The sequence below is a fragment of the Polaribacter glomeratus genome, assembly GCF_002954665.1.
Lineage (GTDB): Bacteria > Bacteroidota > Bacteroidia > Flavobacteriales > Flavobacteriaceae > Polaribacter > Polaribacter glomeratus.
The window spans coordinates 161,516-219,186 of the sequence record NZ_MSCM01000002.1 but is presented as its reverse complement, the minus strand read 5'-3'; the positions used below and the strand labels follow the sequence as shown (position 1 = coordinate 219,186).

General features: G+C 31.0%; 49 protein-coding genes, 1 tRNA gene and 1 pseudogene (2 of these 51 running past the window's edge). 27 read left to right on the top strand and 24 right to left on the bottom strand.

Annotated elements, in window-relative coordinates:
- Nucleotides 1-146 carry the final stretch of an amidophosphoribosyltransferase gene (locus BTO16_RS11030; protein ID WP_105021742.1) on the top strand. 1,753 nt of this gene lie to the left of the window's left edge, so only the last 146 of its 1,899 coding nucleotides appear in the window; the start codon falls outside the window, past its left edge; the stop codon is at nt 144-146.
- Between the two features lie 326 nt (nt 147-472).
- On the opposite strand, the gene BTO16_RS11025 is transcribed toward BTO16_RS11030, so the two are convergent.
- Nucleotides 473-1,081 carry a superoxide dismutase gene (locus BTO16_RS11025; protein WP_105021741.1) on the bottom strand — a complete coding sequence of 203 codons (609 nt, stop codon included), beginning with the start codon at nt 1,079-1,081 and terminating at the stop codon, nt 473-475.
- Between the two features lie 113 nt (nt 1,082-1,194).
- Nucleotides 1,195-2,205 (bottom strand): class 1 fructose-bisphosphatase, encoded by a 1,011-nt coding sequence (gene fbp, locus BTO16_RS11020; RefSeq protein ID WP_105021740.1) that lies wholly within the window; start codon nt 2,203-2,205, stop codon nt 1,195-1,197.
- A gap of 199 nt (nt 2,206-2,404) precedes the next feature.
- Between fbp and BTO16_RS11015 the strand changes: the two genes are divergently transcribed.
- From BTO16_RS11015 to BTO16_RS10990, 6 genes are all read left to right on the top strand, one after another.
- Complete coding sequence (locus BTO16_RS11015) at nt 2,405-2,887, top strand: GNAT family N-acetyltransferase (RefSeq protein ID WP_105021739.1); 483 nt, start codon at nt 2,405-2,407, stop codon at nt 2,885-2,887.
- A gap of 99 nt (nt 2,888-2,986) precedes the next feature.
- The gene (locus BTO16_RS11010; RefSeq protein WP_105021738.1) at nt 2,987-4,240 is read left to right on the top strand and encodes an aspartate kinase; all 1,254 of its coding nucleotides are present in this window, start codon (nt 2,987-2,989) and stop codon (nt 4,238-4,240) included.
- A gap of 55 nt (nt 4,241-4,295) precedes the next feature.
- Nucleotides 4,296-6,107, top strand: coding sequence for a GNAT family N-acyltransferase (locus BTO16_RS11005; protein ID WP_105021737.1), 1,812 nt, complete (start codon nt 4,296-4,298; stop codon nt 6,105-6,107).
- A 236-nt stretch (nt 6,108-6,343) separates the two neighbouring features.
- Entirely contained in the window at nt 6,344-7,828 is a 1,485-nt protein-coding gene (locus BTO16_RS11000; RefSeq protein WP_105021736.1) for a proton-conducting transporter transmembrane domain-containing protein, read from the top strand.
- Nucleotides 7,828-10,191, top strand: a complete 2,364-nt coding sequence (locus BTO16_RS10995; RefSeq protein ID WP_105021735.1) for a DUF2309 domain-containing protein — start codon at nt 7,828-7,830, stop codon at nt 10,189-10,191. Before BTO16_RS11000 ends, BTO16_RS10995 begins: the two co-directional genes overlap by 1 nt.
- Nucleotides 10,192-10,339: 148 nt before the next feature.
- Nucleotides 10,340-10,696, top strand: a complete 357-nt coding sequence (locus BTO16_RS10990; protein WP_105021734.1) for a phage holin family protein — start codon at nt 10,340-10,342, stop codon at nt 10,694-10,696.
- On the opposite strand, the gene BTO16_RS10985 is transcribed toward BTO16_RS10990, so the two are convergent.
- A complete protein-coding gene (locus BTO16_RS10985) occupies nt 10,686-11,648 on the bottom strand; it encodes an L-threonylcarbamoyladenylate synthase (protein ID WP_105021733.1) in 963 nt (320 codons plus the stop codon). The two genes, BTO16_RS10990 and BTO16_RS10985, sit on opposite strands and share 11 nt — an antisense overlap.
- A gap of 125 nt (nt 11,649-11,773) precedes the next feature.
- Here BTO16_RS10985 and BTO16_RS10980 point away from each other — a divergent pair, with 125 nt between their 5' ends.
- A complete protein-coding gene (locus BTO16_RS10980; RefSeq protein ID WP_105021732.1) occupies nt 11,774-12,310 on the top strand; it encodes a hypothetical protein in 537 nt (178 codons plus the stop codon).
- Here the strand turns inward: BTO16_RS10980 and BTO16_RS10975 are convergent.
- The 10 genes from BTO16_RS10975 to BTO16_RS10935 form a co-directional block, all read right to left on the bottom strand.
- Nucleotides 12,307-13,977, bottom strand: a complete 1,671-nt coding sequence (locus BTO16_RS10975) for an RluA family pseudouridine synthase (protein ID WP_105021731.1) — start codon at nt 13,975-13,977, stop codon at nt 12,307-12,309. The two genes, BTO16_RS10980 and BTO16_RS10975, sit on opposite strands and share 4 nt — an antisense overlap.
- 57 nt (nt 13,978-14,034) lie before the next feature.
- Nucleotides 14,035-14,760 (bottom strand): hypothetical protein, encoded by a 726-nt coding sequence (locus tag BTO16_RS10970; protein ID WP_146105389.1) that lies wholly within the window; start codon nt 14,758-14,760, stop codon nt 14,035-14,037.
- Between the two features lie 24 nt (nt 14,761-14,784).
- Nucleotides 14,785-15,594: an N-acetylmuramoyl-L-alanine amidase gene (locus BTO16_RS10965; RefSeq protein WP_105021729.1), complete on the bottom strand. Its 810-nt coding sequence runs from the start codon at nt 15,592-15,594 to the stop codon at nt 14,785-14,787.
- A gap of 94 nt (nt 15,595-15,688) precedes the next feature.
- Entirely contained in the window at nt 15,689-15,850 is a 162-nt protein-coding gene (locus BTO16_RS17635) for a hypothetical protein (RefSeq protein ID WP_170064453.1), read from the bottom strand.
- Nucleotides 15,851-16,055: 205 nt separating this feature from the next.
- Nucleotides 16,056-16,958, bottom strand: coding sequence for a glyoxalase III HchA (gene hchA, locus BTO16_RS10960; protein WP_105021728.1), 903 nt, complete (start codon nt 16,956-16,958; stop codon nt 16,056-16,058).
- A gap of 34 nt (nt 16,959-16,992) precedes the next feature.
- The gene (locus BTO16_RS10955) at nt 16,993-17,976 is read right to left on the bottom strand and encodes an NADP-dependent oxidoreductase (RefSeq protein WP_105021727.1); all 984 of its coding nucleotides are present in this window, start codon (nt 17,974-17,976) and stop codon (nt 16,993-16,995) included.
- 83 nt (nt 17,977-18,059) lie between these two features.
- Nucleotides 18,060-18,635: a Crp/Fnr family transcriptional regulator gene (locus tag BTO16_RS10950; protein ID WP_105021726.1), complete on the bottom strand. Its 576-nt coding sequence runs from the start codon at nt 18,633-18,635 to the stop codon at nt 18,060-18,062.
- A 179-nt stretch (nt 18,636-18,814) separates the two neighbouring features.
- Nucleotides 18,815-19,204, bottom strand: a complete 390-nt coding sequence (locus BTO16_RS10945; protein WP_105021725.1) for a hypothetical protein — start codon at nt 19,202-19,204, stop codon at nt 18,815-18,817.
- 144 nt (nt 19,205-19,348) lie between these two features.
- Complete coding sequence (gene polA / locus BTO16_RS10940) at nt 19,349-22,198, bottom strand: DNA polymerase I (protein ID WP_105021724.1); 2,850 nt, start codon at nt 22,196-22,198, stop codon at nt 19,349-19,351.
- 273 nt (nt 22,199-22,471) lie between these two features.
- Complete coding sequence (locus tag BTO16_RS10935; protein ID WP_245892102.1) at nt 22,472-23,302, bottom strand: sterol desaturase family protein; 831 nt, start codon at nt 23,300-23,302, stop codon at nt 22,472-22,474.
- A gap of 104 nt (nt 23,303-23,406) precedes the next feature.
- On the opposite strand from BTO16_RS10935, the gene BTO16_RS10930 reads away from it, so the two are divergent.
- Nucleotides 23,407-24,630: a metallophosphoesterase gene (locus BTO16_RS10930; protein WP_105021722.1), complete on the top strand. Its 1,224-nt coding sequence runs from the start codon at nt 23,407-23,409 to the stop codon at nt 24,628-24,630.
- 87 nt (nt 24,631-24,717) lie between these two features.
- Complete coding sequence (locus tag BTO16_RS10925; RefSeq protein WP_105021721.1) at nt 24,718-25,011, top strand: thioredoxin family protein; 294 nt, start codon at nt 24,718-24,720, stop codon at nt 25,009-25,011.
- Nucleotides 25,012-25,162: 151 nt separating this feature from the next.
- Here the strand turns inward: BTO16_RS10925 and BTO16_RS10920 are convergent, their stop codons facing one another.
- Nucleotides 25,163-28,285: a glycosyltransferase family 117 protein gene (locus BTO16_RS10920; RefSeq protein WP_105021720.1), complete on the bottom strand. Its 3,123-nt coding sequence runs from the start codon at nt 28,283-28,285 to the stop codon at nt 25,163-25,165.
- Between the two features lie 171 nt (nt 28,286-28,456).
- On the opposite strand from BTO16_RS10920, the gene BTO16_RS10915 reads away from it, so the two are divergent.
- From BTO16_RS10915 to BTO16_RS10875, 9 genes are all read left to right on the top strand, one after another.
- Nucleotides 28,457-28,528: transfer RNA gene (locus tag BTO16_RS10915), tRNA-Gln, on the top strand.
- A 444-nt stretch (nt 28,529-28,972) separates the two neighbouring features.
- Complete coding sequence (locus BTO16_RS10910) at nt 28,973-29,530, top strand: restriction endonuclease subunit S (protein ID WP_170064452.1); 558 nt, start codon at nt 28,973-28,975, stop codon at nt 29,528-29,530.
- Entirely contained in the window at nt 29,530-31,056 is a 1,527-nt protein-coding gene (locus tag BTO16_RS10905) for a type I restriction-modification system subunit M (RefSeq protein WP_105021718.1), read from the top strand. The genes BTO16_RS10910 and BTO16_RS10905 overlap by 1 nt, the downstream gene beginning before the upstream one ends.
- 3 nt (nt 31,057-31,059) lie before the next feature.
- A complete protein-coding gene (locus tag BTO16_RS10900; protein WP_105021717.1) occupies nt 31,060-32,067 on the top strand; it encodes a virulence RhuM family protein in 1,008 nt (335 codons plus the stop codon).
- Nucleotides 32,067-33,305: a restriction endonuclease subunit S gene (locus BTO16_RS10895; RefSeq protein ID WP_105021716.1), complete on the top strand. Its 1,239-nt coding sequence runs from the start codon at nt 32,067-32,069 to the stop codon at nt 33,303-33,305. Before BTO16_RS10900 ends, BTO16_RS10895 begins: the two co-directional genes overlap by 1 nt.
- A 10-nt stretch (nt 33,306-33,315) precedes the next feature.
- A complete protein-coding gene (locus tag BTO16_RS10890; protein WP_170064451.1) occupies nt 33,316-34,311 on the top strand; it encodes an adenylate/guanylate cyclase domain-containing protein in 996 nt (331 codons plus the stop codon).
- 5 nt (nt 34,312-34,316) lie between these two features.
- A complete protein-coding gene (locus BTO16_RS10885) occupies nt 34,317-34,838 on the top strand; it encodes a Pycsar system effector family protein (RefSeq protein WP_105021714.1) in 522 nt (173 codons plus the stop codon).
- Nucleotides 34,839-34,842: 4 nt separating this feature from the next.
- On the top strand, nt 34,843-38,067 hold the full coding sequence (locus tag BTO16_RS10880; protein ID WP_105021713.1) for a type I restriction endonuclease subunit R: 3,225 nt from the start codon (nt 34,843-34,845) through the stop codon (nt 38,065-38,067).
- Nucleotides 38,067-38,762 (top strand): M48 family metallopeptidase, encoded by a 696-nt coding sequence (locus BTO16_RS10875; protein WP_105021712.1) that lies wholly within the window; start codon nt 38,067-38,069, stop codon nt 38,760-38,762. The genes BTO16_RS10880 and BTO16_RS10875 overlap by 1 nt, the downstream gene beginning before the upstream one ends.
- 41 nt (nt 38,763-38,803) lie before the next feature.
- On the opposite strand, the gene BTO16_RS10870 is transcribed toward BTO16_RS10875, so the two are convergent.
- From BTO16_RS10870 to BTO16_RS10845, 6 genes are all read right to left on the bottom strand, one after another.
- On the bottom strand, nt 38,804-39,745 hold the full coding sequence (locus BTO16_RS10870) for a DUF6371 domain-containing protein (RefSeq protein WP_105021711.1): 942 nt from the start codon (nt 39,743-39,745) through the stop codon (nt 38,804-38,806).
- 117 nt (nt 39,746-39,862) lie between these two features.
- Nucleotides 39,863-41,140 carry a DUF3987 domain-containing protein gene (locus BTO16_RS10865; RefSeq protein ID WP_105021710.1) on the bottom strand — a complete coding sequence of 426 codons (1,278 nt, stop codon included), beginning with the start codon at nt 41,138-41,140 and terminating at the stop codon, nt 39,863-39,865.
- Nucleotides 41,133-41,663 carry a hypothetical protein gene (locus BTO16_RS10860; protein WP_105021709.1) on the bottom strand — a complete coding sequence of 177 codons (531 nt, stop codon included), beginning with the start codon at nt 41,661-41,663 and terminating at the stop codon, nt 41,133-41,135. Before BTO16_RS10860 ends, BTO16_RS10865 begins: the two co-directional genes overlap by 8 nt.
- A 2-nt stretch (nt 41,664-41,665) precedes the next feature.
- On the bottom strand, nt 41,666-41,959 hold the full coding sequence (locus BTO16_RS10855) for a helix-turn-helix domain-containing protein (RefSeq protein WP_105021708.1): 294 nt from the start codon (nt 41,957-41,959) through the stop codon (nt 41,666-41,668).
- 93 nt (nt 41,960-42,052) lie between these two features.
- Nucleotides 42,053-43,096: a hypothetical protein gene (locus tag BTO16_RS10850; RefSeq protein WP_105021707.1), complete on the bottom strand. Its 1,044-nt coding sequence runs from the start codon at nt 43,094-43,096 to the stop codon at nt 42,053-42,055.
- Complete coding sequence (locus BTO16_RS10845) at nt 43,077-44,375, bottom strand: tyrosine-type recombinase/integrase (protein WP_105021706.1); 1,299 nt, start codon at nt 44,373-44,375, stop codon at nt 43,077-43,079. The genes BTO16_RS10850 and BTO16_RS10845 overlap by 20 nt, the downstream gene beginning before the upstream one ends.
- Nucleotides 44,376-44,790: 415 nt before the next feature.
- Between BTO16_RS10845 and BTO16_RS10840 the strand changes: the two genes are divergently transcribed.
- The 7 genes and pseudogenes from BTO16_RS10840 to BTO16_RS10810 all read left to right on the top strand — a co-directional run bounded on the left by BTO16_RS10840 (nt 44,791) and on the right by BTO16_RS10810 (nt 50,228).
- Entirely contained in the window at nt 44,791-45,360 is a 570-nt protein-coding gene (locus BTO16_RS10840) for a Crp/Fnr family transcriptional regulator (protein ID WP_105021705.1), read from the top strand.
- 79 nt (nt 45,361-45,439) lie between these two features.
- Nucleotides 45,440-45,847, top strand: coding sequence for a hydroxyisourate hydrolase (uraH, locus tag BTO16_RS10835; RefSeq protein ID WP_105021704.1), 408 nt, complete (start codon nt 45,440-45,442; stop codon nt 45,845-45,847).
- Nucleotides 45,848-45,849: 2 nt separating this feature from the next.
- A complete protein-coding gene (locus BTO16_RS10830) occupies nt 45,850-47,016 on the top strand; it encodes an MFS transporter (protein WP_105021703.1) in 1,167 nt (388 codons plus the stop codon).
- A 153-nt stretch (nt 47,017-47,169) separates the two neighbouring features.
- Nucleotides 47,170-47,555 (top strand): annotated as a pseudogene (locus BTO16_RS10825) (heme-binding protein); the annotation flags it as partial.
- A gap of 69 nt (nt 47,556-47,624) precedes the next feature.
- On the top strand, nt 47,625-48,002 hold the full coding sequence (locus BTO16_RS10820; RefSeq protein ID WP_105021702.1) for a DoxX family membrane protein: 378 nt from the start codon (nt 47,625-47,627) through the stop codon (nt 48,000-48,002).
- 198 nt (nt 48,003-48,200) lie between these two features.
- Nucleotides 48,201-49,505, top strand: coding sequence for a Na+/H+ antiporter NhaA (gene nhaA / locus BTO16_RS10815; RefSeq protein WP_105021701.1), 1,305 nt, complete (start codon nt 48,201-48,203; stop codon nt 49,503-49,505).
- Nucleotides 49,506-49,517: 12 nt separating this feature from the next.
- Complete coding sequence (locus BTO16_RS10810; RefSeq protein WP_105021700.1) at nt 49,518-50,228, top strand: ZIP family metal transporter; 711 nt, start codon at nt 49,518-49,520, stop codon at nt 50,226-50,228.
- 204 nt (nt 50,229-50,432) lie between these two features.
- On the opposite strand, the gene thrC is transcribed toward BTO16_RS10810, so the two are convergent.
- From thrC to BTO16_RS10790, 4 genes are all read right to left on the bottom strand, one after another.
- Entirely contained in the window at nt 50,433-51,716 is a 1,284-nt protein-coding gene (gene thrC / locus BTO16_RS10805) for a threonine synthase (RefSeq protein WP_105021699.1), read from the bottom strand.
- 70 nt (nt 51,717-51,786) lie between these two features.
- Nucleotides 51,787-52,716, bottom strand: coding sequence for a homoserine kinase (locus BTO16_RS10800; RefSeq protein ID WP_105021698.1), 930 nt, complete (start codon nt 52,714-52,716; stop codon nt 51,787-51,789).
- A 151-nt stretch (nt 52,717-52,867) separates the two neighbouring features.
- Entirely contained in the window at nt 52,868-55,306 is a 2,439-nt protein-coding gene (thrA, locus tag BTO16_RS10795) for a bifunctional aspartate kinase/homoserine dehydrogenase I (RefSeq protein ID WP_105021697.1), read from the bottom strand.
- 303 nt (nt 55,307-55,609) lie between these two features.
- The gene (locus BTO16_RS10790; RefSeq protein ID WP_105021696.1) at nt 55,610-57,184 is read right to left on the bottom strand and encodes a hypothetical protein; all 1,575 of its coding nucleotides are present in this window, start codon (nt 57,182-57,184) and stop codon (nt 55,610-55,612) included.
- 131 nt (nt 57,185-57,315) lie between these two features.
- Between BTO16_RS10790 and BTO16_RS10785 the strand changes: the two genes are divergently transcribed.
- Nucleotides 57,316-57,671, top strand: partial view of a 2-isopropylmalate synthase gene (locus BTO16_RS10785; protein WP_105022889.1) — the beginning only. The gene runs 820 nt beyond the window's last position; 356 of the gene's 1,176 nt are visible here — the first part of the coding sequence; it begins with the start codon at nt 57,316-57,318; its stop codon lies beyond the right edge, outside the window.

Here is a 57,671-nt window from a genome sequence, read left to right as displayed (position 1 = left end):
AAACGATAGAAGGTTTGCATAAAGCGTGTCCTAATCATTTAGGTGATTGGTATTTTACGGGTAATTATCCAACTCCTGGAGGTCATAGAGTCGTAAATCAAGCGTTTATAAATTTCTATGAAGGCAGCAGTAAAAGAGCTTATTAGATTATACCTTAAAAAAAACACTACAGTAAAAGAGAGCGAATTATTTTAATTCGCTCTCTTTTTTTTGAATTGATTTTTAGTTTTAAATAATTAAAATTTTTGTAAATTAAAATAAATTTGATCGTTTTTAGACTTATTTTCTTCAAGTAAAATAAATAAGAATCAATGAAATACGTTTTATTTTAATCAGTAAGGAAAGAAAGAAATTGAGTTGGTTTTAATCATAAAAAGCATCCAAAATATTGGATGCTTTTTATAATTTAATTTAGTAAATTACTTTTTAGCGTTTCTGCATAAAAGTGATGTGCCAGAAGTAACTGCGTTACTTATTTGGCAGCAGCGTATCTTTTTTCAACTTCATTCCAGTTAATTACTTTAAAGAAAGCACTAATATAATCTGGTCTTCTGTTTTGGTAGTTTAAATAATAAGCATGTTCCCAAACATCTAATCCTAAAATTGGAGTTCCGCCACAAGTAACACCCGGCATTAATGGATTGTCTTGATTTGGAGTAGAACAAACTTCTACTTTTCCTCCTGGATGCACACATAACCAAGCCCAACCAGAGCCAAATTGTGTTGCAGCCGCTTTAGAAAAAGCTTCGATAAAAGCATCTTTAGAACCAAAAGCAGCTTCGATAGCATCTTTTAATTCGCCAGATAAGTAACCTCTATCTTCAGGATTTAAAACGGTCCAGAATAAAGAATGATTGTAAAAACCACCACCATTATTTCTAACAGCACCATTGCTCATGTCTAAATTAGTAAGAATAGCTTCTATAGACTTTCCTTCTAAATTAGTTCCTGTAATTGCGTTGTTTAAGTTATTTGTATATCCGTTGTGATGTTTAGAATGGTGAATTTCCATTGTTTTAGCATCAATATTTGGTTCTAATGCGTCGTAAGCATATCCTAATTCTGGTAATTTAAAAGCCATAATTTTTTTATATTTAGATTGAATAATTTAATTTTCTGATACAAATTTAAACATTAAAAAATACTTTTACAAGTAGTTAACGTTTTGATAATTTATAGTTGAATAGAAAGGATTTATTCTCCAAATTCACGCATGTATTGTTCTACTTTTTCAACCATATTTTTACTTCCGCAAACAAATGGTACTCTTTGGTGCAGTTCTGTTGGCTCAACATCCATTGTTCTTGTATAACCATCAGAAGATTTCCCGTTTGCTTGTTCAGCAATAAATGCCATTGGATTGCATTCATATAACAAACGTAATTTTCCGTTAGGATTTCTAGAACCTTTAGGATACATGTAAATTCCGCCTTTAATCATATTTCTATGAAAATCAGAAACTAAAGAACCAATATATCTGCTTGTATACGGTCTGTCATCTTCTTCTTCCTGACAGTATTTTATGTATTTTTTTATCCCAAGAGGAAAATCTAAATAATTTCCTTCATTAACAGAGTAAATATTTCCATCTTCGGGGAAACTCATGTTTGGATGTGATAAGTAAAAAGACCCAATTGCTGGGTTTAAGGTAAAACCATTAACGCCATGACCAGTTGTGTATACCAACATTGTAGACGTACCATAAACAACATAACCAGCTGCAACTTGCTCGCTTCCTTTTTGTAAAAAATCTTCTATTTGAACAGGTGTTCCAACAGGAGTTACACGTCTATATATAGAAAAAATAGTTCCAACAGAAACATTTACATCAATATTAGACGAGCCATCTAAAGGGTCAATTAGTACAACATATTTGTTTTGATTATTTTCATCTTGACTGTTAATAGTTATAAAACTATCTTCTTCTTCACTTGCAATACCACAAACAATATTTCTTTTTGTAAGCGTTTGAATAAACTTTTCATTTGCATAAACATCTAGCTTTTGTTGGTCTTCACCTTGTATGTTTGTGTCGCCAGCCGCACCAAGAATATCTACTAAACCCGCTTTATTAACTTCATGGTTTACTATTTTTGCAGCTAATCTAATTGAGTTTATCAGTCTAGAGAGTTCACCAGAACTGTATTTGAAAGAAGATTGATTTTCAATAATAAATTCTCCTAAAGTTTGTTTTTGTACAGTCATTTTTTTTGTTATGTTGATTTTACAAAGATGCTATTTTTTTTTTACTATTCCGTTTTCGTAGCTAAGGTTTTTACCGTAAAAAAAGTGGTGTTTTTTTATGAAATGTATAAAATCTCAACAAATCAAAAATAAATGTCTAAAAATATCAAATATTTTTAAGCGATAGCAAAACAACTATCTTTGGCAAAATTTTTAGAAGATGAGTTTTATAATAAGAGAAGGTCAAAAAAAAGATGTACAAGCTGTTTTAGATTTAATAACAGAATTGGCAGTTTTTGAAAAAGAGCCAGATGCAGTAGAAATTACAGTACAAGATTTATTAAAAGATGGTTTTTCTGATACTCCAAAATTTAAGCTTTTTGTTGCCGAAGAAAACGCCGTAGTTATTGGTATTGCTTTGTTCTACGAACGATACTCTACTTGGAAAGGCAAATCAATTCATTTAGAAGATTTAATGGTAACGCAAAGTAAACGAAAAATAGGCGCAGGTAAAGCTTTGTATACAGCTGTTTTAAAATATGCGTACGAACATAATTTTAACAGAGTTGCTTGGGAAGTAATAGATTGGAATACAAATGCAATTGATTTTTATAAAAGTACAGGAGCTACCTATTTGCATGATTGGTCTGTGGTGCAAATGAACAAAGAAAATTTAGCGAAATATATTCAAAATAATCAGTAAAAGTATTGGTTCGAGTGATTTTGAGGTACTAGATTGTATCAATAACTTTTTGAATCAATCACTCTTATTTAATGTAAATCTAAAATAATAGAATTTATAATGAAGATTTTTAAATTTGGTGGCGCATCGGTACAAGATGCAGAAGGTGTAAAAAATGTGGCTTCAATCATAAAAAATGAAGGAGCAAAAGATACTTTAGTTGTTATATCTGCAATGGGTAAAATAACAAATGCTTTTGAAGAAGTTGTAGATGCGTATTATAGCAAATCGGATAAATTACCAAGTAAATTAACCTTTATTGAAGAGTATCACAAAAACATTATGAGTTCACTTTTTGATAAAGAAGACGAAGTTTATAGAGATGTTGATATTCTTTTTGGTGAACTAGGCTGGTTTTTAGCTAGAAATGCATCTCAAAGATATAATTATGTTTATGATCAAATTATTTGTTTTGGAGAGCTTTTATCAACCAGAATTGTAAGTGCCTATTTATCTAAAATAGGAACAGAAAATAGTTGGTTTGATGTGCGAAATTATATAAAAACAGATAGTAATTATCGTGATGCAAAAGTAGATTGGGAACTTACAGAGGCTATTATTACAAAAAAAGTGGATGTCACCAAAATTAATATAACACAAGGTTTTATTGCAGCCAACGATACAGAAAACACTACAAGTTTAGGTAGAGAAGGTTCTGATTATACAGCAGGTATTTTTGCCTATTGTTTAAATGCAGAAAGCGTTACTATTTGGAAAGATGTAGAAGGTGTTTTAAACGCAGATCCAAGAGTTTTTACTGATACTACTTTGTTAGAGCAAATTTCTTATGAAGAGGCAATAGAAATGGCTTTTTATGGCGCTTCTGTAATTCATCCAAAAACATTACAACCTTTACAAAAAAAGGAAATTCCGTTATTAGTTCGTTCATTTTTAAATCCCAAAGAAACAGGAACTAAAGTTTCTAAAGGAGCTACTTTAGTACCGCATATTCCTTGTTTTATTGTAAAGAAAAATCAGATTTTAATTTCAATTTCGGCGCTAGATTTTTCTTTTATGGTAGAAAATAATATTAGTTATATTTTTCAAAAATTGCATGATTATCAACTAAAAGTAAATTTAATTCAGAATTCAGCCATTAGTTTTTCTGTCTGTATTGATAATAAATTTAGCAAGTTTGACGATTTTTATGAGGAACTAAAAGCAGAGTTTAAAATTGAAGTTCAAACGGAAGTAGATTTATATACAGTGCGTCATTTTGATGCAAAAGCAATCGCTTTAATTGAACAAAAAGGTATTTCTTTATTAACTCAAATTAACAAGGAAACCTCTCAAATTGTAGTGAAACCGAATTAATAAAAAGTTGCTTTAATTTTTTTAGTAAATTTGCAGATGCATCTAATTTTAATTTATGGCATTAGTAACATCTAAAGAAATTGCACAAATAATTGGCTTAGAAAAATTTGGTTTTCTAGGCATCTTTGTAGGCTGGTTGCTTATAAGGGTATTGCGTATTTCTACAATCAATAAAATATATAATAATAACAAAGATAAAACAGATTTAAATTTTTTAAATGGTGTTTTAGATGATTGCAATATAAAGTTTGAAATTCCTGAAGAGGATTTAAAAAGAATACCAAAAGACGGTGCTTTTATTACCGTTTCTAATCATCCTTTAGGCGGATTGGATGGTGTTTTATTATTAAAACTACTGATTGAAAAGAGATCTGATTATAAAATAATTGCCAATTTTTTACTTCACAGAATAGGGCCTTTAAAACCCTATATAATGCCAGTAAATCCTTTTGAACACAGAAAGGAGGCAAAATCTAGTGTTGCAGGTATTAAAAGTGCATTGTTACATTTAAGAGAAGGTATGCCTTTAGGTATTTTTCCTGCGGGAGAAGTTTCTACTTATAGAGACGGTAAATTAAAGGTTGATAAACCTTGGGAAGATGGTGCTGTAAGATTGATTAAAAAGGCAAAAGTACCGGTAATTCCTATTTATTTTCATGCAAAAAATAGCCGTTTTTTTTATATTCTATCAAAAATTAGTGACACGTTAAGAACAGCCAAATTACCCTCGGAAGTAATGTCGCAGAACGGCAAAGTTATACGAGTTAGAATAGGAAAACCAATTTCGGTTAGCGATCAAGAGGAATATAAAGATATTACTGCTTTTTCTGAGTTTATCAGAAAGAAAACGTATATGTTGGCAAATCCGTTTGAAAAAGCACACAAGTTAATTTCTGCCCAAAATATCAAAATTAAAAGAAAAGCCAAAAAAATCACTGCTCAAAGAAGTGTAGATTCTTTTATTAAAGAGGTAAATGCTTTAAGAGAAAAAGAGGGTAGGCTTTTAGAAAGTAAAAATTATGAAGTGTTTTTTGCAAGCGCAAAAGAAATTCCTAATTTGTTGCACGAAATAGGAAGGTTGCGCGAAATCACTTTTAGAGGTGTGGGCGAAGGCACAAATAAAGCAATAGATTTAGATATTTATGATAAGTATTATCACCATCTATTTTTATGGGACAGAGACGCTAATTGTTTAGCAGGCGCATATAGAATGGGCCTTGGAAAAGAAATTTACAAAAAGTATGGTATTGACGGGTTTTATGTTCAAACATTATTTAGGATTGAACCCGAACTGCATCAAATGATGGATGATACCATAGAAATGGGACGTGCTTTTATTATTCAAGAATACCAACAAAAACCAATGCCATTGTTTTTATTATGGAAAGGAATCGTGCACGTTACGTTGCGTTATCCAGAATATAAATATTTAATGGGCGGTGTTTCTATAAGTAATCAGTTTTCAGATTTCTCTAAATCATTAATGATTGAGTTTATGAAATCTCATTATTACGACCCTTATATTGCGCAATATATTCGTCCGAAGAAAGAATACAAAGTAAAATTAAAAGATGTTGATAAAGATTTTGTGTTTGATGCCACGCAAGCGGATATGCAAAAATTTGATAAAATAATTGATGAAATTGAACCAGGAGCATTAAGAATTCCTGTTTTAATTAAAAAATACGTAAAGCAAAACGCTCGTTTAGTCGCTTTTAATGTAGATCCAAAATTTAACAATGCAATAGATGGCTTAATGTATATTAAAGTTGCCGATATTCCAGAAAGTACCGTAAAACCAGTGATGGAAGAATTTCAAGCAGAGTTAGAGCGTAAAGCTGCAGAAGATCATCATAAAAGCGAATAATTTGTAAGCTGGTTTTTGCTGCTAACGTTTACTTCTCAACCCTCTTTAAACGGTATTTTATAGGCCATTTAAAGAGGTTTTTTTTCCTGATAATTAAGCCTACAAACTTTATTAAGTGATTAGACTCACGTAAAAAACATAAATATTTCTTATGCATATTATAAAAAGTATATATAAAAATTAATACATAATTTGTTTAATATTTGCCGTGAATTTATAATAAACAGAAATTTATCATGGCTTTTAAAAGTAATTTAGAAACAAGGCTTATTAGCGAATCAGAAAAGGATCCAGAGGTTAACTCTGCTCAAAATCTTTCTAGAATAATTAGTGCTGTTTTGTGGGTGTCATTTGTTTTAAACATTTTGACCCTTTCTTTTTTTTACCCAACGATTCCAGAATGGACGCTTGGTAGTTTCTTTAAAATAAATGGTTTTACAATTTTAATTTGGGCTACCGTAACTTTTTTTAGCGCATTAATAAGTAGCTATTCTACAAACTATTTAAAAGGATTTAAATATCAATCTAAATTTATGCTACTATGTCTTGGCTTTACACTTTCTGTGATGCTTTTTGTAATGGCAAACCATATTTTAATACTTATAGTTAGTTGGTTGTTAATGGGTTTTTTAATGTCTCAATTAATTGGGGTTGATAAAAATTGGGGAGAAGCAAGAGAAGCTTCAAAATTTACATTGCGTTATTTTTTAGCAGGAACATTCTTTTTAGCGGCTGGTTTGTTGTTGTTAGCTTTTCAATTAGATACTTTTTTGGTTAGTGATATTATTTCTAAAATTGATACGCTTCCTTATCATATCGTTTTAATTGCCGCACTTTGTATTATTACAGCAGCAATTATACAATCTGCAATTTATCCTTTTCATCGCTGGTTGTTATCAGCAATGACTTCACCAACACCTGCATCGGCTTTAATGCACGCGGGTTTTGTAAATGGTTCTGGAATCGTTTTAGCACTTTTTGCAACATTAATATTTGCTTCAAATACCCAAAATATTTTACTAATTGTTGGCGGATTAACGGCCATATTAGCACAATTTACAAAGTTGATACAAGTAAACGTGAAACAGAAATTAGCCTGTTCTACCATAGCACAAATGGGTTTTATGATTATGCAATGTGGTTTAGGTTTCTTTAATGCGGCGGTTGCTCACTTAATTCTTCACGGATTTTACAAAGCATATTTATTTTTATCATCAGGCGAAGAAATAAAACATTCAGCACCTAAAAAGACAGAGCAAATACGCATAAAACCACTGCAAGCTATAGCAGTTCTTGTTTTTGGAACACTAGCAGCATTGCTATTTTCTTTTATCACAGGTAAAGGAACAGCATTAGATAGTAGTATTTTCCTAATTCTTATTGTAGCAATTACAGTTGGGCAGGTAACGTATAATATTGTAAAAGAAAAGAGTTTATCAACAGGGCAAAAGTTAGTCTTACCACCAGTTTTATTTTTACTTGGTATTGGGGCTTATGGTTTAATGTATAATTTTGTAACCGTTATTATGGGTTCTATGCCAATGGTAGCAGAATCGTTGCCGCTTTCTACGCTTCAAATTATATTCGGAATTATATTTCTTATAGGATTTTTTATCATGAAATTAGGTGTTTACAGACGAATACCTTGGTTGTATGTAAAGTTAATGAACGTTTCACAACCGTATAAAAAAACAATATTAATGTATAAATCGAACTCGTAATGCAACCAACAAACATTTCAAAAAATATAGAAAAAGCAGCAAAGGTTATTGGTAAGACTTGGCCATTATATTCTTTTGTAACTTCTAATCCGCTTTCTGGTTACGAAAACTCACATTTTAACGAGGCTGTTTTAAATGCGAAGCAATACTTAAATGCAACTATTTTTCCTAAGCCAGCTATTTTTAAACAAGCTTTACATATTGGAGAAATAGATGGTTCATTACTTTCTAGTTTGCTAAAAGAAAACGATTTACACGGAACACCAGAATTCTATATAGATCAAATGGAAAATGACCAAGAAGAAGTGCTAAATCCTACGCACGAGTTAGACGGAATGATGTCTAAATGGTTGGCTGCTTTTATGGATGAAGGCCTTGCCGAATGGGAAATGCCAGGAAAAGAAGAAGGGTTTTATTTAGCTTGGAGAAAATTAGCAAAATATGATAACGCTTTATTAATAAAAAGTATTTCTGATATTCCTGCTTCTAGTACAGAAGCATTAAATGATGTTTTAAAGGAGTTTACGGTTGAACAATACCAAGAGATTTTTACACAGCATTTAGCGGCTTTGCCAGGTTGGACAGGGTATATTAATTACAGAACAGCGGCAGATTCTAACTGGCAAAAAGAATATCCAATAAGTTTAGAGCAATATTTAGCAGTTCGTTTATGGATTGCAAAAAAACTAAACATTTCGATACTACAAAACAAGAAATCGAGTGCAGCAATAAAAGATGCGCAGCTTAAATATGTTTGGTTAAAAGCTTGGGAGCAAAGCTGGCAAAAGAATATGATTCATTTGGTAAGGAATGTGCCAGCATCAAACGAAGATGAAAAACGACCAGACGCACAATTGGTTTTTTGTATTGATACGCGATCAGAATTAATTCGTAGGCATGTTGAAGCGCAAGGAAATTATGAAACGTATGGGTATGCAGGCTTTTTTGGAATTGCTATGGATTACACCAATCTTGAAGACGACATTACTAGAAAATCATGCCCGCCAATAGTTGGTTCCGCATATCAAGTTACAGAAATGGCAGCTTCTGATAAGCACCAAGAAATGAGCGCTTTCAAAAAGAAAAACGAGGTTTCGCAGTTTAAAGAATATTTTTTTAAGCGCATGAAAAACATGTTGCCATCTACTTTTGGTTATGTAGAAGGTTCAGGTTTATTCTACGGATTTTCGCTTATTGGCCGCACATTATCTGCGGGTTCTTTTTATCGTTTTAACAATAAAAATAAGAATTCCTTTGAAGAAATTGCAGAACCACAAATTAATTGCACCAATGCTCATACAGAAAATGAAGGCATTCCGCTTGCGGATAAAGTAGCTATTGTAAAATCTGCTTTTGATTTAACAGGATGGAAAAACTTTGCGCCTTTAGTTGTTTTTGCAGGCCACGGAAGTCATACTGCAAATAATCCTTTTGCATCAAGTTTAGATTGCGGCGCTTGCGCTGCAAGTCCTGGAAGACATAATGCAAGAATGCTAGCTAAATTAGCAAATTTAAAAGAAGTTAGAGAAGAATTGGCAGCCAAACATAAACTTGTAATTCCTGCTGATACCGTTTTTATAGGTGCAGAACATAATACAACAACAGACGAAATAGAAATTTTTGATGCAGCGGTTCCCGTTACTCATCAACAGAAATTAAAGGAATTAAAAGAAAATTTAAAAAATGCACAAAAAACAGCAACAAAAGACAGATTAGGAGTTGAAAATTCTGTGGCAACTGCAGAAAGAAAAGCAAATGATTGGGGAGAAACAAGACCAGAATGGGGTCTTGCTAAAAATGCTGGTTTTATAGTGGCGCCAAGAAGTTTAACCAAGAATACAAACTTAAATAGTAGATGTTTTTTACATTCTTACGATTGGAGTAAAGATATTACTGGCGGCGCTTTAGAAGGAATTATGCAAGGACCAATGGTGGTAACGCAATGGATTAATAATCACTATTATTTTTCTACTGTAGATAATAAAACATTTGGTGGGGGTTCTAAAATAACGCACAATGTTACTGGTAAATTTGGAGTAGTGCAAGGTAACGGAGGTGATTTAAAAATGGGTTTACCATTACAATCGGTAAGTGAAACGGATTCAAAAATGTATCATCAACCACTACGTTTATCGGTGCTTATTAATGCGCCTTTGGCAAGAATTATCGATATTTTAACAAGAAATGAAAATTTAAAATCATTATTAGATAACGAATGGATTTATTTAATGGTGATGGATCCTACGGATGAAAATCGTATTAAAACCTATCAAAAAGGTATGCAATGGACGTTGTCTTCTGATGGGAAATCGGTTAATAAAACATCAAAAAAGAAAGAACCACAAATTTTAGAAACTGTTTAAAATTCTATTAAAAATCAATACAATACAAGAAAGGCAAAATCCTTTCTTGTATTTTTTTGTAGCCTTTTAATATTATAGCGTAAGTTTGTAAAAAGTGCTATTATTTTAGTTGTAGAATTTTAGCTACATTAAATCAAAATTAATTGAGATGAAAACCCTTTTAAAAATTATATTAACGGCTTTAGCTGTTGTTGTTTTAGCCAAAATTTTACCAGGAGTAACAGTAATAGATTATACAACCGCTATAATTGTTGCTATTGTAATTTCGTTATTAAACATGTTTATTAGACCACTTTTGGTGTTTTTTACATTGCCAGCAACTATTCTAACTTTAGGGTTGTTTTTATTTGTAATAAATGCAATAATTATTTTATTAGCAGATAATTTGGTAGACGGTTTTGAAGTTTCTGGCTTTTTTACAGCGTTACTTTTTAGTGTTTTACTTTCGTTTTTTAGAACAATTTTATTTTCGATTTTTAAAGATAAGAATCAAATTAAGAACTAAAAGCAGCTCTTTGCAAACGATCATTTATAGATTTCCCTAAACCAGTTTCTGGTAGTTTTTCGGCAATAATAAGGTCTAAATCCAAGTGATCTAGTTCATGCAAAGCATCATACAATTTTGAAGCTGCTTCTTGTAAATTACTATTTTTAGATAAGATGATTTCAGTAAAAACAGCATCTGTTTTAAACGAGGAATTGTATGCTAAAATTCCAATTTTTTTAGTTGGATGGTTTTTAATTTCTGATGTAATATCCGAAGTTAAAACCGTAAAAGTTGCAGGCGAATAATGTTTATCTAACATTCCTGGAGCATCGGGATTTTCTTCTTTCTTATTTTTTATTTCAACTTTGCCAACAACAGCCTCAATATCCTCTAAAGATAAAGCACCTAATCGGTAAATAATTGGTTCGCCGTTTTCAAAACCGATAATGGTAGATTCAATGCCGTTTTTACAAGCGCCGCCATCTAAAACCATTTGAATATCATTTTTAAAATAACGCTCTACGTGTTCTGGCTTCGTAGGGCTAATACTACTAAAAGGATTTGCACTTGGCGCGGCCAAAGGAAAAGGTAATTTTTGTAAAAGTTCTAAAGTTACCGGGTGATTTGGTACACGCACAGCAACGGTGTCTTTGCCAGCAGTAATTATATCAGGAATGTTTTTTTGCTTTTTTAGCACTAAAGTCATTGAACCAGGCCAAAAAGTAGCCGCTAACAATTTTGCTTTTTCAGGAACTTCAGAAACAATGGTTTCTAATTCATCCACAGAAGAAATATGCACAATTAACGGATTAAAAAAAGGTCGTTTTTTTGTCTCAAAAATGCTTTTAATCGCTTTTTCGCTAAAGATATTTCCGGCCAAACCATACACTGTTTCTGTAGGTATGGCAACCAATTCTTCGTTTGTTAATAAAGCTATTGCTTTTTGTATGTCTTTAGAAATAATGCTCATAATTCGTTTGCAAAATTACGGATAAAATTGAAGTATCAAGATATTACAAATTAACTTTTGTGTTTTTTTTATTAGAAATTTAAAACGGAATAGTTTTTGGTGTTTTGGTTGTCTTAAATCTACCTATGAAAAAATTACTACTCACTTTTACATTTCTCTTTGTTGTTCTTACTACCCTTTCTCAAGAAAAATTAGGAAGACCTTTTATTACGGGTGATGTTAATTTTACGTTAGGTATTAATGAAAACTATACTATTTCTAATGATGAAGGCGAAACTTTTTTGGTTCCTTCTGCATTATTTTTTAGAGTAGGTTTTGGATACGAATTTCAACGAAGACTGGCTGTTGGCTTTAATGTAGGCTATGATTATCACTGGAATTATGCCGTAAGTGCGTTCCCAACTTATGGAAGTTTAAAGTATAATATAACCGAATTTGAGGATGATGCACATTTTATAGAAGTACGTTACGGTAAAATGTGGACTCCTTCGTCTAGATATCCCGACGGAAATTATTTTGGAGTAGGTTTAGGGATTCAGTTTGCTGGTCAAAAAAGATGGAACGCTATTCTAAGATTAGATTACCACAGAAAAGGAATTGTAGGTTTTGAAAATAATAGATTAGAGAGTATTTCTTTCGGATTTGGTTTTTCGTTTTTTTAAAATTCAGTATCCACCGTAAAACTCATTTTTTCGTTTGTCGAAGGATGTAAAAACTCAATAAATTCTGCATGAAGATGCAATCTGTTCGTTTTTTTACCGTACAAATCGTCACCAAAAATGGGTGTGTTTAATCCGTTTTTATGAGCAGCATGCACTCTTAATTGATGCGTTCTTCCCGTAATTGGATAAAAATAAACCCTTGTTTTTCCGTTTTCTCTTCGGATGATTTCCCAATCTGTTTCAGCATTTTTTCCGTGTACAAAATCTACTAATTGTTTTGGTCTGTCGTCTAAATCTACTCGCAAAGGCAATTTTATTTTTCCGTTATTTTCTAATAGATTTCCATCTAACAGTGCAACATAGCGTTTTTTAACCGTTCTATTTATAAACTGACTTTGCAAAACTTTGTTCGCCTCTTTGGTTTTGGTTAATACTAATATTCCGGATGTAGACATGTCTAACCGATGCACAATTAAAGGGCCAGTTGCTGTTGGATATTTTTCTTTAATTCTGCTATACACAGAATCGGTAATTTCTTTACCAGGAACCGATAAAAGTTCTGATGGTTTGTTTACAACAATTAAAACATCGTCTTCATAAATAATTTTGAGTTCTTGTTTTTCTGATAAATTTTCTATCAATAAATTAGCATCCATTTTAATACCTTCTAACATATGCGTTAAAATAGGTTTACATCTACTTTGGCAGGCTGGATAATAGTTTTTGTGCTGTCTAACGGCTGAGTTTGGCGAAATTCCCCACCAAAATTCTGCCATAGAAACTGGTTTTAAATCATTTGCAAAAGCATATTGCAATAGTTTTGGCGCAGAACATTCTCCAGAACCTGCAGGTGGTTTTATGGTTGGATCATTAAAAATATCCAATAAGTTTTTTAATTCTTTTTGTTGATTTAAAAAAGCATATTTACTAAATAATGTTTGCTGTAAATAGTTCGATTTTTCTTTTCGTTCTTTTTTTAGCCTTGTAATTTTACTTTGAAAAACAACTACTTCTTTTCCTGCTTTTTCACTTTTAGCTTCATAATATTCAACTAGTTCTTTGTAGAAAAATTGATCATTATAGCTTTCTTGCATTAATTTTTTGGTGAGGTTTTTAAATTCTAACGCACTTAAAACAGAGATTGCATTTTTCTTACGTAGTTTTCGATCAGATTTAGAAAGTTTCATTTTCTTTCTTTGATATTCTAAATCATCAGCAATTGAATCGGTAACTATTTTAAATGATTTTTTTAATTCTAAATACTGTTCGTTGTTTTTTATTAAAGTTAATTGCGCGTTTATTTCATCAATTTCAAGCTCGCCTTTTATGTAAAAGCTACCTGCTGTTCTCATATTAAAAACAGGAGGAACAAATTTTTCTGGGAGACTTTTATCCGCCAATTTACCCGAAAACGCTGCTAAATATCCAATTTCGTTTTGTTGGTTTTGCACAATTAAAACGCCAAACATTTTCCCGATTGGTAAATCAGTTTTAGTTGTATCCAAACCAAAGTTATGCTCAAAATCAGTTTGAGATTCTAAATATTCTTGAACTTCTTCCGAAGCAATTTTAGCCAAAGAATGCGGTTCGTAATAAAAAGGAAATGTAAATTTTTCTGAAAGTTGAATTTCAGAAATATCCGTTGTAAATTTTTGTAAATGTTTCAAGTATAAAATAGATAGAATAGTTAAATAACAATTTCAAAATTACGGATAAAAAAGAAACTACTGCTCATTGATTTCGTAGCTAAAAGAATCAAAAAGTACGTAGTTTTCTGTGGATGTTGTTTTATCACCCATAAAATGCAAATTCTCTAAACTATTATGAACTCTGAATTTTATAGTACTTCTTACGTTCGTTTGCAAAGTTTTTACCAAGTTATTATTGATGTACCATTTTACCAAATAATAGCCATTAACATTAAGTAACTCCATTTTAAAATCAGAATATTCGTTCATTTTCACGGCAAAATGACCAGAGTTTGATGGCGAAAATTGCGAAACACAAAACACTATAGCTTCATCATTTTTTAGATTTATTTTCTCTCGATCTAATTTTTGACCAGAGCCAATTTCAAAGTCAAATTCAAAGATGTCCTCTTCATTATGATATAAAAATGCACCGATACTACTTTGTTCGTACAACCTAAATTCTGGCACAAAAATTCGCCAAATATACGTTCCTGTTGTAAAGTTTCTTCTTTTAGTTCTTACTTTAACTCTATCGTTTGTAGTTGCTCTAGTAGTGATTTTTAACTTATTATTTTCTAAAGAATAAGAAGCTGGACTTTTCCAAGAATTGTTTTTCCATTTTTTTTTAAAGGTGATTTCATTTTTAAAATTTTCTTGAAAAGGTTTAGATTCTTTCATAAGTAGCTCACTAAATGTTCCACAATTTGAAAAAGTAATGATAGAAATTAATAATAAAATAGCAGTACAGTTGAGTTTCATTTATTAGAGATAAAAATTATTATTTTAGAGTTCTTCAAGTAATAAAAATAGAATTTTCTTGTCTTTTTCAGATAAGCTACTAGAAACATCTGTTGGATTAAAATGTAATTTAAACGAATAAATACCACCTTCTAAATTTGTAATATTGTACCCTATAAATTTCAAAGCTTTTGAAGAATCAAAATTTTCTGGTACTTCCGTAGTTTCCAATTTTGTTTCATCATACCAAATCCCGAATCCGTTTTCTGCCAGTTTTTTCCATGGAAATAACGCACTAGGATCTACTTTTCTGCCTGGCGCAATATCAGCATGACCAACTATATTTTGCAACGGAATTTTATATTTATCGGTTAGATTTTTTAGCAATAATAGTAAACTGTTTATTTGAGAATCAGAAAAAGATTCTTCACCATTATTATCTAATTCTATACCAATTGAAGCACTATTAATGTCTGTATTTTTCCCCCAACTGCCACCTCCAGCGTGCCAACCTCTTAGCAGATCGTTTAACATTTGTGTAATATTTCCGTTGTCACAAATAACATAATGAGAGCTCACTTGTGTTCTTTTTAAAGCAAAGGTTTTAAATGTTTCTTGGCAGCTGGCTTGATCTGTATGATGAATTACAATTAAATTTGGTTTTCTTAAATTAAAATTTTGAGATTTTAAAACGGCAATTTTCTCACTGTTAATTGTATCAGGAATTATTTTAATAAGTGATTTTCCTAACGTCCTCGCTTCTTTAATATAGGCTCTTTCAGATATTTTATAAATGTTTTTTGAGCAAGAACTAAATGCGAATAGAATAATTAATAGTTTTATGTATTTTATCATTAGTTTTAATTTGTTTTAAGATAACTCTTCATAATCTTGAAATAATTTTTAATTTTATCTAAAATACTTACTCATCAATTTCAATTGCTGAAAGTTACGTAGGATTGTCAATATCATATACATATTGATAGCCTTTAGATTCTTTTTTACAGAAAGATGCGATCAATTTTATCATTTTTTGAAAATCTTTTAAAGTTAAAATATAGAAAAAAACTTGGTTGTATTCGGTAAGAATTCCTTCATCAGATGTAAACAAACCAAAAATTATTAGGATGGTTTTTTAACTTGTATTTTATTTTTCGTAGGATGAAAAAATTTAACTTCGCTAACGTTTAGTATAAGAGCAGTAGCAGATTTATACGCACTAACTTTCGGATAGCAATATACTTAATTAAAAAGCAATAGCGGTTCAAGTTAAAACCCAAACCGCTATTGCTTTTATACATTGTTGTAAGTAGTTTTTAATTCAGTTCTTTCAATAAAGTTTCAGCTGCGAGTTTTCCTAATTCATTTGATGCTAATGGACTTGCACCTGTAATTAGTCTTCTATCTACACAAACTGTTTTATCAGATTCTGTATTAACAATAGTAGCACCTAAGTTTTTCAATCTTTCGCTCACACCGTTTTTCATGTGACCTGGCAAATAACCAATCATTGGTGTCATTTCATCCACAGCGTCTGGGAATACAGCCATCTTGTATCCATCATAAAGGAATTTTTGATTGTCCAGCGTAGTGGATAATAATGCTCCTGGACCATGACAAAGCGTAATAGTGAACAAATCACTTTGATGTGCCCAATTCAATACCTTACTTACGTTTTTATCTTCTGGAATACCAATCATTGCTCCATGTCCACCTGGCACAAATACAGCAGCATAAGAACTATCATTTGTAAATGAATTAGTGATAAAATCTGTCAATTTTTTAGGTTGCTCAAAATTCGATTTGTACTCATTATAAATAGCTTTCACATTCTCATCTTCATTCGGAAAAGCCCACATTTCAAATACAACAGGTTTACCAGTAGGAGTTACGATTTCAAAATCAAATCCTGCATTTTTTAGGTGTAACATTGGAACAAGTGCTTCTATTGGGTGATTTCCCGTAGAAAACAGTTTGCCGTTTTTCATTTCCAAGTTTTTTTGTTCAGTGAAGATTACTAAAATCTTTGATTTTTCTCCTTGGTATTTGGTGTATTTAATATCTTCAAAATCTGTTACAGACACAGTTCCTAAATTCAGCGCTAAACTTGATGGGCTATATGAACCATCATCTTCTAGCGTTGGTCGTGATATAAAGTAGATTACTATGAATGCAAGCACAATTACACTTGCAAGTCCAATTAATATTTTTTTTGTCATGATTTTAATTTTTATGTTTTTATTAGAATAATACTTAATGGATTTTAATTACAATTTTCCCTTTTGCTCTACCCGATGCAAGATGTATGAATGCTTGAATACTCTCAGAAAATGGATATACTTTGTCTACAATTGGTTTGATTTTTTCATCTTCTATCATTGATTTTATTTCATTTAAATGTGCACCATTTGGATGCATGAAGATGAATTTGTACTCAACGTTTTTTTCACTGCTAGCTTCAGCTAATTCCTCTGGCAATTTATAATCGGCCATGCCGAACATTTTCGCACTCGCTTCATCCAAAGGGCCAACAACACTAACCACTTTTCCAGCTGTTTTGACAACTTCAAAAGATTCAAGCGAATAGTTTTGACCAAGTGTATCAAACACGATATCTACATCTTTGGCTATGCTTTTGTAATCTTCCGTTTTGTAGTCGATTACTCTGTCTGCGCCAAGCTCTTTCACCCATTGTACATTATTTGTGCTTGTTGTGGTATAAACATAAGCTCCTTTAGCTTTGGCATACTGAATAGCGAAACTTCCAACACCTCCAGAACCAGCATGAATAAGAACTTTATCGTTCTCTTTTATACCTGCGTACTCCAAAGATTGTAAAGCAGTTAGTCCTGCTAATGGTAAACTTGCCGCTTCTTCGAAAGAAATGTTACCAGGTTTTTTTGAAACAGCATCACTGGTTACAGCAACAAATTCAGCCAATGTGCCCATTTGTTCTTGCGGAACTCTTGAATAAACCAAGTCTCCAATTTCAAAATTACTTACTTCATTTCCTGTTTCTACAACAATTCCACTTACGTCATAAGCAGAGGTGCTTGGCAATGGTATTGGGAGCATACCTTGGAGGTTTCCAAGAATAATACTCTTGTCTATAGGGTTAATGGCAGCAGCTTTAACTTCAATGAGTACATCATTTGCTTGAACTGTCGGTTTGCTAACTTCATTAAAGGCTAGACTGTCTTTAATCTCACCGTATTTTATTATTTGTAATGCTTTCATATCTGTTTCGATTTATTTGGTTCTTAATTCGATACAAATGTAGAATGAGTATTTCGAGAAAAATTTACCCTATGGTAAGAAAGCTATTTTTTTACTTTTTCTACTCTAATACGACTCAAGCTTTGTTGGGTGATACCTAGATAAGATGCGATATGGAAATTTCGAGTATGCTGCTCAATATCGGGGTATTGCTTTAAGAATAAATCATACCTCTCGGCAGCACTTAATTGTAGTTGATTCAAGATACGCTTGTGCAAACTAACTACATGGCGTTCTAAATTGTGTCTTTGATAAGACTCGAATTCAGGAAAACGCGCATGAATTCCATCCAGTTCTTTGGCATTGAATTCAATAACTTTCGATTCGGTAAGACATTCTACCGTTAGTGTTGAAAGCTCATCAGTATGGATAGCTATGTAATCGCTTATCCACCAATCTTTAATTGCAAATAGTAAGGTGTGTTCCTTTCCGTTTTTATCAATACAGTAAGATCTTAGGCAACCTGATGTAACAAAGAATGTCTTCTTTACAGTTTGTCCTTGGCGAATTAAAACTTCTCCTTTAGAAAGTGTTTTTTCTTTCGAAATGGAATAAAGAAATTCTTCCGCTTCTGGTCTTAAGTGTAATCTGCTTTTTATTTTCTTGATTAAGTCTTCCAATTCTTAATTATGGTGGTTTTAATTACTTACAACGTAACACTGATATGACGTCCGTTTTAATGCCAACTATCAGGAGTTAGCGAAGTTAAATTTTTAATTTTCAAAAGACAACCTAAATTTTAAAATGGCTTTCACTTTTTAAGTAATAAACTAAAAAAAAGTACGGTTTTTAAAATCAATTACGCTTCATCAAAACTAGCCGATGGGCAAAATAATAAATCAATCGGGTTGTCAATTTCATATAAATATTGATAACCTTTAGACTCCTTTTTACAAAAAGGTTCTATCAATTTTATCATTTTTTTAAAACCATCTAAAGTTAAAATACAGAAAAACGTTTCGTTGTCTTTGGTAAGAATTCCTTCATCCGTTTTAAACAACCCAAAAATTAAATTGCAATTCCGCGGGGTTATAAAAGCTACTGTAGCTAAATCTAGTTTTTGTTTTTTATCAATAACGGTTGCTTTTAAAAGGTCTCTAAACAGAATCGCTTCTGCTTTGTTAAAATTGTACAATCGAACAATGTTTTGCTCGTGACCATCTATATCTTCAATATAATCTAATTCCATTTCTATTTTTAGTGAGACTCAATTTTGAAAACAGCAAGCTATAAGTTCAAAGTTGATAGTTGATAGTTGAACGAATCCCGCTTCATGTGCTGAACTTGTTTCAGTATTTAGCGAAATCTGTATTTTAATAATTTGATAGTTTGTTTAATGTGCTTCTAACCAGTTATCACCAATTCCTATTTCAACATCCAAAGGAACACTCATTTTAAAAGCATTTTCCATTTCGAATTTTATGATTGGTTTTATAATTTCTAACTCGTCTTTATGTGCGTCGAAAACCAATTCATCGTGCACTTGCAACAACATTTTAGATTTAAAGTTTTCTTTTTCAAAACGCTTGTAAATATTTATCATTGCTAGTTTAATAATGTCTGCAGCAGAACCTTGAATTGGCGCATTTACAGCATTTCGTTCTGCAGCACCTCTAACCACTGCGTTTCTAGAATTGATGTCTTTTAAATACCTACGTCTGTTTAAAACCGTTTCTACATAGCCGTGATCTCTAGCAAAATCAACTTGTGCAGCCATGTATGCTTTTAACTTCGGATAGGTTTCGTAATACGTATCAATCAACTCTTTTGCTTCGCTTCTTGATAAATCTGTCTGATTACTTAATCCGAACGCAGAAACGCCATATATAATACCAAAATTAACTGTTTTTGCGTTGCTTCTTTGTTCGCGTGTAACTTCATCCAAAGGAATATTAAATACTTTTGCAGCGGTTGAAGCATGAATGTCTTCGCCATTTTTAAAAGCATTCATCATCGTTTCTTCTTCACTTAACGCCGCAATAATTCGCAATTCAATTTGAGAATAATCCGCAGCTAATAAAACATAGTTTTCATCTCTTGGTATAAACGCTTTTCTAACTCCTTTTCCGCGCTCTGTTCTAATCGGTATATTTTGTAAATTTGGGTTGTTAGAACTTAAACGACCTGTTGCCGCAACTGCTTGCATATATTCTGTATGAATTCTTCCTGTTTTAGGATTCACTTCATTTGGCAACGCATCTACATACGTGCTTTGTAATTTTTTATATTGACGATATTCTTGAATATTTCGTATAATTTCGTGGTCTTTTGCCAAGTAAGATAAAATATCTTCGCCTGTAGCATATTGCCCAGTTTTAGTCTTTTTAGGTTTATCAACCAACTTCATGTTCTCGAACAAAACGATTCCTAATTGTTTAGGCGATGCAATATTAAATTCTTCGCCAGCGTGTTCGTAAATATTTTTTTCAAGTCTGTTGATGTCATCCGTTAGCACAACCGATAATTCATTTAAATAACTTGTGTTGATGTTAATTCCTTCAATTTCCATGGCTGTTAATACAGAAACCAATGGCAATTCTACCTCATTAAAAAGTTTGGTAACATTACCACTTTCTAATTCTGATGTAAAATGTTCTTTTAATTGAAGCGTAATATCTGCATCTTCAACAGCATATTCTGTTTGATCATTTATAGGCACAACTCTCATAGAAAGCTGATTTTTCCCTTTTTTACCAATCAATTCTGTGATAGAAACGGGCTGATAATTTAAATACGTTTCTGCCAAAATATCCATATTATGACGCATATCTGGGTTTATCAAATAATGCGCAATCATGGTATCAAACAAGTTCCCTTTTACGGGCATGTTGTAATTAGATAAAACTTTGAGATCATATTTTAAGTTATGACCAATTTTTTCTATTTCTGATGCTTCAAAAAACGGTCTAAATTCTTCTAAAATCGTTTTGGTTTCGTCTTGGTCTTCCGGAAAAGAAACATAAAATCCTTTGCCAATTTCAAACGAAAAAGAGATTCCGATAAGTTCAACTTCTAGCGCTTTTAAACCTGTAGTTTCGGTATCAAAGCAAACAGATTTTTGCTGCAGCAGTTTTTGCAACAAGATTTTTCTTGATAAAGGCGAATTTATATGTTGATAAAAATGATTGGTGTTTTCGATATTTTTAAATCCGGATGCAATGGCTTCATCCGTAATACTTCCGGTTCCTGGAGCCGCAAATAAATCAAACTGACCTTCTGTACTTGGCGGTGCTTTTTTAGTTGATTTTTTTGGTTCATCATCAGAAGAATCTTCTATAGAATTTACTTTTTCTGCATTTTCATCTGCAAAAGTTTTTGAGAAATTGGTTAATAAATTCCTGAATTCTAACTCGTTAAAAAGTTCGGTTACTTTTTCGATATCTGGTTGATCTAAAGTAAAATCATCAGCATCAAAAGTAACAGGAACATCCAACATAATTGTTGCCAATTGTTTAGAAAGGATTCCCAACTCTTTTGCTGCTTCTACTTTTTCTTTCATTTTTCCTTTTAGCTCATGGGTATTTGCTAACAAATTTTCCATAGAACCATAGGTTGCTAAAAACTTTTTAGCAGTTTTTTCTCCAACGCCAGGTAAACCAGGTATATTATCCGCCGAATCGCCCATCATTCCTAAAAAATCGATGACTTGTAAAGGATCTGTAATTTCAAATTTCTCTAAAACTTCCGGAACGCCCCAAATATCATAACCACCACCAAAACGAGGTTTGTACATAAAAATATTTTCGGAAACGAGTTGCGCAAAATCCTTATCTGGCGTTACCATATATACTTTGTAGCCTTCTTTTTCTGCTTGTTTAGAAAGTGTACCAATTACATCATCCGCTTCAAAACCCTCTTTTACCATAATTGGTATGTGCATGGCTTTTAAAATTTCATAAATATACGGAACGGCTAATTTGATAGCTTCTGGAGTTGCATCTCTGTTTGCTTTGTAGGCTTCAAACATTTCTACACGATCTACACTGCCGCCTTTATCAAAACAAACGGCTAAATGATCTGGTCTTTCACGTTTAATAACGTCTAATAACGAATTCATAAAACCCATAATTGCAGAGGTATCTAACCCTTTAGAATTGATTCTTGGGTTCTTTATAAATGCGTAATATCCGCGGAAAATTAATGCATATGCATCAACTAAAAAAAGTCTTTTTTGGTCTGACATTTTATCTTTTATTGAAAAACATAAAACTACAAAAAGTTATGATGAGAAGGAAACTTCAAACGGTATTTATAAAAGCAAAAAATTAGCCACGACTTCACCGATTTTTTAAATAACATCTTGCTTTTCTAAAATAATTGTATCGAGATAAAGTAGCTAATTTTAGTATCGTTCTTGCTGTTTGATTGTTAGCATCAAATCTTGGTGCTTGGCTCTATAAGCGAAGCGGTTTTATACTTATCTCAGAAACAATTGTATCGTTTAACTAAAATCATTTTATGCAATGTATTCTGCTGACTTTAAATCCTTTTTAAAAGGCGCTTTTAGTTGATATAAAATATCATCTGCTTTTTCTGCATCTAAAATATCAATTCCGTACACGATGTCTTTGGTGTCTTTGTACACAAAAGTGCCAAAAATACGATCCCAAAAAGAGAAGATATTTCCGAAATTGGTATCCGTCCAAGGCATTGTGTGGTGATGGTGAAATTTATGGGTGTTTGGCGAAATAAAAACGTAACTAATTGTTTTGTCTACAAAAAGTGGCAACTGAATATCCGCATGCGAAAAATAGGTAAAAAGTACGGTTAAAATGCGATACATTAAATAATAAGAAACCGGCAAACCCGCAATTATAATTCCTAATAAAGCAAAAGTCTCTCTAAAAATAAAATCTACTGGATGATGTCTCGTTCCAGAAGTTACATCTACATGCGTATCGCTATGATGTACAGTGTGAAAGCGCCACATTGCTGGGATTTTATGCAACATATAATGCACCAAATATTGAGATGTAAAATCGAGAATCATAATTGCCAAGATAATTTCTATCCAAACTGGCAGATCAATTTGGTTTAGTAATCCAAAATTATTGGCGTCAATCCAACTGAAAACGCCAACAGTTAAAATGCCAAAAACCACATTAATTATCATGGTAGAAAGCAGCAAAATTAAGTTTGTTTTTGCGTGTTTCCATTTATTATATTGATGTTTTTTTAACGGATAAATTCCTTCTAAAATCCAAAATAAAGACAAACAACCAACCACCCAAAAAAACTTTTGTAGACTGGTTAGGTTTTCAAAAAAGGCAACAATTGTATCCATCATTTTATGAAATTTAAAGTCATAAACTTACTAAAAAAACTTTAACAGCGGGTTAAAATTCATTCATTTTTTAACAGTTATCTTTGCGCATTCTTAAAAATAAATTTATGCCACGTTGGATTTTTCCATTGATAATAGTGCTTGTTCTAGCTGTAATTCTTGAAATTTATACCTTTCAAGCTTTAAAAACGATATCTAAAAGCAAATTTTTACGCTATGGTTTTTTGCTGATAAGTGTTGCTGCTTATGTCAATTTTTTATTAATTATGTTAAACTATTCTAGAAGCGACGGGCAAACGCCAAAATTTCAAATGGCGGTTGGTGTTTTGCTTACGGTTTTAGTTCCTAAATTAGTTATCTTGATGATCCTTTTTGGTGAAGATGTGTATCGTTTGGTTTTAAAAGCAATAGCTACAATTTCAAATACTGATACACAACCTTTAGTGGGGCGAAGAAAATTTGTTTCTCAAGTTGCGTTGGGTTTGGCGGCAATTCCGTTTGTGTCTTTTATCTACGGAATTGTGCAAGGAAAGTACAATTATAAAGTGATTAAATATCAGCTAAGTTTTAAAGATTTACCAGCAGCTTTTGATGGATATACGATTACTCAAATTTCTGATATTCATTCAGGAAGTTTTACCAACAAAAAGAAAATACAATACGGCGTTGATTTAATAAACGAACAAAAATCTGATCTGATGTTATTTACGGGTGATATTGTAAACAATAAAGCGGATGAAATGGACAATTGGATTGATGTTTTTAGCAAGTTAGAAGCAAAAGAAGGTAAATATTCCATCCTTGGAAATCATGATTATGGCGATTATATGGATTGGGAAAAACCAGAAGATAAAATCAAAAATTTTCAAGATGTAAAAGATATTCATCAAAAAATTGGTTTTGATTTATTGTTGGATGAACATCGTTATATAGAAAAAGACGGACAAAGAATTGCACTTCTTGGAGTAGAAAACTGGGGAAAAGGATTTAATCAAGCGGGAGATTTACAAAAAGCATCCGCAAAAATTAAAAAAGAAGATTTTAAAATTTTAATGAGTCACGATCCAAGTCATTGGCAAGAAAAAGTAAAAAATGACGACTTTAATTACCATCTTACTTTGAGCGGACATACGCATGGTTTACAAGTGGGAATAGAAATTCCGGGTTTTATAAAATGGAGTCCATCTAAATATGTTTACAAACAATGGGCTGGTTTGTATGAAGAGTTTGGTAGATTTATAAATGTAAACAGAGGTTTTGGGTATCACGCATTTCCAGGAAGAGTAGGTATTTGGCCAGAAATTACAGTGATAGAATTGAAAAAAGGCTGATAACCAGTATATTTAGTAAGAATTGTTATATTTGTAATAGTACAATTGTAAATTTATAAGTTTTTAGTTCCTTAAAAACATACTGTTATGACAAAATTTGGAGAATTAATTAGTGTTGATAAGCCTGTTTTAATCGATTTTTATGCGGATTGGAGTGAGGTTGAAAATAGTGTAGATATTTTAAGAGATGTTGCTGCAGCCTTAGGTGATAGAGCTAAAGTTATAAAGATTGATATCAAAAAAAATGAGACTTTAGCTGATGCTTTGCGAGTTAAAGGAAATCCTACTTTTATGATTTATAAAAATGGCGAAATGAAATGGCGCCAAACAGGATTTCAAGATGCAAATACTTTAATTGGTTTGGTACAGCAATACCTTTAGTATTCTAAGCCTTAAAAATTTAAAAAAAACAGACATCAAAGTTTCTAAATGAACTTGGATGTCTGTTTTTATATTTATACTACTTTAATTTAAAATATTGTGATACAAGTTTTAAGGTTATGTGCCGCGATATTAAATTATAAAATAAGTTTTAGTTTGCTTTCTCATCCGGAATAATATGATCAAACAATTGTAGCGTTTGATTGAATTCGTTTTGAATTTCCATTACAAACTTTTCATCCTTATCATGTTCTACAACTTGGTCGATTACACCTCTGTATAAATATCTAAAAGTCATATCAAACTCATCAAAAACCATATCAAACTCATCCTTAGTAAAAGTACTGTGCCAAATTAACTTGTCTTTAAATAGTTTAATTAAAGTCTTAGCAGCGGCTCTCGCTTTTTGTGGTTCGCCTAATTTGTAATACATTTCTGGGTATTCCATAGACAAACTGTAATGATCAAAATCTTTGATTGCTAATTTATCTAATGATAAATCTAACACTTCAATTGCTTTTAAAGTATCTCCTTCAATAGCAAATGCAGCCGATAATCGCATTAAACTATTTCTTAAAGAGATGGCATTTCTTTTGGTTTGTTCATCCAAATAAATTTTACCATCGTTAATGTTTCTCCAATCCCATTTTTGCACATTTTTGTACATTTTCTCAGGATCGATTCTACCAATATCAAACAAACTTAGTTCTCTTATTAACTGTCCGTTTTCATTAACAATTTTAGTTGGTGTTTTTATCGGCACAAATTTAAAAGCAACTCCGTCTAATTGTAAATAATCTTTTAGCCAAAGATATTCGCTATCGGTATTAGAGCCACCCGTAAAATAAATAGGACGTTCCCAATTAAAATTATTTAAAATATCTAACATTAAAATGGTGTTTTTAGCTAAAGCTCTATCCACAGTTATGTCTATATAAGGCACAATTTTATCTGCATCTTTTTGAGCAACAATGCCATATTTTAAAACATTTTCTTTGTTAACCGGAATTCTAATTTTATTCGTTGGCAATATTTTTTCTGGATTACCATCATCATCTAAATCATAAAAAGTTCTTTTGCTATCGCTTCGAATCCATTTCATGTAGCTGTCTAAATCTAGCACAGAATCTTTTAATTGAGGAAATAATTCTGCAAAGTAATAGGCAACATCCAACGTTCCGTATTTGTATTCATCGTGCGTTAATTGAGACGGAATAGGAGCAGACTTATAAGAAGCACGTTTCATTTGATCAATGTACCAATCTGTTTGAAAAAGGCTTGTGTTTACTAGTTTTATATCTGTTCTAATACCTTCTACTTCTTGCATATACCAAAGCGGAAATGTATCATTATCGCCAATTGTAAACATAATTGCGTTTGGATCGCAACTTTCTAAATACGCTTGTGCATTTAAACGCGTGGTGTATCTATTTGAGCGATCGTGATCGTCCCAGTTTTCGAAAGCCATTAAAGAAGGCACCGCTAGTATTGAAACTAAAGTAACTGCTATTGCTATTGGTTTTTTAGGACCTAATTTTTTTAAATATTCGTACAAAGCAAGTACTCCAAAACCAATCCAAATGGCAAATATGTAGAAACTTCCTACAATTGCATAATCACGTTCTCTGGGTTCAAAAGGCTTCGGATTTGTATAAAATATAATTGCAAAACCTGTAAAAATGAAGAAGATAAACAAGGTGAAAAAGTTTTCTTTATCCCATTTAATCTGATACAATAAACCTATGATTCCTAAAATTAAAGGTAAAAAATAATATTTGTTACGTCCTTTATTTTCTAAAACATCCGGTGGAAGTTGCTGTTGAGAGCCTAATCGCACTTCATCAATAACATCAATTCCGCTAAGCCAATTTCCATTAAAAATATCTAAATTTCCTTGGATATCATTTTGACGCCCAACAAAATTCCACATAAAATAACGCCCATACATATAGCCAAATTGATAGCTAGCCATAAATTTTAAGTTCTCTGCAAAGGTTGGTCTGCGATTACTTTTTTCTGGAATACCAGCAATGGCTTTGTACATTTTTTCGGAAGCAGGATTTACCATTCTTGGTATAAAACCCTTGTGTTTGTCAGACCAGTTTGGTAAAACGTCTTTGTAGACATTTACAATAACATATTTACCATCTTTTTGCTCATACTTTGGCTTATCGTCTTTTGTAGGGTTTTTTGCATCTTGCTCTCTGCTGTAAGAATTAGAGTAATACGTGTCGTAAAAAACATTGGCATCGCCATATTGTTCACGCTCATAATACGCCAATAACTCTCGCGCACTAGAAGGATTATTTTCGTTAATCGTTGTATTTGCGTTCGCTCTAATTGGCAACATCATCCAAGAAGAAAAACCAATCATAATAAATAATACAGAAAGTATTAAGGTGTTTGCCGTGATTTTTTTTGTTTTTCTTGTGTAGTTCAATCCAAAATAAAACAAAGCAATTAAAATAATTGCAGCAATAATAGAACCTGAATTATAAGGCAAGCCAATAGAATTAATAAAAAATAATTCTGATGCACTAAAGAATTTTAATGTAAAAGGGAATAAAAATTTAAAAACAAACATTAAAACAACCACCGAAATTACCGTAGCAATTGCCGTTGTTTTTAAGTTGATTTTTTTATAGGTTTTAAAGAAATATAAGAGCACAATTGCAGGAATCACTAACAAAGAAAGTATGTGAACACCAAATGATAAACCAACCACAAAACTGATAATAATTAACCATTTATTTCCTCTTGGTTGATGCAATTCACTTTCCCATTTTAATCCTAACCAGAATAATAACGCCATTAAAAACGACGACATTGCATATACTTCACCTTCAACAGCACTAAACCAGAAACTGTCAGAAAAGGTGTATGCTAAAGAACCTACTAAACTACTTCCAAGAATTGCAATATATTTTCCGTCTGTAATTTCGCCTGTTTTTAAAGCCATTTTTTTGGCTAGATTGGTAATTGTCCAAAACATAAATAAAATGGTAAATGCGCTCGCTAAAGCAGACATAAAGTTTACCATTTTAGCAATTTCAGAAACATCCGAAGTAAACATTGCAAAAAAGGCACCTAACATTTGAAAAAGAGGTGCTCCCGGTGGATGACCAACCTCTAATTTTACAGAAGTTGATATGTATTCTCCACAATCCCAAGCACTCACAGTTGGTTCTAAAGTTAGTGTGTAGGTAATTAAAGCTATTGCAAATGCAGCCCACCCTAAGATGATGTTCCATTTTTTAAATTTTTCTGATGTCATAAGTCACTTAATAATCTGTGGGCGAATTTACTAATAAATATGATTAAAAGTGAGTTCTGAGACCTTTTCTGACAATAAGGAAGCTCATAAAAAAATGTTAAACTAAAAATTTATAAAAAAAAGTTTGTGAAATTAAAAGATTGGGTTAAATTTGCACCCGCATAAAAGCATTGGCTTATGGTGTAATTGGTAACACACCGGTTTTTGGTACCGACATTCAAGGTTCGAGTCCTTGTAGGCCAACTTTAAAACCTCGTAATCATTTGATTACGAGGTTTTTGCATTTTATATGTTTTTTTTGTGTCGGTATTTGTGTCGGTAATATGTCTTTTTTTTAATTTTATATTTTCCTGTAAAACTTAAAAAGGGGTGTGATTTTTTAATATTTCTATTCTTTTTAACAGTTTAGGCTGTTTTTGATTTTTTGAAAAGCTACGGTTCTTATTCGTTGTTAATATTTTCTTCGCATTACTTGGATTTGTACTTCTTATGTTTTTTTTTTTGATGCGATTTGCTCCCTGTGTAGATTTTATTTTTAATTATTTTTTCAATTATTTAAAGGTTTTCTGGTTGTTTTTATAAGTTACACTTATTTATTGTACATAAATAACAATAAAATAAATTAAAAAATAATTAGATTGATAATATAAATCAACTTACCTTTGTACGCGAATAACAATGTATAAAATGAAAATAAGGGAAATTACTTCTATATCTTCTGGTATAAATGAACGCAGAAACCCACAAGGTACTATTTACTATTTAGGTGCCAGTGATTTTGTAGGTGCTAATACACTTGATCGACTTATTGAGCCTAGTTTAATGCCTTCACCTAAATTAGAAAAACATTTTTTAAATAAAGATGATGTAGTTGTTTTAGCAAAAGGATATAATGGTTTTGTTGCTCATTCTATTTTAGATGATTCAAAACCTATGGTTGCTTCATCTATTTTTATGGTGTTGCGAAATACAATTAACTCAGTACTTCCTCAGTATATTGCATGGTATATCAATTTAGAGAGCACTCAAAATGAATTACGAGGTTATAGTCGTGGTACAGCTTTACCTGCTATAAACAGAACCATACTTGGTGACTTAGACGTAAAAATACCTTCATTAAGTATTCAAAAAAACATTGTAGCCATAGATCAACTTAAAAAACAAGAATCAAAATTAACAACCCAATTAGATAAATTAAAAACAATTCAATTAGAATTATTACTAAAAAATAAAATACAAGCATAATGAGCAATAAAATTAAATCTGAAGACATTAATAGAATTATTTGGCAAGCCTGCGACACCTTTAGAGGAGTTATAGATCCAAGTCAATATAAAGATTATATCTTGGTAATGTTGTTTTTAAAATATGTGTCAGACACCTATACAGAAAAGTACGAAGCACATCTTATAAAATATGAAGGAGATATAGAACGCGCACAACGAGCTATGGCTTCCGAACGTTTTACAGTGCCAGAACATAGTCACTTTAATTCTCTTTATGACAAAAGAAACGAACCTAACATTGGAGAGTTAATAGACATTGCTTTAGCAGACTTAGAAGATGCTAATCGAGAAAAACTAACTAGTAGTGATGGAGCAGGAATTTTTAGAAACATCAGTTTTAATAGCAGTAATCTTGGAGATAAAAAAGATAAAAATGCAAGACTTAAAAACCTACTAACAGATTTTAATAAGCTAGACGTAAAACCATCGTCTTTAGATGGTCAAGATGTTTTAGGAGATACTTATGAGTTCTTAATTTCGAACTTTGCGAGTGATGCTGGTAAAAAAGCAGGAGAATTTTATACACCTAAAGAGGTTTCTACTTTGTTGGCACGTTTAACAAAGTCTAAATCTGGTGCACGTATTTACGATCCTACTTGTGGTTCTGCTTCTTTATTGATTAAAGCAGGGCAACAAGTAGAAGACAATAATTTTTCTTTATACGGACAAGAAGCTAACGGAAGCACTTGGGCTTTGGCGATGATGAATATGTTTTTACATGGTTTTGATAATGCTTCTATACGTTGGGGAGACACTTTACGAAACCCTAAACATACCGAAGGTGATAATTTGATGAAGTTTGATACTGTGGTTGCTAATCCTCCATTTTCATTAGATAAATGGGGGCAAGAAGAAGCTGAAGAAGATAAATACAATCGTTTTAATCGTGGAGTACCTCCAAAAAGCAAAGGAGATTGGGCATTTATTAGCCACATGATAGAAAGTGCTTACGAAACTACAGGTATGGTTGGTGTTGTTGTGCCTCATGGTGTTTTGTTTAGAGGAAGTGCAGAAGGACGTATAAGAAAACATGTTATAGAAGATAATTTATTAGATGCTGTTATTGGTTTACCTGCTAATTTATTTTTTGGTACAGGTATTCCTGCTGCCATTCTTATTTTTAATAAAGCAAAAGATAAACGTACAGAAACCTTGTTTATAGATGCTAGTGAAGAATATGATAGCGGAAAAAACCAAAATGTAATGTCTAATAAACATCTAGACCATATTGTAGAAACCTATACTAAATTTCGTGAAAACAAAACAAAACAAGGTGTTTTGGAAGATAAATACAGCTACGTTGCTGCATTGTCAGAAATAACAGAAAACGAATACAACCTAAACATACCTCGTTATGTGGATACTTTTGAAGAGGAAGCAGAAATTAACATTACACAAGTACAAACAGAGATTTCTACAATAGAAAATGAATTAGTAGCTGTGCAACAAAAAATGCAAGAGTATTTAAAAGAATTAAGTTTATAAACTATGGAAGAGCAAAATAATATCATTATTTATACTGCGGATGATGGTAAAGTATCTGTAGCTTTATTTGAAAGAGATGGCAGCGTTTGGTTGAATCAAAATCAATTAGCGGAACTTTTTGACACCTCAAAACAAAATATTAGCCTGCACATAAATAACATTCTGTCAGACAAAGAATTAAACGCTAATTCAGTTGTCAAGGAATACTTGACAACTGCCGTAGATGGCAAAGAATATAATATTACATTTTACACCTTAGAAATGATACTTGCTATTGGGTATCGTGTACGTAGCAAACGTGGCGTGCAATTCAGGCAATGGGCAACCAGAAACCTAGCAAACTATATGCGTAAAGGTTTTATTATGGATGATGAACGCCTTAAAAACCCTGATGGTCGTGTAGATTATTTTGATGAATTACTAGCGCGTATTAGAGATATACGTGGCTCGGAAAAACGTTTCTACCAAAAAGTGCGCGATCTTTTTAGTTTAAGTAGCGATTATGATGCTACAGATAAAGCGACCCAAATGTATTTTGCTGAAGCACAAAACAAACTACTATTTGCAGTTGCCAAAAAAACAGCAGCCGAAATGATTGTAACACGTGCAGATGCCACCAAACTAAATATGGGTTTAACAAACTGGAAAGGCAGTGTGGTAAGAAAGCAAGACATTACCATTGCTAAAAATTACCTAACTGCAGATGAGTTAGACAGTTTAAACAGATTGGTAGTTATCTTTTTAGAACAAGCAGAATTACGTGTTAAAAACCAACAAGACCTTACCATGAGTTATTGGCAAGGCAACTTAGACAAACTTATTGCTTTTAATGAATTTCCCGTACTTAAAACAGCTGGAAAAATTAGTAAAACAGTAATGGAAAAAAAAGTAAAAGCACATTATATAGCTTTTGATAAACTCCGTAAAACCCAAGAAGCAAAAGAAGCAGACCAGCAAGAATTAGAAGATCTAAAATTACTTGCAGACCAAATTAAAAACAAAAAGCAATAATGGAGCTACAAGAAACAGCATATAAAAAAGGTTTTAAGGAGACTAAATTGGGATGGATTCCTGAGGATTGGGAAGTGAAAAAAATATCAGAAATAGGCAAGGTCGTGACCGGAGGAACGCCGTCTACAAGTGTTGGTGAATACTGGGGTAATGAACATCTTTGGTATACACCTACTGATATTTCTAATTTCTCAAAATATGCAGGTTTCTCAAAAAGAACAATTTCTTCTTTAGGTTTGAAAAAATCTTCAGCAACTCTTTTCCCAAAAGGCACATTAATGGTTTGCACAAGGGCTACAATTGGAGAAATAGCAATAGCAACTAGTGAATCTTGTACAAATCAAGGTTTTAAAAATTTAATAGTCAATAGAAAAAATGATCTTGAGTTTATTTACTATCTTTTAATTTACTCTAAAAAAAGATTAATAAGATTGTCATCAGGTAGTACCTTTTTAGAGCTTGGCACAAATGATTTTAGAGAAGTTGGTTTATTCGCACCAAACCTCCCAGAACAAAAAGCAATAGCAAACGGGCTAAGCACTTGGGACACGGCAATTACAAAACAAAACGCCTTAATAAAAGCAAAACAGCAGCTTAAAAAAGCCTTAATGCAACAATTGTTAAGTGGCAAAAAACGATTATCTGGGTTTAGTGGGGAATGGACAACTAATAGATTTGATTATTTTTTAGATTATACACCAAGACCAACTGAGAAACCTAAAACAGCTTTTACCAAATTAGGAATTAGAAGCCATTGCAAAGGAACTTTTCAGAATAAAGATTTTAAGCCTTCTGCAATTGCAATTGATACTTTGTATTTAGTAAAACCAAATGATTTAATTGTAAACATAACATTTGCTTGGGAAGGTGCTGTAGCAATTGTAAAGCAGGCAGATAAAGGCGCGTTAGTTTCACATCGTTTTCCTACGTATCAATTTATTGAAGGAATAAGTGATGTTGAATTTTTTAAACAGTTTGTACAATCTAAATGGTTTAGATATCAGTTAGATTTAATTTCTCCAGGAGGAGCTGGTAGAAACCGTGTGTTAAGTAAAAAAGAATTGAATAAATTAAAAATTAGGCTTCCAAGTTTCAAAGAACAAACGGCAATAGCCCAAGTTTTAAAAACAGCAGACCAAGAAATAAAGCTACTAATTAACCAGCGAAACCAATTGCAATTGCAAAAAAAAGGACTAATGCAACAGTTGTTAACAGGTAAAAAGAGATTGAAAGTATAATATAATGGCTGTGGAAAAAATAATACAAGAAATTGACGGAGATATTAAAGATATATTGAGCACTGAGTTCTCATATACTTCAACCAATAATGTACCTAGTTTAGATGATAATGCACTTACTTTTGGGAATGCAGAAGAAAAGAAAGCTAAAGAAATAAATACGTGTGTTCTTTTCGTAGATATTAGAGGTTCGGTAGCTCTAACAAAAAAGCATCATAAAAAAACTATGGGAAGGTTGTATTCTGCTTTTGCTAAAGCGGTATTAAAAGCAGCACATCATCATAGTGGCTATGTGAGGAATATAATAGGCGATCGTGTAATGGTTGTTTTTCCTTCATCTAATTGTTATAAAAACGCAGTTCATTGCGCTATTACTATCAATCATTTATGTTCTAAAATAATTGATACTCAATTTACAGGGTTGGATTTTAAATGTGGGATAGGTGTAGATTATGGAGAGTTAAAAGTAATTAAAGTAGGTACGCCAAAGCAAGGAGTAGAAGCAAATGAAAATAGAGGTCTTGTTTGGACTGGTTATCCTGCAAATCTTGCATCACGACTTACTGATACTGCAAATAAAATGGTTGAAGAAGATTATTATTTAGTAAAGAGAAATCCTTATAATTTTTTTAATTTTTTAGGTTCTGATATTGGACTTGCAAATCCATTTGGAGGAAGATCTTTAAAAAGTAATGATTTACCAACATATTCAAATAGGATTGAAACGGTAGAAATGACACCAGAAAAATTTGCAGACTCTCTAATAAATTTGTCAAATGGAAACTTATACTCTATGCCTGGTGGAAAATTTATAAGTTTTGAAAAGAAGACTAGAAAAACTAATTACCCAGCGATATTGATTTCAAAGGCAGTTTATAATGGTTATAAAAATGAAGATTCTACTGCAATTGATGTGATGAAAAAATGGTGGGAGAAAGAAACGTATAAAGTTAAAGATGTTATGGGTGATGTTTATGGTTCTAATTTAATGTGGGACTTAAAATAATAAATATGAATAAAGAATTATTAGAAATACATAGTAACGTAAAAGATTGGTTAAAGTTTGCAGAAGCTAAAAACGCAATGCTTATTGCGTTTAATGCAGCTTCAATTTATGGAGTTTCTAAACTTCCTTTTTTAAATAAAACAGAAGGTTTAAATTTTATAGATGCTTATTTTTCATTTGTTATTATTCTATTAATTTTCTCTACTGTTACTTGTTTAATTTCATTTGTACCTCGTCTTAAATTTATTCATTTAAGTATATCAAATAATAAGGATAAAGAAAATATTTTCTTTTTTGAGCACTTGGGAGGAAGTTCACCTAAGAAGATTTTAGAATCTCTAAAAGCTAAAGGTGTAAAAGAAGAATTTTCAGAAATTGATGAAGATATTGCTGTGCAAATTCACTCTCTTGCAAATGTGACCAGAAACAAATATAGTTTTTTTACAATTGCCGTATGGTTTACTGTAGCAGCATGCATAACACCTTTAATCGCTGTAATTTTTGCAGGTTATAATTATAAAAAATAATACTATGGAAGCACCTTCGTTTAAAGAGGATCATATTTCACAAATACCTGCATTACAGCTATTAATTAATATGGGCTATAATTACCTCAATCAAGAAGAAGCTTTACAAGCGAGAGGTAATAAAACATCAAATATTTTATTAGAAGATATTTTACGCACACAATTACGTAAAATTAATAAAGCACGTATATCTTCAAGTAAATCAGTTTCGTTTACAGATAATAATATCGAAAATGCCATTATTGCATTAACAGATATACCTATGATAGATGGTTATATGGTTACTAGCGAAAAAATATACGAATTATTGACGTTAGGTATTTCGTTAGATCAAAGTATTGAAGGAGATCGTAAAAGTTTTGATTTACAGTATATAGATTGGAAAAATCCAGCCAATAATATTTATCATGTTACAGAGGAGTTTAGTGTATTGCGTTCAGGATTAAAAGAACATTACAGACCTGATGTCGTTCTTTTTGTAAACGGTATTCCGCTTTGTGTTATTGAGTGTAAGAGACCAGATATGAAAGAGCCATTAGCTCAGGCAATTTCTCAAAACCTTCGAAATCAACAAGAAGACGGTATTCGTCCATTGTATGCTATGGCACAATTAGTAATGGCTGTAACTGTAAATGAAGGTGGTTATGCCACTACAGGAACACCAGAAAAATTTTGGGCACAATGGCAAGAAGATTTTAAAAAATCGAATGGAGGAATTGAGACAAAGAAAAAAGATCATTTTCACCAAAGCTTGTACAAGCTAAAAAACATACCTATAGAAAATAGTATTAAGCAACGTTTATTTACAGAACGCTTTTATTATGTGCGAAAATATTTTGATGCACTAGAACAAGAAGAAATAAAAGCAACACCACAAGATGAATATTTGTATAGTTTATGCAATAAAGAACGTTTACTAGATCTTATTTATAATTTTATATTATATGATAACGGAGCTAAAAAAGTAGCACGTTATCAGCAGTTTTTTGCCATTAAAAAAGCAATGAAACAAATAAAAAAAATAAATAACGGACAAAGAACTGGTGGTGTAGTTTGGCACACGCAAGGAAGCGGAAAATCGTTAACAATGGTTATGCTTGCTCAGGCTATTGCCATGGAGCCAAGTATTTTAAATCCAAAAATTATTTTGGTAACAGACAGAACCGATTTAGATACCCAAATAACAGGCACGTTCAGAAAATGTGGTATGGATGTAGATAACGCAAAAACAGGAGCACAATTAATTGAGTTATTGCACACAGAAAGTGATGCTGTGGTTACTACAATTATAAATAAGTTTGAAACGGCTGTCAAGAAAATTAAAACACCACTAACAAGCAATACTATTTTTGTGTTAGTAGATGAAGGACACAGAACACAGCACGGTACGTTTAATATTGAAATGCAAAAAACATTACCTAATGCTTGTTTTATTGCGTTTACAGGTACTCCTTTATTTAAAAAAGATAAAAGTACATTATCTAAATTCGGTACACTTATAGATAGTTATACAGTAGATCAAGCCGTAAAAGATAAAGCAGTTGTACCATTATTGTATGAAGGTCGTCATGCATTGCAAGACGTAAATGCAGCTCCTTTAGATAACTTTTTCAATATGGTTTCAGAACCATTAACAGATTACGAAAAAGCAGATCTAAAAAAGAAATTCTCTAGAGCAGATCAACTAAATATTGCAGACCAAAAAATACTTGCAATTGCTTGGGATATCACTAAGCATTATGAGAAAAATTTTCAAAAAACAAAATTCAAAGGGCAAATAGTTTGTCAATCTAAAGCAGCGGCTGTAAAGTATAAAAATTATTTAGATGAAATAGGCCGTGTAACTTCTGCTCTTATTATATCTCCTCCAGATGAAAGAGAGGGAGAAGATTCTGCTTATGGAAAAACAAATGATTTAGTAAAAATATTTTGGCATAAAATGATGGATGAACATGGTTCTCCTAAAAAATACCAGAAGAATATTGTAAACCGTTTTAAGAATGATAATGAGCCAGAATTAATTATCGTTGTAGATAAATTATTAACAGGTTTTGATGCACCGAATAATATTGTTTTATACTTAACAAGAAAATTATTAGGTCATACTTTGTTGCAAGCTATTGCAAGGGTAAATCGTGTTAGTCCAGACAAAGATTATGGATATATAATTGATTATTTTGGAGTGTTAGAAGAATTAGATAAAGCATTAAAAACCTATTCTACATTTGGGGATTTCGATGAAGATCAATTGGAGGGCACACTTACAAATATTAATGAAGAAGTAGAGCAATTACCGCAAATACATAGTGATCTTTGGAGTCTCTTTTCGTCTATTTCAAATAAGAAAGATGCAGAAGGGTATCAGCAATTATTAAGAGACGAAGCTTTGCGAAACAAATTTTATGATCAGTTAGCAAAATATGCACGTATTTTAAAATTAGCCTTGTCATCTATTACATTTCATAAAGAAACTGAAGACATACGAATTTCTAAGTATAAAGACGATTTATCCTTTTTTATGAAGCTTCGCTCGGCAGTAGCATCAAGATATTCTGATAAGATAGATTATAAAAAATATGAAGGTCAAATTCAAAAATTAATTGATACTCATATACCTACTTCAGAGGTTGTGACGCTTACAGAGTTAGTGAATATTTTTGATAGAGAAGCTTTTGAAGAGGAAATTGAAAAGGTTACAGGGAAAGCAGCTAAAGCAGATATGATTGCCTCTAGAACATCAAAACATATCTCTGAAAAAATGGATGAAGATCCTGCTTTTTACAAACGTTTTTCTCAATTAATAAAAGAAACTATTGAAGATTATTTACAAGGACGAATTGATGAAACTATTTATTTACAAAGAATAAAAGAAGCTAAGGAAGCTGTATTAAGTAGAACTGATTCTAGCATACCTTCATCTTTAGAGGATAAAGAGATCGCAAGAGCATTTTTTGGAATAGGGATTGAAGAGTTTAGTATGATTTCCGAAGATAAAAATGTGGTTTTAGCAATTGCGGAAGAATTAGCATTAAAATCAGATGCTATTATTTTAGAGCTAAAACAAGTAGACTGGTCTAAAAGTATAGACATACCTAAAAAAATGATTTTCTTAATAGGTGATTTTATAATAGATGAAATTAGAGATAAATACAATATTAAATTAAGTTTTCAGGATATTGATAAGATTGCTGAACGAATTGTAGAAGTTGCTAAAATAAGATATAAGTAATGCAGCGGTCACTTAAATACGGTTCAGAAGAGATTATTTATACCTTGTATTTTCGCGAAAGAAAAACATTAGGTATTACTGTAAATCCTGATCGTTCTACAGAAGTTAATGCGCCAATTGGAAGCAGTATAGAAAAAATAGAGAAAAAAATACATAAAAGAGCAGCTTGGATTTTAAAGCAACAGGATCATTTTTTAACATTTGAACCAAGAAATACTAATAGAAAATTTGTTTCTGGTGAATCTCACTTTTATCTTGGAAGGCAATATCAACTTTTGATTATAAATAGTGACGAAGAAAAGGTAAAGCATACAGGAAGAAATATTGAGGTGAGAACTAGTGACTCCAAAAATGTAGAAAAATTATTAGAAACTTGGTATTTAGAGAAATCTAAAATTTGGTTTCATAAGATTGCATTACCACTAATAGAACATTTTAAAAAACACCAAGTAACTCCTAATAAATTTGAAATTAGAAAGATGCAAAACCGTTGGGGATCTTGTTCTACAAAAGGACAAATATTATTAAACCCCGAGCTTATAAAAGCACCTAAAGCTTGTATAGAATATGTGATAATTCACGAGCTCTGCCATTTAGTGCATAGAGATCATACCCAAGCTTTTTTTGATTTACAAAAAAAAGAATTTCCTGAATGGAGGAAATGGAAAAATAAATTAGAAATACTACTTGCGTAATACAGTATCTGAAAAATTCTTTAGTATAGTTTCTTGTAAAGTTATATTAAGTCTATAAAATCCTCCAAATCACAATTATAAAAACCACTCTCTTTTAGTTCATTATCGTTCAAACCATTTCTCATATCCCAAATTTTTGCAGAGATATTTAACTCTCTTAATTCTTTAGCTTTTTTAGTTGCAATAGTTATTGCATTTTCACTTAAATCAGGAACTATTAAAATATTTTCACCAGATAATACTTTCATCTTATCATTTGTCATACCATTGATACCTCCGTAAGACAACCAGTTAAAATTTGGAAAATGTATTGCACACACTAGTGCTGTTTTTTCACTTTCTACCAAGACAATTGGCAGCTCATTATTAAACAAAAGATGTTCTCCAAAAAGACAACCATAATAGCCATCTTTATTTTTATAGGGTACTTTAAATTTTGTTGTTCTTTTTCCGTTTTTTCTATAGTAACATATTTTTGACTTTTGTGCTTTCTGATCTTCATTAATATTCCAAAAAATAGTTCCGCCATCATTTGTGTTACCTATGTAATACAGTTTTTTAATATTATCTACTTTTGTATTGCCATATTTAGAACGTAAATGAATTAATAGGTTGTTTTCAGGTAGGCATGACAATGAGTCTATAACTACTTGAAAATCAATGTATTTTTTAATTGCAATACTGTTTGCAATACCTTTAGCAATACTTTTTATATTTTGTAATACAGTTTTGTCATACAATTGTAATACAGATTCAAACTTCTTATTGATTACATTCCAATAAAATTCATTGCCAAAATCATCTTTATAAATTGACGGAGGAAACTTTGTATTGCCGCAAGAATGACAGTAGCCATATATTTCTGGATACTCTTTATACGAAACAAATTTTAGATCTTTATTGCTTTTACCGCAGCAAGGTGTTACAATATCTCTATTACGTTTTGTATTAAATACTAAATGTTGTTCTATTTTGTGATACATAGATTTACTATTTTAAAAAGCAACTGGCAACTAGAAATCTCATTAAAATATATACTAAAAACCTCATTACTTGATTTTTAAATAATAAATATCATTAGTTTCAAGTTGCCTGTTGCCTTAGTTCTTATTCCATTTTTTAGATATTGTTCCTTTGTGTAATCCTGTAATTTCAACAACTGCTTTTTGTGTTGCATTGTTCTTTTTAGCGAGTGCAATAATAGCTTCCACAGGAACCTCTTTTTGTGTTGCTTTAAAGTTATCCTCAATAACAACTTGAAAATTTAAAAAATAGAAATCATTTAAAACAATTGCTAATTCTACAGCTTGTGTTGTAAGTTCTGATTTAAAAGTACTTTCGGAAGCATTCAATATTATAAACGCTAACAAACAGAATTTATGTATTGAAATTTGCATCTTAGATAGATACTCTTTTAATATTGGTTTTGCTACTTCCTGATTATCGATTAACTTTTGCACATAATTAAACAGCATTACTTCAGCATCATTTGTAAAATAAATTTGAAATTGCTTACGCATTTCATCAGGGTTTTCGCTTTGCTTTTTATACTCCAATAATTTTTTAATTGACTGGTTGTAGCTCTCAATGCAATTTGTCGGAATTCCCTCTGATCTTAATACCTTGTTTTTAGTTAATTTTACCGTGAATAAAATCCTATCTATAAAGCCACTTTCTAGATTCCCGTTTGCAAATAAATGTTTAACAAGTTGATGTTGTAGGCCACCGATAAGCGTAGGATAGCTTTCGAGAATTCTAAAACTAGTTGTTGTTTTTCTAGACACATCGACAACTCCATTTGTGTAACCTTCTAATAGAAAATTTCTCCATTCAACGCCATCTCTGCTATTAGAGCTTCCCATTTTTTCAACTAATCCAAAAATTTCATCCATACAAATACCGATAGAGTTTGGGTTTTCGAAATGAATTTGATGCGCCGCTTCTATTGAAGCATTTTGAATAAGCGTTTGTTTTCTTCTAACTACTTCATCTTCTTTGTTGCGGGTTCTATTTTCTGATAAATATGTTTCATACTCTTTATCATCCGCTTTTTTTATAGGATTGGTAGCTGTTTTAATTGCCTCGGTTTTTACATCTCCTCTGCTTCCTATAATTGCGAAATAGAGATTTGCATAATTTTTATAGCCTAAAGCATCTATAAAAAAGGTTCTTCCTGTAGCTGTAGAATAAGTAAATAAAATTGAACTCAACAGATATTCTTTTGGAATGCGCTTATATTTAAATCCATTTTCAATCAAGGAAGATAAACCTAGAGGTAATCTTGATATAATTACCTCTAGCTTATCTTTAAGGATGTCTTCTTTAGATTTTGTAAGCTCATTTAAAGTTTGTTCTATTTCAAGCCTTGTACTAACCATTATTTGGAACCTTTAAAATAATAATCCCTTCTAAGATTTCGCACATTAAGTGTTTTAAAAAAGCTGAAAAACTTTTATAGCTAAAATTATTAAAACCATCTTGTGGATTTATAAGATCCTCTAAATAAAGACACATTGCCAAGCCTAACTTATTTAATTCCCTTTTAGATTTTTTAAAAGAATTTAAATAGGCCTCTTTTGTATCGTTGTCAGATCTTGCATCGTCCATCAACTCTAAAATCTCATTATAAATCTCAATAGTTTCTGATTCACTTAACCACCGCCCATTATTATGAATGGTGGAAATTGTTTTAGAAAGACTGAACCAAGTCTTATCTTCAGAATCTAAATCTTGCTCAAGATCATTTATTATAGCAGATTTACTACTTAACTGATTACTTACAAATCCTTGAAGTGCTTTTCTGGTTATATCTGATATAGATTCACCATTCATTTCGCTTAACGTATCTAAATCTTTTTTTAAACTATCTGAAATTCTAATATTTAATATTTGACTTTTCATAATTAAGAAGATTTATTTATTTTAGTTAATGAACTTTCTACTTCATAGAGTTTAAATCTTTTCTTGTTTCCAATTCGATAGGCGGTTAAAATATTTCTTTTAGTCCAGTCGTCAACTGTGACTAAAGAAATAGAGAGGATTTCACCAACTTGATTTCTTGTAATCCATTCCGTTGGTTTTTGAGGTTGAAATTTTTCTGCAAAAGCATTGAATACGATTGCTACGGCTTTTGAAACACTTAAAGCCAGATCTTCTTCGCTAGTGTGATGTACTTGTGTAATTTTTTGATTTACCATGATTATATTGTTTTATAATTATGGGCAAAAATCACATTTAAAGAAAGTAATGTTATTCCTTAGAAATTCTTTGTTGTTCTGGCTTTGTTCTTTTTAATTCTGTAATGACTTTGTTATAAATTTTAGTGCATTATTCTGATAGTTTTTTCCATTTGATAGCTTTGTTGTAGTTTTAGAAAGACCATATTCTTTAATAAGCATTTCAATAAATTTAAATTTATTTTTACCCACTTGAAATATTTTTTGTGAAATTACAATTTCATCATATTCTAGTAACTTGGCGCTATCGTAAAAAGCATGGCTAGCGGGTTGAAAGACCCCATTTACAGGGTTGTTATTTTCATCAATTGCTCCTAATGTCTTAAGAAAGGCTTTGAAAATAAGTTCAGTTTTAAGGTTAATAAAGACTAGGGGGTAGTTCGACATTTTTTCAAACTTATCCTCAAAACCTGAATCAATAATTCTATTGTCTTTTTTTTTTGTTTTCTTTTGCGGATTAACGTCTGAAATAGCTAAGGACTCTATGTTTTCTGTGCAAAAGAATAGAAGTTTTCTAATAGTCCATAATTTAGCACAATAATCAAAAATTACGCTACCGTTTTCTGGAAAATACACACCAAGTAAGTAATTAAGTAAATCATTAGGGTTGTTTTCAATAGTGAAATCCTTAATTTTTATAAAAGCATCAGTGTCATTTGGGATTTTTATAAAATCAAGTTCTTCTTTATTTTTTATAAATTTTATTGAGTTTTGGTAAACCTTTTTTAAGTATTTATTTTTTTGTTTTATTGTTAAAAGTTTTTCCAAATCTATTTTATTACTTAGTAAAATATCGCCTTCATAATAACCGTTTAATAGTTCATTAAAAGACATTGTAAAATAATTTATGTATTCATCTACTATGTCGTAATTAATTTGGTAAGTTATTGCTTGATGCAAAATTATTATATTAAATGAAGCTACATTTTCAAGGTAAAAAGAGTTTTTATTTTTCGAATAATTTTTATTGCTAATGAAAAATAGTTTGTAATCAATTAGAAGTTGTTTTTTTTTAAAAATACTTAAATTTTCAAAAAGGTTAAAATCAATTATTCCAAAGTATTTTAGTTTACTGTAATTAAATTTTTTCACTTCCATCTGAAATAATTTTGTTTTTAAAAAAGGAGCTCTCAGAAATTTTTAACGCACGTTCATCGTCTGTTATTTTAATATAATTTAGAAAAACTTTTTCAGAAGTATGACCGCTAATTGCCATAATGTCTAGAATTGGCATTTCTGCAAAATAAGCATTCGTACAAAATGATCTTCTTGAACTATGATTTGAGATCATTTCATATTTTTTCTTTGTTACATTTATTTCTTTTCCTCCTTTAATTTTTTTAAAGATAATCTCTCCGTTTAATTCTGCTTTAGCACCAATCTTTTTTAAAGCGACATTTATATGTTGTTCGGGCATTCTTTTAGGAGGATTTCCATCATTCTTTTCTAATATTTTTTCTACTTCTGGATGTATTGGTATCGGAAGGTATTTTCCTGTTTTTTTTACAATTACTCTAAAAAAACGTTTACCATTACTTTCGTGAATGCTCTTTTTTGTTAATCCATTAAAATCTGAAACTCTTAAACCAGTATATGCTCCAATGATAAAAAGATTTCTTGCGTTGTCTAGTATTTTATTATCACTATAATCTATATCAATAATTTTCTTTAGCTCAATTTCATTTAAGTAGATTTGGGTAGATGTTGCACTTGGTTTTATAAAACGTTTACTTTGAAAACTTAAATTAGTGTTTAGGTTTTCTTCTGTTGCTGCGTTCATAAAAACTTTAAGCTGCTTTATGAATTTTCCAATAGTATTTAAAGAGAAATCTAGGTTTTCTAGATAGTCTATATATAAGCTATAGAAATCCATATTTATTGATTCAAAGCTTATTGTGTACTTGTATTCTTTTTCAAAATCTTTTAGAAGTTCTAAAGTTCTTTCATATTCCTTGATCGTTCTGTTAGAAAGTGTTCTTCCATTGCTGTCAATAATTCTATTTTTTGATTGCTCAATAAATTGTTTTGAAAAAGTGTAAAATGTTAGTTTTTCTTCTTTAAGATTTTTTCCAAAATAGATGTCGATATCTTTTTTGAGTTCTTTTTTTATTTCATCTGTGTCGTAAAAGTCATAATCCGATATTTTTATTAAAACAAATCTTTTAAAATCTGATAGCTTACTATTGATGTTGTCTTTAATTTCAGAAACATCAGTCATGTTTCTAACTTCTTGTTTCGCATCATTCCAATATGCAGGATTTATTTTAAATTTTGTAGCACCTATTATCCTGCTATTTGCAGATAGATTTATGCCATAATAAATAGTAACAAATTTTGTTGCTTTCTTATTTCGAAGAAGAAATTTAACCGAAGCCATTTTAAATAATTTTTAACCATTTCAAATATAGTTAAATATTTTTTTGTGTCGGTATTTGTGTCGGTATTTTACCATTTTCTCTTTGTTTTACCTTTTCTTACTTTTCTAAAAACCTGTTTAATCCCTTTATTTATTGGGAAAAATAGATAATTTAGAAAAGTACAAAAATGTTTAAATTAGTCCTTGTAGGCCAACAAAAGCAACTTTTAATCAATTGATTATCAGTTGCTTTTTTCATTTTTAACGTTTAATTTGTCTGTGTTATTTTATCTAATTAAGTTTTTTGAGTTATTGCATAATTTTTTTACCTCGCGGCTAAGTTGTGCTTTTTGAAGGTAATTTTACTTTTTAAGCTTCTTAAAGACATCTAATTAATCTCATATTCTAATTATCTTAGTTTTATTTATCCTTTAAGATGCTTCAGCTATTAAAAAATTACATTTCTAAAAGAACAGATTTATCACAAAAAGATATAGAGGTAATTTGTAATTATTTCGTTTCTCAAAAGACAAGCCGAAATCAAGTTTTAATAAATTACTATGATGTTTGCTATCAATATTTTTTTATTAATAAAGGATGTATTCGCTTGTACACAATTAACAAAGAGGGTATAGAAACTTCTCGGTATTTTGCTTTCGAAAGTATGTTTTGTACCGCGCTGCCTAGTTTTATAGATCAAAAACCTGCTTGCGAATATTTACAAACTATAGAAGCCTCAGAATTATTAGTAATATCAAGAGATGACTTTTATAAATTAGTGGATAGATACCCAGAATTTAATAACATTTACAGAGAAATTTTAGAATTAGGTTTTATAACTGCGCAAAAAAGAATTTATGGTTTTCAAGGGTTTGATGCTTTAGAAAAAGTACAGTGGCTTATTAAAAATCAACCAAACTTACTCTTAAGAGTTTCTAATAAAATGGCTGCCTCTTATTTGGGTATTTCGCCTTCTACTTTAAGTCGTGTAAAAAAGATGTTATAAAAAACGTTGACATAGATCAACATTTAGTTTCCTTTTCCTCATTAATTTTGTCCTCAATATAAACAGTCATATAAAATAGATGAAAAAAATAATAGTTACGATGCTGCTCGTATTTATTGCAAGTAAGGGGGTTTCTCAACAAAAAGAGTATCAATTATCAACACATATTTTAGATGTATCCGAAGGATTACCTGCTACAAATGTGAAAATTAAATTAGAAAAATTAGATTCTAAAAAGAATATTTGGCACTTTGTTTCAGAAAAAAGAACAAATAAAGACGGCAGAATAGGCGATTTTCTTTCATCAGAAAATAAAAATGATGGAATTTATCGTTTTACGTGTTATACTGAAGATTATTTTAAAAGTAAGAAGGTAGAAACTTTCTACCCTTTTATAGAAGTAGTTTTTAAATTAGAAGGTAAAAATCATTTTCATGTTCCCATTACGCTGTCTGCTTTTGGATATTCAACATATAGAGGAAGTTAAACATGAAACCAACACTATCTAATTCGCTATTGTATTTAATGAGTATTACTGCTGGCTTGGTTGTGGCAAATTTATATTACAGTCAGCCACTTTTACACCTTATTTCGGTAGAGTTTAACGTTTCTGAATCGGCTGTGAGTAATGTGGCCCTTTTTACACAATTGGGATATGCGTTCGGTTTATTATTTATTATCCCTTTGGGTGATAAAATCTCGAATCACACTATTTTACAATACGATTTTGGTTTAATGATCATCGCTTTACTAGCAACGGCATTCTCAAATTCCTTGCTATTACTAATTGTTAGTAGCTTTTTTGTTGGTTTTAGTTCTTCAATTCCGCAATTATTTGTGCCAATGGCTGCGCAATTAAGTAATTCCGAAAACAGAGGTAGGTCTATTGGTATCGTTATGAGTGGTTTGTTAATTGGTATTTTGGGAAGCAGAATTATAAGTGGTTTTGTTGGAGAAATTTACGGTTGGCGAACCATGTATTTTGCAGCAACCGCCTTAATGCTTCTTTTATTTGTAGTGTTAATGTTTAAATTACCCAAGCTAACACCAAATTATAAAGGAAGTTATAGCAGTTTAATGCGCTCTTTATGGTATTACTTTAAAAAAGAACCCTCATTGAGATTGGCAACGATAAAGAGTGCTTTAGCTTTTGCCGGTTTGTGTGCATTTTGGACTACTTTGGTTTTTTTAATGGAAGAAAATTTTAACTACGGAAGCAGTGTTACTGGCGCTTTTGGATTATTCGGAATTATTGGTGCTTTTGGTGCAACCGTTGTTGGCAAGCTAAATAATAAAGTGAATAAGAATAAAATTATTCTTATTTCTGCTTTTTTGTTATTAGTTTCTTGGGTTGTATTTCTTGTTTCAGCAAACTCTTTAGTAGGTATTGCCATTGGTGTAATTTTGGTCGATTTAGGCTTACAGGCATTGCACATCACCAATCAAAACATCATTTTTTCTAAAAACGAAGATGCTAGAAATAGAGTAAATACCATTTATATGGTTGGTTTTTTTATTGGTGGTGCTTTAGGAACAAGTTTAGGAGCAATTATGTGGCAACATTTTAAGTGGACTGGTGTTGCTTCTTTAGGGATTTTCTTTTCAATTCTAATTATTGGCATTCAACTTATCTACAATAAAAAGAATTATTCTTAACAAATACGTAAGAAATATGCAAGTTTATATTTCAAAATAAAAATCATCCATAAAAATTAGCAGACAAATGAAAACATCTAATTATTTTTAACGTTACTATTTTCGCTGATGATTGCAGTTACTTTATCTGCACAGGATGTAACTAAATCGTAAAGCTTAAATCAGAAAGGAGCTTTAAGTTTAGCAAATAAAGCAGCTTTAGAAGCTCAAAAAACAGAAAAAAACGTGTCGGTTGCTGTGCTAAATTCTTCTGGAATAATACTTTTATTAATAAAGGTTGATCACCTAGGACCGCACAATACAGGGGCTTATCGTAGAAAAGTAGATACCTCTTTATTTACTAAAACTGCTAGTTTTGAATTGATGCAGAAAACTTAAAGACACTTCCTGAACTTTTATTATTAAGTGTTAGTATTCCTATTTATAAAGACGGGCAACTTTTAGGTAGTATTGGTGTTTCTGTAGGTGGCGGAATTGAAAATGACCATAATATAGCACTAAAAGCCGTATTAGGTTTAGGATATTCTTCAATAAAATAAAAGTTATACTTTATTAAAACAAAGATTAAAATAAAACATTACATTCTTACATTTTAAAACAAAACTTAAATGAACTCTAAACTATTTATATTTCTTCGTGTATTTTTTGGCATTTTTCTACTCTTTTTTGGACTAGATCATTTCTTTAATTATATTCCGTTTCCTGAGATGGCTCAAGAAGCAAACGTATATTTTCAAAATCTTTTATCTACATACGCAATGCAATTAGTTGGTGTTGTAGAGATCACCGCAGGTTTAGCGTTTATTTTTAACAAATTTGGTGCAATAATGGCATTAATTTTAATGAGTGTTTCTATAAATGCGGTATTATTTCATTTGTTTCTTGATCCAGCAAAAATTTATGGAGCTTTAATATTATTGATTTTAAATATCGTCTTTTTGCATCATTATAGAAAAAATTATAGCGCATTACTTACAGCAACCTAAAATATTTTTTTAGTTTTTCTAGCCAAATGAAGTTTGAAAAACTAGGCAACAACTTTAATGGCTTGTCTTACTGTTTAAGGAAGTTAATGTAAATTACACTTAGGCAAAAGTGTTATATATTTCTTAATGTATTTTTATTTTTAAATTTATTAATCCGTAATTATTATATTTGATAGTTAACGCTTTATCAGAGAAATTATGATTCAAAAAATATTCCTTACCCCTTTTCAAAAATTTATCAAAATTGAAGGATTTAGTGGGATTTTATTATTATTAAGCACAATAACGGCATTAGTGTGGGCAAATTCTAGTTTTGCAGATAGTTATACTTCTCTTTGGGATTATAAAATTGGAATTTCTAGTGAAAATTTTGAACTTAAAAAACCTTTAATACTTTGGATTAACGATGGTTTAATGGCTATTTTTTTCTTTTTAATCGGTTTAGAGATAAAAAGAGAAGTATTAATTGGCGAACTAAATTCAATTAAAAAAATTGCGTTTCCTTTATTTGGTGCACTTGGTGGGGTAATTGTTCCTGTAGCCATGTTTATGTTTTTAAATCAAAACCCGGATACATTTAAAGGTTGGGGAATTCCTATGGCAACAGATATTGCTTTTTCTTTAGCGGTTTTAAATGCGTTGGGAAAACGAGTTCCTCTAAGTCTTAAAATTTTTTTAATCGCTTTTGCAATTGTAGATGATATAGAAGCCGTTTTAGTAATTGCTGTTTTTTATAGTGGTACAATTAAAACAACCCTACTGTTCATTGGTTTAGGTTTATTAGCTGTTTTATATTTTTTATCATTTAAAGGCTATTACTCAAAATTTATCTTATTTTTTGTAGGAATTATCGTTTGGCTTCTTTTCTTAAAATCTGGAGTTCATCCAACAGTTGCTGGTATTTTATTAGCATTTTCTGTTCCTATTAGACAGAGAATTGAAACATCTACATTTTTAGATCAACTAGAAGGTATTTTTACAGATATAAAAAATTCACGTGTTCTACAAAAACCAATTTTATCTAATGAGCAAATAGAACACTTAGACAATTTAGAAGATTGGAGTAATAAAGTGCAATCTCCATTGCAACATTTAGAACACAGCTTACACGGTTGGGTTGCATATTTTATTATTCCTCTTTTTGCTTTGGCTAACGCGGGTGTTTTAATAGATAGCTCTGTTGCTATAGAAGTTCCTCTTGTTATAAATATTATACTTTGTTTAGTTTTAGGAAAAGGTTTAGGAATTCCTTCTGTAATTTTTTTAGCAAAAAAAATGAACTTAGTTCAAATTCCTGCAGATGTAAATTTTAAACAAATTATTGGTGTTTCATTTATTGCAGGTATTGGTTTTACAATGGCTATTTTTATTGCAAGTTTGGCTTTTGCATCAACACCAGAATATATAAGCTCTGCAAAAATAGGAATTCTTTTAGGTTCGCTAATTTCTGCAGTTCTTGGATACATTCTTTTAAGAATAAGTTCTAAAAAGGATATAGAATAAGACTATTAAAAAATGTTACAAAATTTATTGTTGTTTTCAGGATTTGCAGGAATTACCGTTTTTATAGGCGGACTTTTAGCTAATTTTTTTAATCATCATATTAAAGAAACTCCTGTTAAATATTCAATAATCCATACAATTATGTCTTTTGGAGCAGGAATTATATTGTCTGCAGTTTCTTTGGTTTTAATCCCAAAGGGATTGGAAGAGTTAGAAGTTTTGCCAATGACAATTTCATTTACGCTGGGTGTTGTTATCTTTTTATTTATTGATAGGTATTTGGCTAAAAAAGGAGGTAAAAACGCTACTTTATTAGCGATGTTAATGGATTTTATTCCAGAATCTATTGCATTGGGAGCTACTTTTGCAATAGAACCAAATATGGCTATTTTGCTAGCCATTTTTATAGGATTTCAAAATTTACCAGAAGCTTTTAATTCTTACAGAGATATAGTGGCCAGCGGTTTTACAGCACAAAAAACCCTAATTATCTTCTTCTTTTTAAGTTTTTTTGGAATTGGAGGTGCTTTAATTGGGCATTATTTTTTAACGGATTCTCCTATTTTAACAGCACATTTAATGACATTTGCTAGCGGAGGTATTTTATATTTATTGATAAATGATATTATCCCTGAAAGCAAATTAAAGAATAATTATTTAACTTCATTAGGAGCCACTTTTGGCTTTTTAATAGGTGTTATATGTGAAAAATTAATAGGATAAACAAAAATAATTTTTACATTTTTTTGAAGTGTATAAACCATAAATGCGAATTTTGATACTGTTGCTATTCATTTAGCATTTCTTACTAGCACTATAATTATCTATAAATCTGCGAATTACATTCATTGTTATTTTAAGAAATATGTGGAAAAAAAAGTCCTAACAATTTAAATTGTTAGGACTTTTTTATTATTATGAAATTTATTATTTCATTAAAAAATCTTTTAAATCTTGATAATTAGAGGCTTTAAAAGCAACTTTCTTATTATTGATTATTTTTTTTATTTGTTCAGGAATTTCAACTTTTACAGGTAAAACGTCTTCAACAACATCTAAAAACTTTACAGGATGTGCTGTTTCTAGAAAAATACCAAATTCGTTTTCTTTTAATCCGTATTTTTTTAAGCCCAAATACCCAACTGCACCATGCGGTTCTGCAACATAGCCAGTATTTCTATAAATGTCTTTCATTGTTGCACGCGTTTCATCATCGGTAAAACTATATGAAGAAAAAGCATCTTTAAGCGTTTCTAAATCATTATTAAACAGTTCTTGTATTCTGATAAAATTACTTGGGTTTCCAACATCCATCGCGTTAGAAATCGTTGCTTTTGATGGTTTTGGTTTGTAAATACCTTCTACTAAATAAGTAGGAACTGTATCGTTTATATTTGTAGAAGCGATAAAATGCTTAATTGGTAAACCTAGTTTTTGTGCCATAATTCCGGCACAAATATTTCCAAAATTCCCGCTAGGAACAGAGAAAACCAACTCTTTATTTTTTGATTGTAATTCTTTATAAGCAAAGAAAAAATAGAACATTTGTGGCAACCAACGCGCAACATTTATAGAGTTTGCAGAGGTTAACGTTTTGGTAATTTCTTCATCTAAAAAAGCGGTTTTCACCATTTCTTGGCAATCATCAAAAACACCATCAACTTCTAAAGCGGTAATATTTTGCCCTAAAGTTGTTAATTGCTTTTCTTGAATATCACTTACTTTTCCTGAAGGATATAAAATAACCACATTAACGCCTTTCGCACCTAAAAAGCCATTAGCAACTGCGCCGCCAGTATCGCCAGAAGTGGCAACTAGAACAGTAATTTCATCCGTATTTCCTTGGTTAAAATACTCTAAACATTGCGACATAAATTTGGCGCCAACATCTTTAAAAGCCATGGTTGGTCCGTGAAATAATTCTAAAGAAGCAATATTATCATCAATCTTTACCAAAGGAAAATCAAAAGAAACCGTTTCCTTAATAATTTTTTTTAGTTTTTCAGCGGGTATTTCATCACCAACAAACTGTTTAATAACTTCATAAGCAATTTCATGATTTGAATACTCAGAAATGTTCTCAATAAAATCTTTAGAAAGTGGCGTAATTGTATCAGGAAAATAAATCCCTCTGTCTTTTGCCAAACCTTGAACAACGGCGTTTTTAAAAGTTGATTTTGGCGATTTATGGTGTAAACTATAGTAGTTCATTTTTTAGAGTTTTTGGTTTTGAGTTCAGAGTTTTGAGTTACAGTAAAAACTAATAACTAAACACTAAAAACTAATAACTATTTTTAATTCTTATTCCTTCCGGATTTATTTTTGAAATAAACATTTCAAAATCAATTCCTGTATTTTGATAACTTTCTTTGATCGATTTATATACTTTTTCGGCAATTTCATCGCCTTTACAAAGTGCAAAAATTGTGGGTCCAGAACCACTAATTCCGGCTCCTAAAGCGCCTGCTTTAATTGCTGCATTTTTTACATCATCAAAAAACGGAATTAAAGGTTTACGTGCAGGTTCTACAATAATATCAACTAAAGAGTTGCTAATTAAATTGTAATTATCAGTATATAAACCGCTGATTAAACCACCCACATTTGCCCATTGTGTAACGGCGTCTTTTAACGGAATCTCAATTGGTAAAACATCTCTAGCATCTTTTGTTTTTATTTCTATTTGCGGATGAATGGCAACCACTCTTAATTCACCCGGAACGGGTAATTTTATAATTTCTAAAGGATCGTAGCTTCTAACCAACACAAAACCGCCATAAATTGCGGCAGAAACATTGTCTGCAATCGCAGAACCACAAGCAACTTCCTCCCCAAACATTGCGAATTTTGTAAGTTCTAAATCAGAATAAATGTTTCCTACTAATTGATTTGCGCCAAAAGCAGCACCCGCAGCACTTGCCGCAGAACTACCTAATCCGCTTCCTGGAGCAAAACCTTTATGAATGGTTAATGCAATTCCGAAATCAGCATTTGCATCCTTCAATATTTTTTTTACAACGGCACTTGCAGCGTTTTCATCAATATTATAGGTTAAATCTGCGCCCGTAATATTGGTTATTTTCACGCCTTTTTCTGCTGTTTTTGTAAACGTCATTTCATCGCCAACAGCATCTACAGCAAAACCGAGAGAATCAAATCCGCAGGAAACATTAGCTACAGTTGCCGGAGCGAAGATTTTTAAATAGTCCATTTTTTAATAGTTTGCAGTCTATAGTATTCATTTGTCAGCCAGTATATTAATGAAAGCTGTCAACTAAATACTTGACTTTTTTTTATTTTTAATAACAAATTTTAGCTAGTTTTTGACTGCTAACTGTGGACTGCCTACTGCCCATGAAACCTTATTGATTTGCAATTCTAATTACATCCGCAAAAATACCTGAAGCAGTAACATCTGCACCAGCACCAGCGCCTTTTATTAACATTGGATTTTCTGGATATCGATCTGTGAAAAATAAGACAATATTATCACTTCCTTCTAAATTATAAAAAGGATGATCTGAAGCGATGTGTTGCAAACCAACATTTGCTTTTCCGTTGCTAAATTCTGCAACGTATTTTAAACGACAATCTTTAACATCGGCTTCTTTATAAATGTCTTGAAAATGATTTTCATATTTAATTAATGAAGCATAAAAATCTTTATTAGTAGTTGTTTGTAAGCTTTCTTCTGGTAAAAAAGAGCTGTTAGCAATGTCTTCTAATTCTAATTGATACCCACTTTCTCTCGCTAAAATTAAAATTTTTCTAGCAACATCCACGCCGCTTAAATCAATTTTTGGATCGGGTTCTGTAAAACCTTCTTTTTGAGCTTGGCCAACAACATCATGAAACGTTGAATCTTCATTAAAATTATTAAAAACAAAGTTTAAGCTTCCTGATAAAACCGCCTGAATTTTATGAACTCTATCTCCCGAGTTTATTAAATTTTTAAGGGTGTCTATAATTGGTAAACCTGCACCAACATTGGTTTCAAATAAGAAAGAAGCATTGTATTTTCTAGAAATACGTTTTAAGTTTTTATAATTTTCAAAGCTAGATGCACAGGCAATTTTGTTACAAGTTACCACAGAAATACTTTGACGCAAATACTTTTCATATACTTCAGAAACTTGTTGGTTTGCAGTATTATCTATAAAAACACTGTTTATATGATTCGATTTTTTAACTTTTTCGTAAAAAGTATCCAAAGTTGTTGGCTCTCCGTTTTCTAAAAGTTCTTTCCAGTTTTTTAGGTTGATACCAGTAGTATCAAAAACCATTTTTCTTGAATTGGAGATTCCGATAACTCTAATTTTTAACTTTAAGTTTTCTTTTAAGAATTTTTTTTGCTGATGTAATTGTGCTAAAAAGCGTTCGCCAACATTACCAACACCCGTTACAAATAAGTTTAATTGCTTTGTTTTTTCTTCAAAAAACTGTTCGTGTAAAGTGTTTAAAGCCTTTTCTGCATCGTATTTATTGATAACAGCAGAGATGTTTTTTTCTGATGAACCTTGCGCAATCGCTCTCACATTTACATTATTTCTGCCCAAGGCGCTAAACATTTGTCCGCTTAAACCTTGGTGATTTTTCATGCTTTCGCCAACAACAGCAATAATTGCCAACTCATTTTCTACAATAATGGGTTTTATTTTTTTTCTGTCTATTTCGATGCTAAAAGTTTCGTCTAATAATAGCTTGGCTTTAGGTGCGTCATTTTCATAAACCCCTACACAAATTGAATGCTCTGACGAAGCCTGCGTAATAAAAACAACATTAATTTTTTGTTGAGAAAGTGTTTCAAACAAGCGTTTTGAGAAACCCGGAATTCCTATCATTCCGCCACCTTCTAAAGTTATTAAGCTTATGTTTTCTATGTGCGAAATTCCTTTAACATCAGTTCCTTTTTTTGGGTTTTTAGAAATTAATGTTCCTAGGTTTTCTGGATCAAAAGTGTTTTTAATTCTGATAGGAATCTCTTTTCTTAAGGCAGGCTGAATGGTTGGTGGATACAAAACTTTTGCACCAAAATGAGACAACTCCATAGCTTCTTCATAAGAAATTTCTGAAATAGGATACGCTTGTTTAACAACTCTAGGATTTGCAGTATACATTCCGCTAACATCCGTCCAAATCTGTAATTCATCTGCATTTAAATCAGCCGCATAAATGGATGCCGAATAATCAGAGCCTCCTCTACCTAGAGTAGTTGTTTCTCCTTCAAGATTGGCAGAAATAAATCCGCCTAAAACAACAACTTGATGTTTATTTTTATCAAAAAATGAATTAATATTTTTGTTTGTTAATTTGAAATTAACTTGGCCGCTTAAATAGTCATTATTGGTAATAATTAAGTCTCTACTTTCTCCATGAATTGCATCAAACAGTTCTTTTGCAGCATTGGCGATAATGAAAGAAGAAAAACGTTCGCCAAAACTAGAAACCTTTGCAAGAGTTTTATCAGACAATTCTTGCAGTAGAAAAACACCTTCATAAATAGATTGCAATCTATTGAACATAGCAGTAATTTCTTCAGAAACTGCTTTTTTGTTGGTAAAAATTAAATCTTCAATTATTTGAAAATGCAATGATTTAATAGCTTCTAAAATTTCTTTAGCAATCGTAATATCCATCAAAGCTTCGTTTGCACCTGCTAATAATTTATCGGTAGTTTTGCCGAATGCAGAAACAACGACTGCTACTTTAGTTTCTTTTGATGTTTTAGCAACGATGTCTAAAACCTTTGTTATATTTTCTGAATTTGCTACCGATGAGCCTCCAAACTTTAATACTTTCATCTTTTTATGATATTAGATTATGTAATATATTTTATGATGTTATTTCGTTTTTACGAAAAAATAGATGACCTAAATTATATGAATATAAATAACCCCTAAAGGGTTGTAGTTGTAGTTGTTGTGCGAATAAATAATGGCATTGAAATACTAACTACAGCTGTAGTTTTAGAAGAATTTGTATTTATTTTAGAATAATTCACCTCGCAAAAATAGCAGTATTATTTATTTTGATTCGTTTTAGTGAAGATTTTTTTAAAAATTAACTCAATTAATATCATTTTCATAAAAAAAGTAATCAAATAATTAAATATTCTTATTTTTATGCGAAGAATTTAATTTTTCTTTAATTATTACAGCAATTGGCTTGTTTTCTATTTTACTTTCTAGCCAAGACAAAATGTCTAAGTACAAAAAGGCTCTTTTTTCATACGGGTGATCTTCGTATTTTTTTAATTTTGTGTGAATTTTTTTAAACTCATTTTTTATTTCATGCGGAAAAACATCACTCAAATCCCTTATCGAGGTTAAGAACACCTTTTGAACCTCTTGAAGGTTTTCCATTTTTAGTAAAAATTTATAGGTGTCTAAAAATTGTCTTTCAAAATCGTAATCTAGACCGCATTCGTAGTGCGCAATTAAATTTAAAACTCTTGCAAAACACTGTAAATCTTCTGCGCCACTTATATTTTTAGATTTAATAATCTTTTGTAAATAAACGATGCAGAGTTCATTTTTACCCATTCCAAAATACAAACAAGCCATCTTGTAATAAAGCATTACCACGTAATGATTGTCTAATCTGTTTCTGTATTTTTCAATCTTATGGTTAATGATTTCTATTAAATATTCACCTTCAGAAAATGTGGCTTCTAAAAAATGTAAATGCAATTTGTTTGCATACAGATACTGAAAAATTAAAAGTTCTGTATTTGTATTTAGAGGAATTACATTTTGCTCAATTTCATTTTCAAAAGAAGTAAGTTCTTCCTTAAAAGTAGTTGCTTTTTTAACGAAAAAAGAGGCTTCTAGTAAGTAATTAATTCCCTTTAGATAAAAAACAGGATGCAAAACAATAAACTTTCTATCTTCTCTAAACAGATCTACCCATTTGCTAGCATATTTATAACTTTGGATAAAATCTTGGGTTAAAAAACTAAACCATAAATGAGACTTATAAAGCCATAATTTTTCTCTAAATCCGAAGTTTTCAAATTTATATTTAGGTAGCTTACTATAAAAATAGACGTTTACAAATTCTAATTCTTCATTATTTTTTACATAGCCATTTTGCAGCAAATGGCTGTATAATTGCAGGGATAAATTAGAAAGTTTACTTGCCATTACATTTTGCAAACTTAGTTCTTTTGCTTGTATAGAAAGTTGATCAGCTCTATTGCTTAAGCTTCTTGTAATGTATTGTGTTTCAATTACTTTTTCTAGCTCTACAATTTCATAAGCTATGTTTTTTTCTTCGTTTTCGAGTGCTAAATTTTTCGCTTTATCTAACAGTTTTAAACTTTGTTTGTACAATCCTTTTTGATATAAAACGGTAGCAAAGTCAAGCTGTTCCCTAATCTGAATTCTAATATTTTTATGTGCAGGATTTAATCGAAGACTTATTAATATTTGTTTATATAAATGTGCTTTTAAGTTAGAAAGTTGTTGTTTAGAAACAATGCCACTATTTATGATTACTTTTTCATCGTACACTTTTAACTTTTCTAAAAATTTAAAAAGTGAGAAGAATTTGGCGTCAATATTACCGCCTAATCGACCAACATACAAATTAAATTGCCTCTTTTCAGACTTTGTTAAAGACTTAATAAGAACAAAAAGAGCATCATTTTGTTGATTGGCTGATGTAACAATTTTACTCATAATGTACTGGTAATTAATTAATTGTATTTTTAAAAATGCTATTAGAAATCGTGCAAGATGCAATATAAAAGTATTTATTGAAAATGCAATAGATACTTTTGATTAAATATAAAGATAATCTTTACAAAATGATGCAAGATAATAAAGTTCAAATTTTTGATACAACTTTAAGAGATGGTGAACAAGTGCCTGGTTGTAAGTTAGATACTAAGCAAAAATTGGTTATAGCAGAAAGGTTAGATTTACTAGGAGTAAATGTTATCGAAGCAGGTTTTCCTGTTTCAAGTCCGGGAGATTTTAAATCGGTTTCTGAAATTGCCAAAATTATTAAAAATGCAACAGTTTGTGGTTTAACTAGAGCTGTAGAAAATGATATAAAAGTTGCTGCAGAAGCGCTGAAATTTGCAAAGTATCCAAGAATTCACACAGGTATTGGTACCAGTGATTCGCACATAAAATTCAAATTTAACTCAACCAGAGAAGCTGT

Bases quoted from the DNA above. Each gene is read 5' to 3' on its own strand.
- BTO16_RS11025 (WP_105021741.1), bottom strand. From the start codon at position 1,081: ATGGCTTTTAAATTACCAGAATTAGGATATGCTTACGACGCATTAGAA.
- fbp (WP_105021740.1), bottom strand. From the start codon at position 2,205: ATGACTGTACAAAAACAAACTTTAGGAGAATTTATTATTGAAAATCAA.
- BTO16_RS11015 (WP_105021739.1), top strand. From the start codon at position 2,405: ATGAGTTTTATAATAAGAGAAGGTCAAAAAAAAGATGTACAAGCTGTT.
- BTO16_RS11010 (WP_105021738.1), top strand. From the start codon at position 2,987: ATGAAGATTTTTAAATTTGGTGGCGCATCGGTACAAGATGCAGAAGGT.
- BTO16_RS11005 (WP_105021737.1), top strand. From the start codon at position 4,296: ATGGCATTAGTAACATCTAAAGAAATTGCACAAATAATTGGCTTAGAA.
- BTO16_RS11000 (WP_105021736.1), top strand. From the start codon at position 6,344: ATGGCTTTTAAAAGTAATTTAGAAACAAGGCTTATTAGCGAATCAGAA.
- BTO16_RS10995 (WP_105021735.1), top strand. From the start codon at position 7,828: ATGCAACCAACAAACATTTCAAAAAATATAGAAAAAGCAGCAAAGGTT.
- BTO16_RS10990 (WP_105021734.1), top strand. From the start codon at position 10,340: ATGAAAACCCTTTTAAAAATTATATTAACGGCTTTAGCTGTTGTTGTT.
- BTO16_RS10985 (WP_105021733.1), bottom strand. From the start codon at position 11,648: ATGAGCATTATTTCTAAAGACATACAAAAAGCAATAGCTTTATTAACA.
- BTO16_RS10980 (WP_105021732.1), top strand. From the start codon at position 11,774: ATGAAAAAATTACTACTCACTTTTACATTTCTCTTTGTTGTTCTTACT.
- BTO16_RS10970 (WP_146105389.1), bottom strand. From the start codon at position 14,760: ATGAAACTCAACTGTACTGCTATTTTATTATTAATTTCTATCATTACT.
- BTO16_RS10965 (WP_105021729.1), bottom strand. From the start codon at position 15,594: ATGATAAAATACATAAAACTATTAATTATTCTATTCGCATTTAGTTCT.
- hchA (WP_105021728.1), bottom strand. From the start codon at position 16,958: ATGACAAAAAAAATATTAATTGGACTTGCAAGTGTAATTGTGCTTGCA.
- BTO16_RS10955 (WP_105021727.1), bottom strand. From the start codon at position 17,976: ATGAAAGCATTACAAATAATAAAATACGGTGAGATTAAAGACAGTCTA.
- BTO16_RS10945 (WP_105021725.1), bottom strand. From the start codon at position 19,204: ATGGAATTAGATTATATTGAAGATATAGATGGTCACGAGCAAAACATT.
- polA (WP_105021724.1), bottom strand. From the start codon at position 22,198: ATGTCAGACCAAAAAAGACTTTTTTTAGTTGATGCATATGCATTAATT.
- BTO16_RS10935 (WP_245892102.1), bottom strand. From the start codon at position 23,302: ATGATGGATACAATTGTTGCCTTTTTTGAAAACCTAACCAGTCTACAA.
- BTO16_RS10930 (WP_105021722.1), top strand. From the start codon at position 23,407: ATGCCACGTTGGATTTTTCCATTGATAATAGTGCTTGTTCTAGCTGTA.
- BTO16_RS10925 (WP_105021721.1), top strand. From the start codon at position 24,718: ATGACAAAATTTGGAGAATTAATTAGTGTTGATAAGCCTGTTTTAATC.
- BTO16_RS10920 (WP_105021720.1), bottom strand. From the start codon at position 28,285: ATGACATCAGAAAAATTTAAAAAATGGAACATCATCTTAGGGTGGGCT.
- BTO16_RS10910 (WP_170064452.1), top strand. From the start codon at position 28,973: ATGAAAATAAGGGAAATTACTTCTATATCTTCTGGTATAAATGAACGC.
- BTO16_RS10905 (WP_105021718.1), top strand. From the start codon at position 29,530: ATGAGCAATAAAATTAAATCTGAAGACATTAATAGAATTATTTGGCAA.
- BTO16_RS10900 (WP_105021717.1), top strand. From the start codon at position 31,060: ATGGAAGAGCAAAATAATATCATTATTTATACTGCGGATGATGGTAAA.
- BTO16_RS10895 (WP_105021716.1), top strand. From the start codon at position 32,067: ATGGAGCTACAAGAAACAGCATATAAAAAAGGTTTTAAGGAGACTAAA.
- BTO16_RS10885 (WP_105021714.1), top strand. From the start codon at position 34,317: ATGAATAAAGAATTATTAGAAATACATAGTAACGTAAAAGATTGGTTA.
- BTO16_RS10880 (WP_105021713.1), top strand. From the start codon at position 34,843: ATGGAAGCACCTTCGTTTAAAGAGGATCATATTTCACAAATACCTGCA.
- BTO16_RS10875 (WP_105021712.1), top strand. From the start codon at position 38,067: ATGCAGCGGTCACTTAAATACGGTTCAGAAGAGATTATTTATACCTTG.
- BTO16_RS10870 (WP_105021711.1), bottom strand. From the start codon at position 39,745: ATGTATCACAAAATAGAACAACATTTAGTATTTAATACAAAACGTAAT.
- BTO16_RS10865 (WP_105021710.1), bottom strand. From the start codon at position 41,140: ATGGTTAGTACAAGGCTTGAAATAGAACAAACTTTAAATGAGCTTACA.
- BTO16_RS10860 (WP_105021709.1), bottom strand. From the start codon at position 41,663: ATGAAAAGTCAAATATTAAATATTAGAATTTCAGATAGTTTAAAAAAA.
- BTO16_RS10855 (WP_105021708.1), bottom strand. From the start codon at position 41,959: ATGGTAAATCAAAAAATTACACAAGTACATCACACTAGCGAAGAAGAT.
- BTO16_RS10850 (WP_105021707.1), bottom strand. From the start codon at position 43,096: ATGGAAGTGAAAAAATTTAATTACAGTAAACTAAAATACTTTGGAATA.
- BTO16_RS10845 (WP_105021706.1), bottom strand. From the start codon at position 44,375: ATGGCTTCGGTTAAATTTCTTCTTCGAAATAAGAAAGCAACAAAATTT.
- BTO16_RS10840 (WP_105021705.1), top strand. From the start codon at position 44,791: ATGCTTCAGCTATTAAAAAATTACATTTCTAAAAGAACAGATTTATCA.
- uraH (WP_105021704.1), top strand. From the start codon at position 45,440: ATGAAAAAAATAATAGTTACGATGCTGCTCGTATTTATTGCAAGTAAG.
- BTO16_RS10830 (WP_105021703.1), top strand. From the start codon at position 45,850: ATGAAACCAACACTATCTAATTCGCTATTGTATTTAATGAGTATTACT.
- BTO16_RS10820 (WP_105021702.1), top strand. From the start codon at position 47,625: ATGAACTCTAAACTATTTATATTTCTTCGTGTATTTTTTGGCATTTTT.
- nhaA (WP_105021701.1), top strand. From the start codon at position 48,201: ATGATTCAAAAAATATTCCTTACCCCTTTTCAAAAATTTATCAAAATT.
- BTO16_RS10810 (WP_105021700.1), top strand. From the start codon at position 49,518: ATGTTACAAAATTTATTGTTGTTTTCAGGATTTGCAGGAATTACCGTT.
- thrC (WP_105021699.1), bottom strand. From the start codon at position 51,716: ATGAACTACTATAGTTTACACCATAAATCGCCAAAATCAACTTTTAAA.
- BTO16_RS10800 (WP_105021698.1), bottom strand. From the start codon at position 52,716: ATGGACTATTTAAAAATCTTCGCTCCGGCAACTGTAGCTAATGTTTCC.
- thrA (WP_105021697.1), bottom strand. From the start codon at position 55,306: ATGAAAGTATTAAAGTTTGGAGGCTCATCGGTAGCAAATTCAGAAAAT.
- BTO16_RS10790 (WP_105021696.1), bottom strand. From the start codon at position 57,184: ATGAGTAAAATTGTTACATCAGCCAATCAACAAAATGATGCTCTTTTT.